This window comes from Rheinheimera soli (genome assembly GCF_021290985.1).
GTDB lineage: Bacteria > Pseudomonadota > Gammaproteobacteria > Enterobacterales > Alteromonadaceae > Pararheinheimera > Pararheinheimera soli.
On sequence record NZ_JAJOYU010000005.1, the window covers coordinates 1 to 57,671 of the forward strand.

Annotated in this window: 47 protein-coding genes (1 of these 47 running past the window's edge); 24 read left to right on the plus strand and 23 right to left on the minus strand. The window is 47.8% G+C overall.

Annotation, left to right across the window (positions count from 1 at the left end):
- Nucleotides 1–201 precede the first annotated feature (201 nt).
- Nucleotides 202–480: a type II toxin-antitoxin system RelE/ParE family toxin gene (locus LSG37_RS05185; protein ID WP_233078997.1), complete on the plus strand. Its 279-nt coding sequence runs from the start codon at nt 202–204 to the stop codon at nt 478–480.
- Nucleotides 480–776, plus strand: a complete 297-nt coding sequence (locus tag LSG37_RS05190) for a HigA family addiction module antitoxin (RefSeq protein WP_233078867.1) — start codon at nt 480–482, stop codon at nt 774–776. The genes LSG37_RS05185 and LSG37_RS05190 overlap by 1 nt, the downstream gene beginning before the upstream one ends.
- Before the next feature lie 21 nt (nt 777–797).
- On the opposite strand, the gene fic is transcribed toward LSG37_RS05190, so the two are convergent.
- A complete protein-coding gene (gene fic / locus LSG37_RS05195) occupies nt 798–1,901 on the minus strand; it encodes a protein adenylyltransferase Fic (protein WP_233078868.1) in 1,104 nt (367 codons plus the stop codon).
- 268 nt (nt 1,902–2,169) lie between these two features.
- Between fic and LSG37_RS05200 the strand changes: the two genes are divergently transcribed.
- The gene (locus LSG37_RS05200; protein WP_233078869.1) at nt 2,170–2,667 is read left to right on the plus strand and encodes a DUF1993 family protein; all 498 of its coding nucleotides are present in this window, start codon (nt 2,170–2,172) and stop codon (nt 2,665–2,667) included.
- A 58-nt stretch (nt 2,668–2,725) separates the two neighbouring features.
- Here the strand turns inward: LSG37_RS05200 and LSG37_RS05205 are convergent, their stop codons facing one another.
- Nucleotides 2,726–4,267, minus strand: a complete 1,542-nt coding sequence (locus tag LSG37_RS05205; RefSeq protein WP_233078870.1) for an alpha-N-arabinofuranosidase — start codon at nt 4,265–4,267, stop codon at nt 2,726–2,728.
- Between the two features lie 152 nt (nt 4,268–4,419).
- On the minus strand, nt 4,420–5,040 hold the full coding sequence (locus LSG37_RS05210; RefSeq protein WP_233078871.1) for a LysE family translocator: 621 nt from the start codon (nt 5,038–5,040) through the stop codon (nt 4,420–4,422).
- A 226-nt stretch (nt 5,041–5,266) separates the two neighbouring features.
- Here LSG37_RS05210 and LSG37_RS05215 point away from each other — a divergent pair, with 226 nt between their 5' ends.
- Entirely contained in the window at nt 5,267–6,709 is a 1,443-nt protein-coding gene (locus LSG37_RS05215) for an amidohydrolase family protein (protein ID WP_233078872.1), read from the plus strand.
- Between the two features lie 62 nt (nt 6,710–6,771).
- Here LSG37_RS05215 and LSG37_RS05220 read toward each other — a convergent pair whose 3' ends face one another.
- The gene (locus LSG37_RS05220) at nt 6,772–7,020 is read right to left on the minus strand and encodes an HP1242/YdcH family protein (RefSeq protein ID WP_233078873.1); all 249 of its coding nucleotides are present in this window, start codon (nt 7,018–7,020) and stop codon (nt 6,772–6,774) included.
- Between the two features lie 18 nt (nt 7,021–7,038).
- On the minus strand, nt 7,039–7,344 hold the full coding sequence (locus LSG37_RS05225; protein ID WP_233078874.1) for a TraR/DksA family transcriptional regulator: 306 nt from the start codon (nt 7,342–7,344) through the stop codon (nt 7,039–7,041).
- Between the two features lie 273 nt (nt 7,345–7,617).
- On the opposite strand from LSG37_RS05225, the gene LSG37_RS05230 reads away from it, so the two are divergent.
- The 4 genes from LSG37_RS05230 (at nt 7,618) to LSG37_RS05245 (ending at nt 11,991) form a co-directional block, all read left to right on the plus strand.
- On the plus strand, nt 7,618–8,592 hold the full coding sequence (locus tag LSG37_RS05230; protein ID WP_233078875.1) for an alpha/beta hydrolase: 975 nt from the start codon (nt 7,618–7,620) through the stop codon (nt 8,590–8,592).
- 255 nt (nt 8,593–8,847) lie between these two features.
- Nucleotides 8,848–9,984, plus strand: a complete 1,137-nt coding sequence (locus tag LSG37_RS05235) for a type 1 glutamine amidotransferase domain-containing protein (protein ID WP_233078876.1) — start codon at nt 8,848–8,850, stop codon at nt 9,982–9,984.
- A 1-nt stretch (nt 9,985) separates the two neighbouring features.
- A complete protein-coding gene (locus LSG37_RS05240) occupies nt 9,986–10,711 on the plus strand; it encodes a response regulator transcription factor (RefSeq protein ID WP_233078877.1) in 726 nt (241 codons plus the stop codon).
- Nucleotides 10,708–11,991 (plus strand): sensor histidine kinase, encoded by a 1,284-nt coding sequence (locus LSG37_RS05245; protein WP_233078878.1) that lies wholly within the window; start codon nt 10,708–10,710, stop codon nt 11,989–11,991. The genes LSG37_RS05240 and LSG37_RS05245 overlap by 4 nt, the downstream gene beginning before the upstream one ends.
- Here LSG37_RS05245 and LSG37_RS05250 read toward each other — a convergent pair.
- Nucleotides 11,988–12,746 (minus strand): type 1 glutamine amidotransferase, encoded by a 759-nt coding sequence (locus LSG37_RS05250; protein ID WP_233078879.1) that lies wholly within the window; start codon nt 12,744–12,746, stop codon nt 11,988–11,990. The two genes, LSG37_RS05245 and LSG37_RS05250, sit on opposite strands and share 4 nt — an antisense overlap.
- A 188-nt stretch (nt 12,747–12,934) precedes the next feature.
- Between LSG37_RS05250 and LSG37_RS05255 the strand changes: the two genes are divergently transcribed.
- The 3 genes from LSG37_RS05255 to LSG37_RS05265 all read left to right on the plus strand — a co-directional run bounded on the left by LSG37_RS05255 (nt 12,935) and on the right by LSG37_RS05265 (nt 16,717).
- A complete protein-coding gene (locus LSG37_RS05255) occupies nt 12,935–14,524 on the plus strand; it encodes an amidohydrolase family protein (RefSeq protein ID WP_233078880.1) in 1,590 nt (529 codons plus the stop codon).
- A 68-nt stretch (nt 14,525–14,592) separates the two neighbouring features.
- Nucleotides 14,593–15,108: a DUF6942 family protein gene (locus tag LSG37_RS05260; RefSeq protein ID WP_233078881.1), complete on the plus strand. Its 516-nt coding sequence runs from the start codon at nt 14,593–14,595 to the stop codon at nt 15,106–15,108.
- A 286-nt stretch (nt 15,109–15,394) separates the two neighbouring features.
- The gene (locus LSG37_RS05265; RefSeq protein ID WP_233078882.1) at nt 15,395–16,717 is read left to right on the plus strand and encodes an ATP-binding protein; all 1,323 of its coding nucleotides are present in this window, start codon (nt 15,395–15,397) and stop codon (nt 16,715–16,717) included.
- A gap of 53 nt (nt 16,718–16,770) precedes the next feature.
- Here LSG37_RS05265 and uvrA read toward each other — a convergent pair whose 3' ends face one another.
- Entirely contained in the window at nt 16,771–19,599 is a 2,829-nt protein-coding gene (gene uvrA, locus LSG37_RS05270) for an excinuclease ABC subunit UvrA (protein WP_233078883.1), read from the minus strand.
- A 295-nt stretch (nt 19,600–19,894) separates the two neighbouring features.
- On the opposite strand from uvrA, the gene LSG37_RS05275 reads away from it, so the two are divergent.
- From LSG37_RS05275 to ssb, 3 genes are all read left to right on the plus strand, one after another.
- Complete coding sequence (locus LSG37_RS05275; protein WP_233078884.1) at nt 19,895–21,022, plus strand: GGDEF domain-containing protein; 1,128 nt, start codon at nt 19,895–19,897, stop codon at nt 21,020–21,022.
- Between the two features lie 70 nt (nt 21,023–21,092).
- On the plus strand, nt 21,093–22,460 hold the full coding sequence (locus LSG37_RS05280; protein ID WP_233078885.1) for an MFS transporter: 1,368 nt from the start codon (nt 21,093–21,095) through the stop codon (nt 22,458–22,460).
- Between the two features lie 11 nt (nt 22,461–22,471).
- The gene (gene ssb, locus LSG37_RS05285) at nt 22,472–23,122 is read left to right on the plus strand and encodes a single-stranded DNA-binding protein (RefSeq protein ID WP_233078886.1); all 651 of its coding nucleotides are present in this window, start codon (nt 22,472–22,474) and stop codon (nt 23,120–23,122) included.
- Nucleotides 23,123–23,199: 77 nt separating this feature from the next.
- Here ssb and LSG37_RS05290 read toward each other — a convergent pair whose 3' ends face one another.
- On the minus strand, nt 23,200–23,796 hold the full coding sequence (locus tag LSG37_RS05290; RefSeq protein ID WP_233078887.1) for a CGNR zinc finger domain-containing protein: 597 nt from the start codon (nt 23,794–23,796) through the stop codon (nt 23,200–23,202).
- A 126-nt stretch (nt 23,797–23,922) separates the two neighbouring features.
- Between LSG37_RS05290 and LSG37_RS05295 the strand changes: the two genes are divergently transcribed.
- Nucleotides 23,923–24,858: an alpha/beta fold hydrolase gene (locus LSG37_RS05295; RefSeq protein ID WP_233078888.1), complete on the plus strand. Its 936-nt coding sequence runs from the start codon at nt 23,923–23,925 to the stop codon at nt 24,856–24,858.
- A 62-nt stretch (nt 24,859–24,920) separates the two neighbouring features.
- Here LSG37_RS05295 and LSG37_RS05300 read toward each other — a convergent pair whose 3' ends face one another.
- The 6 genes from LSG37_RS05300 to LSG37_RS05325 form a co-directional block, all read right to left on the minus strand.
- Entirely contained in the window at nt 24,921–26,609 is a 1,689-nt protein-coding gene (locus LSG37_RS05300; protein WP_233078889.1) for a glycoside hydrolase family 9 protein, read from the minus strand.
- 88 nt (nt 26,610–26,697) lie between these two features.
- Nucleotides 26,698–28,698 (minus strand): transketolase, encoded by a 2,001-nt coding sequence (tkt, locus tag LSG37_RS05305; RefSeq protein ID WP_233078890.1) that lies wholly within the window; start codon nt 28,696–28,698, stop codon nt 26,698–26,700.
- Between the two features lie 9 nt (nt 28,699–28,707).
- On the minus strand, nt 28,708–29,649 hold the full coding sequence (tal, locus tag LSG37_RS05310; RefSeq protein ID WP_233078891.1) for a transaldolase: 942 nt from the start codon (nt 29,647–29,649) through the stop codon (nt 28,708–28,710).
- Nucleotides 29,650–29,657: 8 nt separating this feature from the next.
- Nucleotides 29,658–32,540, minus strand: a complete 2,883-nt coding sequence (locus LSG37_RS05315; RefSeq protein WP_233078892.1) for a glycosyl hydrolase 115 family protein — start codon at nt 32,538–32,540, stop codon at nt 29,658–29,660.
- A complete protein-coding gene (locus tag LSG37_RS05320; protein WP_233078893.1) occupies nt 32,537–34,231 on the minus strand; it encodes a family 43 glycosylhydrolase in 1,695 nt (564 codons plus the stop codon). Before LSG37_RS05320 ends, LSG37_RS05315 begins: the two co-directional genes overlap by 4 nt.
- 240 nt (nt 34,232–34,471) lie before the next feature.
- Nucleotides 34,472–35,668 carry a XylR family transcriptional regulator gene (locus LSG37_RS05325; RefSeq protein ID WP_233078894.1) on the minus strand — a complete coding sequence of 399 codons (1,197 nt, stop codon included), beginning with the start codon at nt 35,666–35,668 and terminating at the stop codon, nt 34,472–34,474.
- A 261-nt stretch (nt 35,669–35,929) separates the two neighbouring features.
- Here LSG37_RS05325 and xylB point away from each other — a divergent pair, with 261 nt between their 5' ends.
- On the plus strand, nt 35,930–37,384 hold the full coding sequence (gene xylB / locus LSG37_RS05330) for a xylulokinase (RefSeq protein WP_233078895.1): 1,455 nt from the start codon (nt 35,930–35,932) through the stop codon (nt 37,382–37,384).
- 270 nt (nt 37,385–37,654) lie between these two features.
- Nucleotides 37,655–38,974 carry a xylose isomerase gene (gene xylA / locus LSG37_RS05335; protein WP_233078896.1) on the plus strand — a complete coding sequence of 440 codons (1,320 nt, stop codon included), beginning with the start codon at nt 37,655–37,657 and terminating at the stop codon, nt 38,972–38,974.
- Between the two features lie 212 nt (nt 38,975–39,186).
- Here xylA and LSG37_RS05340 read toward each other — a convergent pair whose 3' ends face one another.
- The 6 genes from LSG37_RS05340 to LSG37_RS05365 form a co-directional block, all read right to left on the minus strand.
- Complete coding sequence (locus LSG37_RS05340) at nt 39,187–39,876, minus strand: hypothetical protein (RefSeq protein WP_233078897.1); 690 nt, start codon at nt 39,874–39,876, stop codon at nt 39,187–39,189.
- Nucleotides 39,877–39,985: 109 nt separating this feature from the next.
- On the minus strand, nt 39,986–40,255 hold the full coding sequence (locus tag LSG37_RS05345) for a DUF2442 domain-containing protein (RefSeq protein WP_233078898.1): 270 nt from the start codon (nt 40,253–40,255) through the stop codon (nt 39,986–39,988).
- Between the two features lie 3 nt (nt 40,256–40,258).
- Nucleotides 40,259–40,516 carry a DUF4160 domain-containing protein gene (locus tag LSG37_RS05350; RefSeq protein ID WP_127685921.1) on the minus strand — a complete coding sequence of 86 codons (258 nt, stop codon included), beginning with the start codon at nt 40,514–40,516 and terminating at the stop codon, nt 40,259–40,261.
- Between the two features lie 198 nt (nt 40,517–40,714).
- Nucleotides 40,715–41,845, minus strand: a complete 1,131-nt coding sequence (locus tag LSG37_RS05355; protein WP_233078899.1) for an endo-1,4-beta-xylanase — start codon at nt 41,843–41,845, stop codon at nt 40,715–40,717.
- A gap of 46 nt (nt 41,846–41,891) precedes the next feature.
- Entirely contained in the window at nt 41,892–42,824 is a 933-nt protein-coding gene (locus LSG37_RS05360) for an aldose epimerase family protein (RefSeq protein ID WP_233078900.1), read from the minus strand.
- A gap of 207 nt (nt 42,825–43,031) precedes the next feature.
- Nucleotides 43,032–44,447, minus strand: coding sequence for a sugar porter family MFS transporter (locus tag LSG37_RS05365; protein ID WP_233078901.1), 1,416 nt, complete (start codon nt 44,445–44,447; stop codon nt 43,032–43,034).
- Between the two features lie 268 nt (nt 44,448–44,715).
- Here LSG37_RS05365 and LSG37_RS05370 point away from each other — a divergent pair, with 268 nt between their 5' ends.
- From LSG37_RS05370 to LSG37_RS05400, 7 genes are all read left to right on the plus strand, one after another.
- Complete coding sequence (locus tag LSG37_RS05370) at nt 44,716–46,203, plus strand: MFS transporter (RefSeq protein WP_233078902.1); 1,488 nt, start codon at nt 44,716–44,718, stop codon at nt 46,201–46,203.
- 5 nt (nt 46,204–46,208) lie between these two features.
- Nucleotides 46,209–47,210 (plus strand): glycoside hydrolase family 43 protein, encoded by a 1,002-nt coding sequence (locus tag LSG37_RS05375; protein WP_233078903.1) that lies wholly within the window; start codon nt 46,209–46,211, stop codon nt 47,208–47,210.
- 24 nt (nt 47,211–47,234) lie between these two features.
- The gene (locus LSG37_RS05380) at nt 47,235–49,685 is read left to right on the plus strand and encodes a glycoside hydrolase family 3 N-terminal domain-containing protein (RefSeq protein ID WP_233078904.1); all 2,451 of its coding nucleotides are present in this window, start codon (nt 47,235–47,237) and stop codon (nt 49,683–49,685) included.
- Between the two features lie 26 nt (nt 49,686–49,711).
- Nucleotides 49,712–52,300, plus strand: coding sequence for a glycoside hydrolase family 3 protein (locus tag LSG37_RS05385; protein ID WP_233078905.1), 2,589 nt, complete (start codon nt 49,712–49,714; stop codon nt 52,298–52,300).
- A 13-nt stretch (nt 52,301–52,313) separates the two neighbouring features.
- A complete protein-coding gene (locus LSG37_RS05390) occupies nt 52,314–54,233 on the plus strand; it encodes a sialate O-acetylesterase (protein ID WP_233078906.1) in 1,920 nt (639 codons plus the stop codon).
- Nucleotides 54,234–54,336: 103 nt separating this feature from the next.
- Nucleotides 54,337–54,609, plus strand: coding sequence for a type II toxin-antitoxin system Phd/YefM family antitoxin (locus LSG37_RS05395; protein WP_233078907.1), 273 nt, complete (start codon nt 54,337–54,339; stop codon nt 54,607–54,609).
- Complete coding sequence (locus tag LSG37_RS05400) at nt 54,587–54,949, plus strand: hypothetical protein (RefSeq protein ID WP_233078908.1); 363 nt, start codon at nt 54,587–54,589, stop codon at nt 54,947–54,949. The genes LSG37_RS05395 and LSG37_RS05400 overlap by 23 nt, the downstream gene beginning before the upstream one ends.
- Before the next feature lie 14 nt (nt 54,950–54,963).
- Here the strand turns inward: LSG37_RS05400 and LSG37_RS05405 are convergent, their stop codons facing one another.
- The 3 genes in view from LSG37_RS05405 to LSG37_RS05415 are tightly spaced (at most 39 nt apart) and all read right to left on the minus strand, a layout consistent with a single transcriptional unit that may run on beyond the window.
- Complete coding sequence (locus tag LSG37_RS05405) at nt 54,964–55,641, minus strand: DUF6445 family protein (RefSeq protein WP_233078909.1); 678 nt, start codon at nt 55,639–55,641, stop codon at nt 54,964–54,966.
- A gap of 8 nt (nt 55,642–55,649) precedes the next feature.
- A complete protein-coding gene (locus tag LSG37_RS05410; protein WP_233078910.1) occupies nt 55,650–57,131 on the minus strand; it encodes a tryptophan halogenase family protein in 1,482 nt (493 codons plus the stop codon).
- A 39-nt stretch (nt 57,132–57,170) separates the two neighbouring features.
- Nucleotides 57,171–57,671 carry the 3' end of a cupin-like domain-containing protein gene (locus tag LSG37_RS05415; protein WP_233078911.1) on the minus strand. Its footprint extends 546 nt past the window's final position, so 501 of the gene's 1,047 nt are visible here — the last part of the coding sequence; its start codon lies off the right edge, out of view; its stop codon occupies nt 57,171–57,173.

The following is a 57,671-nucleotide window of genomic DNA, read 5'->3' on the forward strand; positions in this document are numbered from 1 at the left end:
AGTACAGAGACTGTTGTCTTCAACAAACCTTGCCTGATGCAATAAATACCTCGCTAATACCGATGATTTAATGTTCTGTATCCAAAGTAAATACTAACGATAAGTTAGGCAAGTGGTTTTTTACCAAATGGATACAGGGTGTTGAGTTTAGTGCGAGTTATCCTACCTTGACAATGTAACCTCATGGGTTACAATTTTGACATGATTAAGAACTTTAAACATAAAGGTCTTGAGCGCTTCTATAAAACAGGCAGTACGGCTGGCATACAGGCCAAACATCAGAATCGCCTGAGACTTATCCTGTCAAACCTTGATCAGGCACAAGCCATAGATGATATGGATCTGCCGAGCCTTCGGCTTCATGAACTTTCGGGTGACCGAAAAGGTATTTGGTCTGTTACTGTGAATGGCAATTGGCGTGTCACATTCAGATTTATTGGCCGGGATGCTGAAATTGTTAACTACGAGGATTATCACTAATGAGTATGCATAACCCGGCTCACCCTGGTGAGATTCTGAAGGAGCTGATTATTGAGCCTTTGGCTTTAACTGTGACTGATGTTTCGGCGCATTTAAATATCAGCCGTAAAACCTTATCCAAAGTACTGAATGCCAGAGGTGCTATTACACCGGAAATGGCGCTTCGTCTGGAGCTGGCATTTAGCAAACCTTCGGCTGAGCATTGGCTTCGGTTACAAAATGCCTACGATCTGTGGCTGGTGCGGGAACAACAAGCTGAGTTACAGGTGCAACCTTATCAGTTGAAATTTGCCTGAAGGGCTTCTGAAAGGTCAGCCCTATGCATAAGCTTCCACCACATTATGTTCTGTAGTCATTAACCGAACTAACTTTGGATGCACAAACAGCTTTTCTTTGCCGAAGCTAACTTCATTTAAAACACCTATATCACATAGCTGCTTCAGGTATACCGATGCAGTTTGGCGTTTGGCTACATCACGTTCCACCAGCGAACCAATGCGGCAATAAGGTTGTTCAAAAATCAGTTGGATCAATTCGTAGCTGTAGATTTTTGGCAGTTGCTGTTGTACATAACTAGTGGTGTCTTCCATTAATTGGCGTACTGCGGCAATTTTTGCTGTAGTCCAGCGCGATGTTTCTGCCACAGCTTTTAGCATAAATAAGATCCATGGCTGCCAGCTTTGCTCGCGGGTAACGTCCAATAGCAGGCGGTAATAGTCTTGTTTGTTTTGTACTATGTAGCGGCTTAAATACAGTATGGGCAGGCTAAGTAATTGCTGTTCTATTAAATACAGAATGTTCAGAATACGACCAGTCCGGCCATTGCCATCAATAAAAGGGTGAATGGCTTCAAATTGATAGTGTGCCATTGCCATCTTAATCAGTGGGTCCAGCCCATCGTCGTTGTGTAAAAACTGTTCCCAGTTACTTAATAAATCGCGGATCACAGTTTCACCTACAGGAGGTGTATAAATAGTTTCTCCTGTTGCCTGATTAGTCAGGCTGGTGCCAGGCACTTTACGAATATCCATTTGCACTTCTTTGATTGTGCTGCAAATATCAAGAGCGGTATTGGTGCATAACGGCCGTTTAGCTAACGCTTTAAAGCCAGAAAATAGTGCAGTGCGGTAGCGCAAAGCTTCTTTGGTTGCCGGGTCAGCCATACTGTCTTCCTGTGCGAACTGAAACAGTTTGTCTGTGGTTGTGACAATATTTTCGATTTCAGAACTGCCCTGAGCTTCCAGAAGTGGCAGCAAGTTGATCAGTAAGCCCTGATTAGGTAGTAACTCTCCCGCTTGTTTCAGTTCAGCCAAAGCAGCTCTGGCCGGAATACAGGCTTTTAGCACTTCCAGAGTTTCTATTTCAGAAGCTGGTGGTAATAAAGGAAGTTGGTTGTAAGGCTGATTGGCTTGCCAATTCATAGGTAAAGGGTCCATTGGTATTGTGCAGATAAACACATGTTTAAAAAAACGCTTTTTTTCGACACGTTATTAAGATATGTCGATACCATCGACATATCAAGAAAACATGTTTAAAAAAACGTTTTTTTTCGACACGTTCTTGCGCCATGTCGATGCCATCAATATCAGTTGGCTGTATTAAACCCATTTTGGCGTTATGCTGATGGTGCTGAACGGGTTATGTCTGTATCTAACCCAAAGATTTTTAGCATTGAGAAAGGATACCTCTATGTTACCTAACGAGCTTTTTATGCATCCTTTACGTCAGTTCGCCTTGTTGCTGCAGAAAATTCAGCAGCATGATGTCGATTTGCTGGATGCAGCTTTAACGGCTGAGCAGTTTCCGTTGTGGCAGCAGGCGCAGACTGCTATTGGTTTTTCATTGCGTGCTTGTTGTGCTTTATGTGAAAAAGAACTGCCAAATTTTACTAAACCTATGCCTGTGTGGCTGGATCTACAGCAACAAATTCAGCTGAGTCTGGATTATTTAACGCTGCTGACTGCACAAGACTTTGATGGTTGGCAGCAAAAACCTATAGCAACCACAGCGGGTTTTGCAGAGCTGGAGCTGGCGGGTGAGCAGTTTGTTTATTTGTACGCCTTACCGAATTTTTACTTTCACTATGGCATGGTGTACGCCATAGCCCGTGCTCAGCAGGTGCCTTTAAGCAAAGCTGATTTTGATGGCTGGCATCAGTATCCGGCAGGTTTTTCTTTTCTGCGTTAGAAGACTAAGAAAAAGGGCAAAGTAAATTTGCCCTGTTCAGGTTTGAAAGGTCGCTCGCTTATTGCACTTTTACAACCAGTATTGATTTCGCAGGTAATTCCAGGCTCAGCTTACCGTTTTTACCTTTTGCACTAAAAGCTTTTGGCTTGATGGCCTCTGGTTTGGCGAAAGTATTGTGCGCGTCCATCGCATCAGCTGTCAGTAACTGGCCTGATACAGTGTTGATACTAATGCCTGCCAGGTTGATCTCTGCTGTTTCTGCTTTGTTTGGATTGGCATTTACCAGCGCCAGATATACATGGCCGTCTTTGGCTTTTGCTGCTGTGGCACTGACTGCGGGTATTGAAACCTCACCCAGTTTGTAATCCGGTACATTGCTCAGCTTCAGCGGTAAGGCTGTGGCATCCTGAAACGGCACATACATTTTAAAGGCATGATAAGTAGGAGTCAGGAGCATTTTTTCCTTATCTGTCAGTATCATGGCCTGCAATACATTCACCATCTGAGCAATATTGGTCATATGCACCCGGTCGGCGTGTTTATGAAAAATATTGAAGTTCAGCGCCGCCACTATGGCGTCTCTTAAGCTGTTCTGCTGGTACAAAAAGCCCGGGTTGTCGCCTTTTTCAACGTCATACCAGGTGCCCCATTCATCGACATAAAAGCCTACTTTTTTCTCTGGATCATGTTTATCCATCACCACTTTGTTATTGGTAATAAAACCATCCATTGCCAGAGTGCGATGCATGGTGCTGATCCAGTCGCTCTCCGGGAATTGCAGCGCTGCGCCTTTCACGTCCCATTTGCCTGTAGGCAAGGTGTAATAGTGAAAACTAACCGCATCCATTTTTTGTTTTACATTGGCGGTCAGATATTCAGCCCATGAGGTGTCTTCGCTATGGCCGCCGCTGGCGATCCATTTGGGCGTATTGTTCGCCGGAGCTTTCAGGAAGGTGGTGTAATGTTTATACAAGTTGGTGTAGTACTCTGGCGTCATGTTGCCACCACAGCCCCAGGCTTCGTTACCCACAGCAAAATAATGCACCTTAAACGGCTTATCGCGACCGTTTTTACGGCGTAATTCAGCTAGGCTGGATTTTCCTTCGGCTGTCATATATTCCAGCCATTCAGCCATTTCCTGTGGAGTACCTGTGCCGAGGTTGCCGTTGACATAAGCTTCAGCGCCGAGCATTTCCACCAGATCAAAAAACTCATGGGTACCTACAGCGTTGTCTTCTTCCACGCCACCCCAGTTGGTATTTACTTTGACTGGTCTTTGTTTATGTGGGCCTATGCCATCACGCCAATGGTATTCGTCGGCAAAGCAGCCGCCTGGCCAGCGGACCAGAGGAACCTGTAAGTCTTTTAGCGCGGCTAACACATCGTTACGCCAGCCTTTGGTGTTGGCAATTTTTGAATCCGGGCCAACCCAAATACCTTCATAAATGCCGCGGCCTAAATGTTCGGCAAACTGACCGTAGATATTTTTATTGATCACAGCGCCTTGAGTGCTGCTATCGAGCTGAATTTGTGTGGCGGCCAGCGCTGTAGCGCTCAGGCCAAAACCAAGGGCCAGCAATAGTGGTTTTATTATTCTCATCGAGTTCTCCTATTCAGAGGTGGGGAGTTTGATTTGTGTAGTAGGTTGAATGCTGTGCAGTTTTTATACATCCTATTGTAGGACAAAACAACGTTTCACAGACTTGAAAGGAAAAAGATCAATAGGTGTTGAGAAAAAACATAAAGCGGCCGTTACCAGTTAGCGCTTTCAGTCCATAGCAAACTGACGCCAATAAACAGCAATAACAAAGCGCTGATCCGGTTCAGCCAGCGGGCGGGTTTTGGTTGTTGCAGGTAAGGCTGAAGTTTATGTGCCAGCAATAAATAGCTGCCATGTGAAATTAAAGAACAGAGAATAAAAGTAACGGTTAACAAGCTAAATTGCGGCCATGCCGCCTGCTCCGGCTGAATAAATTGTGGAAACAATGCCGAGAAAAACAAAATGGCTTTTGGGTTGGTGATGGCTACGACAAAGCCCTGACGGAATATTTGCCGCCGTTTTTGTGGTACTCCAGCCAGCACAGCTTTGTTTTTCCTGCTCTGCTGCCATTGCTGCAACGCCAGATACACCAGATAAGCAGCTCCGGCTATTTTCAACATAAAAAACGCCAGAGGTGAGGTGGCAAGCACCGCACCTAAACCGACAAAAGCCAGCAAGGATAATAAGCTTAACCCCAGTACATTGCCCAAAGAACCAAATACCGCAGTGCGTGCTCCCATACCTAGTGCATTACTGACAGCAAATAACACTGCAGGGCCGGGCGAAAAGGTTGTGATTAGAGCAATACTAAAAAATAACCACCACTGCTGCATTGCTGTGATCCACTGCTTTGAATTGGCGCTATGGTAAAGCTTTTGCGGTAAAACACAGCCAGGCTCAAAGTAATAACACTGTTTCCTTAAGTGCTTCAAAGCAAATGGAGCAACTGGGCACTAAACAGCAATAAGACCAGCGTAGCTTTTACTGCGTTTGACGAGCTAGAGGTATTTCAGCTAGTTGCGGCACTATAAGTCCTTTGTTATTTGTCGAGAGTTGATGATGACATTAATCCGTCTTTCGTTGATTACCGCAGCTGCTGTGGTTTTATTCAGTTGTACCCCTAAGGTAAATGAACCTTTGCTGGTGCTACATAATCTGCAACTGGTTGATGTGGAAACCGGCCAGTTGGTGCAAGACCAGTTGCTGGTGATCAAACAAGACCGCATTCAGGCAATTTTGCCTGAAGCTCAGTTGAGTGATTATCCAAATGCGCAGCAACTGGATGCGGGTGGCCGCTATTTAATACCGGGCTTGTGGGATATGCATGTGCATTTTGAAGGCCGCGATTTAGTCGAAGACAACAAGCTGCTTTTACCTGTGTATCTGGCCTATGGCATTACCGGTGTGCGTGAGGCGGCCAGTAATTTGGCTCCTGTAGTGCTGAACTGGCGTACTTTAGTGGATCAGAACAAACTGCTTGGGCCTAAAATTTTTACCGCTGGTCAGAAGTTTGAAGGCATCAACTCTTTATGGGATGGCGATCTGGAAATAGGCAGCGAAGCCGATATGCTCGCTGGTATGGATAAATTGCAGCAGATGCAGGTCGACTTTATCAAGATCACTGAAAATACTCTGCAAGCTGATTTATATCTGGCAACCATTCAAGAAGCAAAAAAACGTGGTTTGTTAGTCTCCAGTCATGTGCCTTATGGCACCAGTATTGCGCAACTGTCGGAAGCTGGTTTATCCAGCCTTGAACATGCCTCTTATCTGCTGCGTTTGGGTTTTGCTGATGAAGGTCTTGTTGCCGCCAGAGTGCGAGCCGGAACCCTAACGAATCAACAAGCAGCAGAACACTACAAAACAGGTTTTAATCAGCAGCAGGCACTGCAAGGCTACCGCATTCTAAAACAGCGGAATGTCGCTGTTACCCCCACTTTAATTGGTGGCCAGCAACTGGCGCATTTGCATGACACTGACCATAGTCATGATGAGTTTTTAAAGTACCTGACCAAAGATTTTACTTCTAACTATCAATGGCGTATTGACCGTATGGCCAATGAAACGCCGGAACAGCGACAACAGCGTAAAGACAAAGAACAACTGATTGCCAGTCAATTACCTTATCTGCAGCAGGCTGGTGTCACTTTGCTGGCAGGCAGTGATTCAGCAGCACTGAACACTTATGTCTACCCGGCTCAGGCATTACATGACGAACTGGAGTTGTTCCAGCAGGCGGGTTTAACACCAGCTCAAATTCTGCAAACGGCTACCATCAATGGGGCTCGTTTTATGCGTCAGGACAAGGATTATGGCAGTATAGCTGTCGGGAAAAAAGCAGATTTAGTACTGCTGAATCAAAACCCGCTGGCTGATATTAAAGCCAGTCGCAGTATTGAAACTTTGTTGTATCAGGGCAAAGTATATGACCGAGCTACGCTGGATCAGCTGTTACACCAAGCTGAAAAACGTAAGCTGGAACTGGAACAAAAAGCCGATTAAAGTCACAGGCCGGATTTGAACCGGCCTTTGTGCTTGCTGTGCTGGCAGTCATGTCCTGGTGATTAAACTGCCGCTTCAGCCGCTTTGAGCATCATGTATAAATCATCTTTTAAGTGCAGACGCTGTAATTTTTGCTGCTCGAGATAATCGTCGCTGCAGATTTCTGAGCCTTGCTCAATACGGTGTATTTCGTGGTCAATTTCATGGTAACGGTTGAACAACACAGCAAAGTGATTGTTGTGTTGCTTTAACTGATGGATTTGTTCTTTGTATTCCGGAAATTCAGCATGTAAATCGTGTTTATCTGGCATAGTTTTCCCCGTTTTTGGTTAGGCGCAGTGCTGGCACTGCAGGCTGTAAGGTAAAAGATCTAATCGTTCTGCCTGAATTTTTTCACCACAATCAATGCAGGTACCATAGCTACCTACTGCTATGGCTTGCAGTGCGTTGCGAACCTGTTGTAGCTCTTGTGCGGTCTGGCGTTCCAGCTGATCCAGTACTTCATCATTTTCGCGCTCCAGTGCCTGCTCTGAACTATTGGCGTTAGCAGTTATGCCAAAGTCCGCATGGAGTTTATCTAGCTTGTGTTGCAATTGACGCTCTGATGCAAGCAGTACAGATTTATAATCGGTCATTGCGTTGATCCTGTCTGTGGTTTGTCCCTCATGCTACGCCTTTCAGTTAACCGGTCTTTGATCCAGCACAAACCTGAGCAAAACAAGGTGAAAAGACGCTGGGCTAAGGTTGCAATCTAGAAGCCCTTCCTGCGGTAAGCTTTGAAGCATTCGCAGAGGGTAAAATGAGTGAAAACTCTGCTCTGCCATAGTGAATTTCCCGATGATCTGTCTATGCTTTCTGTGCCCGAAAAAGGTTCGGGTGAAACGTCATTTACACAGAAGGGATTTGCCATGTTATTTATCACCAATAGGTTTCCAAAAGGATCAATTCTCAGTAAAGCGAATCGGAAGTTTGAATTTGATCTGCGTAACAATGCTCCAAGTAATTCAGTGTTTTTTTGTCAGCGGCATGCCGATGGTCATATCACTGAGGTGATGGGAGATGCTTTCTTGCGACAGTTAAAGCAGAGCCCGGTTAGACAATTGCTATTGTATATTCACGGTTTTTCTAACTTACCGGATGATGTCTTTGGATCTGCTATTGAACTGCAGCAGCTTTGTAATGCAGAAAAGCCGGATGAAGTGTTGGTGGTGCCTGTTATTTGGCCATGTGACGCTGATCTTGGCATAGTGAAAGACTATTGGGATGATCAAAAATCTGCTGACCAAAGTGCGGCAGCCTTCTCCCGGGCCTTAAGTATTTTTATGGACTGGCGCAGTTCCCCTGCCAATGAACCAGAAACTGCGCCTTGTTTGAAGCGCATTAATGTGTTGGCTCATTCGATGGGAAACAGGGTGTTGCGCCAGACCTTGGTCGACTGGGACAAAAATGATCTGGCCGACGGTGTGCCGTTAATTTTCCGCAACACCTTTATGGTGGCGGCGGATGTTCGGAATGAGTCCATTCACAAAAACCAACCAGGCAAGCTCATTGCCGACGCCTCACGCAACGTAGTGGTCTATTTTGCCTCTGACGACTTGGCTTTACGCAGCAGTAAAGTAGCTAATTTGAAAAACAAGGTAGCCTCGCGCCGACTGGGTCATACAGGGCCAGAAGACATCAGCCAAACCCCACATAACTTATACAGTGTAGATTGTGATGATCTGAACAATCTGTACGACAGCCCTAAAGGTCATTCGTACTTTCTTAGCGGTCGGCAGCGGGGTAAAGCGGGTTTAGTGTTTAAACACATTTTTGAATGCATGCTAAATGGCAGGGTGTTCCCACAGGATGAATTTCGCCGCAGCAGCGTACTGCGGGATTGAGCAGCCGTGGCGTTGTTGTATGCACTTAACCCTGTTCTTGCGAGGTTTCATGGTGGCGCTTTACTTGATTAATCTCTGCTATTGATTGTTTTTCCTCTAGCGTAAATTGAGTATGCGGGCCTGCTCTGGCCCGCTTGATACTGCCTTTAAGTTGCAATTCTTTTGGCTGTTATTCGCATCTATAGTGCTTTTCACGCCCCTTTTACTTTTGTTTTGTCACTCTGCTGCTGAACCCTGACAACGGAGTAACAAAAGATGAAATCAACTTTATATAAAAAGGCCGGCCTTTGGTTGCTGGCTGTTATGTCGCTATCGAGTGCAAGTGTGTGTAGTGGTGCACTTCAGGCTGAAGAGCCTGTGCAGAAACCTAAAGTGTTATTAATTGCCAGCAGTTACGGCGTGGCCGATGACCCGAAAAAACCTGGTTTGGAATTTGATGAGTATGCCATGGCTTATCAATTATTAAGTCCGCAAGTTCAGCTGGAGCTGGCCAGCCCAAAAGGCGGCAAAGTGGAAGTAGGTGAATACAACAAAACCAAGCCTTATAACGCTGCCGCTTTAGCAAATCCTGCAGCCATGCAGCTACTGGCTGGCAGCAAAAAACTCAGCGAAATTAAAGCGAACGACTATCAGGCTGCGCTGGTACTGGGTGGCAAAGGCGCTATGTTTGATTTAGCCGAGCATCAGCCGTTACAGCAATTACTGGCGGATATGGCGCAGCAGCAAAAAGTGATAGCTGCGGTTTGTCATGGCCCAGCGGCTTTAATTCATGTGAAAAACAAAGATGGTTCGCTGTTACTGCAAGGTAAAAAAGTAGCGGGTTTCAGCAATCAGGAAGAAACTATGTTTGCCAAAGAGATGCTGCCGCTTTATCCGTTCTTACTGCAGGACGGTTTAACCAAAGCCGGAGCCTTGTATCAACAAACTGGCCCTATGCTGCCGTTAGTGGTGCAGGATGGTAAGCTGATTACCGGGCAAAACCCCTACTCAACACCAGCTTTGGTCGATGCGATCTTGGCTCAGTTAGAATTGAAAACGACACAGCGTGAGGCTTATCCGGATGAACAGGCTGTCACTTTAATTCAGCAGTTTTTAGTTGGACAAGCTGTGCCACAACCACTGGATGAAAAACTGGTGGATATTCAACTGATGGCGGCTTGGGGTTATTACTCCCTGCAATTTGCCAACGCCGAGCCAGAGCGTCAGCAAGCAGTGCAAGTGATGGAAATGGTCAGTGACAGCTTTACCGCTCCGCAGTTTTTAATGGCATTAGCACAAGGGCAGTTGCAACTGGGCAATACAACTCGCGCTGTTGAACTTGCAAAAGCTGTGCTAAAACAACAACCAGACTCCAAAGCAGCACAAGAATTGCTGACAAAAGCTCAAGGATAAAGTGAAAGCTCAGAACTTGAAAAACCATAGCCAACCCTGCCTGCGTATTCTGCTGGTGGAAGACCAGCAGGCGCTGGCCGCCAATATTATCGATTATCTGACCACAGCCGGGCATCAGCTGGATTATGCGGCTACAGGTGCTTTGGCTTTGCAACTGGCGAAACAGCATAGCTACGATTTAGTGCTGTTGGATTTGATGTTGCCGGATATAGATGGCAGGCAGCTCTGTATGCAATTACGCCAGTTGTGGTTGAAAGCTGTGCCTGTATTGATGCTGACCGCTTTGGATAGTCTGGATGATAAGTTGCAGGGTTTTGCTGCTGGTGCTGATGATTACCTGACCAAGCCTTTTGAGCTGGCCGAATTGGCGGTGCGTTGTATGGCCTTAAGTCGTCGTCATTTACTTAGCGTCGATCCGCAATTACAGCTGGGGCCTCTAGTGATAGACAGATCGCAACAACAAGCCAGCCGATCCGGTCAGCCGTTGGATTTACATCCGCTGGGTTATCGTATTTTGGTGGTGCTGGCTGAAGCTTATCCGGCTTTGGTCAGCCGCTCTGATTTAAGTTATCAGCTGTGGGGCGACGAGCCGCCGGATTCAGATGCGTTGCGTGCCCATATTTATCTGCTGCGCCAACAACTGGATAAGTCATTTTCTGCTGCCATGTTGCATACAGTCTATGGCATAGGTTTTAAGCTGGTCGTGCCGCAGGGGCCTCATCCATGAATAAACCAGCCCGAAGTTTAGGCCAACGTATTATTTGGGCTTTTGTTATTCTGGCGCTGCTTTGTGCTTCTTTATTCAGCTTTTTTAACGTAATTTTTGTATATACGGTGGAAGACCAGTTTTTTCGTCATCAGTTAATGGACGAACAAAAACGCCAACTGCAACAGCCGCAGTTATCTGCACCTCAATCTCCTGCTATGCGGATTTACCTTGGTACTAAGGATTTTCCGGCAGATCTGCTGCAAGTTCTTGAACCCAACACCAAGCGTACGGAATACAGTGGTCTGGATGGGCGGCATTATCACCTTCGTCGTTTCGTTCATCCTGCGGTAAAGGAGCCAGTTTGGCTAGTGGCGGAAGTCAGTCAGCAACTGGTGGTGCGGCCAATTCGGGATGAAATGTTTTTACTCTATGGCATCAGCACTTTAATGATGCTGTTGCTGGCCGCAGCTTTGGGTTTTGCCTTAGCACGCCGGGCAACCCGGCCTTTAACCCAGTTGGCTGAACTGGTGCAAAACGATCAGTTTAGTCCGGGTTTTTCCAAAGTTTTTCCGGCCAATGAAATAGGCGTATTGGCTGAGGCTTTAGAGCAAAACTGGCAAAGAGTGCAGGCCTTTATTGCCCGGGAGCAAGCTTTTAGCCGCGATGCCAGCCACGAGCTGCGAACACCACTGGCGGTTATACAAAGCAGTTGTGAGTTGTTATTGGCGCAAGCCTCAACGCAAGCATGGCCAGCAGAGCAGCAACAACGCTTAGAGCAAATTCAGCACAGCAGCAGGCAAATGAACCAACTGATCAGCACTTTACTGGCGATGTCACGTGAGCAGCATTTGGGCCAGACTGAAACTATCAAATTGGCTGGTTTGCTGGAGCAACTGGTACTGAACTTATCGCCTTTGCTGGACGGTAAACACATCGAACTTGAACTGCAGGTGGAACCTGATCTGCAGTTGCAACTCAACCCAGTATTGCTGCAAATGGTGCTGACCAACTTACTGCAAAATGCTTTTTTACATAGTGCCCCCGGCATTATTCATATCAGCGCCGACTCGTTGGGTTTGCTGATCCGTAACCCCTTGCAAGCCGAAGATGTGCCCACTGAGTTAACCGCTTTATTTGCCAAAGGCCGCCAAAGCAGTGGTTATGGTTTGGGCCTGGGCATAGTGCAACGGCTTTGTCAGCAAACAGGATTAGAGCTTCAACTAGAGCGCCAAAACAGTGTACTGCAAGTGAAACTGAGTTGGTCTGACAGCGTTTTTGCAGCACAGAATCAGCACTAACAAGCCAGATGTTCGGCATTATCCAGGCAAGGTCGGTAACCTGGTAGTTGCTGCAGCCATCTGTGGTAGGTGAAATTGGCGGCTTTATGCAGTGCTGCTACTTTTGCCGGCAAGTTCTGCAAAATGTCCTCTTCGCTTTGTACTGAATTCAGATGCTGCAAATTCAGCAAAGACTGTCTGTCTTGCTTGCACCATGCTTTGATACTCTCGCTGGTTACCTCCATGTGTGACTGCAACCCCAGATGAGGGCCATACGCAAATGCCTTGTTAAGGCAATAACGGCCATATAACAAACGTTTTGCGCCTCGTGGAATTTGGAAGGTTTCAAAATGCCAGTGAAACAGGTTTAGCTCGGCTTGGTCGCCCAGCCATTGTTTGGCTTCAGCAAAAGCCGTTACCCGCACCGGATCCCAGCCTATTTGTGGCACGGCGTTAGGCCGAACCTGAGCCCCCAATACCTTAGCCAGCAATTGCCCGCCAAAACAATGACCTAACATTGGCCGGTGACGCGTCAAAGCGTCTTGCACTAAAACTTCTTCCTGTTTAATCCAGAGATAAGGGTCGTTGACGCTGGCGTTGGAACCCAGCAGCACTACAGCGCTGTAATCTTTGCAGCTTAAAGGGGGGGCTTCGCCATGGTTGATGGCAAAAATCTGATAAGGCAACTGGCATAAATCCAGATAAGACTGCAAGTAAGCTGGGCCCTGAGTGGCGTCGTGCTGGCAAATGGCGATAGGTTTTAATTGACTAAACATGACAAAAGTCCGGGTTGTAAACACCGCTTTATCATAAAAAATGTTCGCGCAAAAAGGCTGTAAAGAAGCAGGGGAGCAGGGTAAAGAATTTATAATTTTCTGCTTTTTTATGGGCTTTAACGCCCGTTTGACATTTAGCTTGTGATACTGCTCTGACTAAAAAACAAGGCAAAGTAGTGAGTCTGACTATGCGAATTATAAAGGTAACAGTACTGCTGCTTAGCAGTGTAGTACTGACAGCAGTTTTGTTGTTAACTGCTTGCGTCAACTGGCCTTTGCCAGAAGCTCCAGGTCCCGCCAGTAGTGGCCCGTTGCTGCTGGATAATGTCAGTATTGTGGATGTAGAAACAGGCCAAATTCATCCACATCAGGCGGTGTGGATTGACCAGGGCCGTATTAGCAACATTACGGCTTCTGATGGTACATCAACAGAAAGCAGCGCGGCAGTTCGCACTGAGCTGATGGCCGATGGTCGGTTGAAAGTGCATGCTGCAGGGCGTTTTTTAATACCTGGCCTGACCGATATGCACACCCATTCGTTACAGATTTCTCCTCAACTGCATCATCCGTTATGGGTAGCTGCGGGGGTCACCGCAGTGCGGGATTTATCTGGTTGTATGCTGCAGCCCGATAGTTTTCAGGCCTGCACCGCAGACCGAAAACTCTGGCAGCAACAAGTGACAGCAGGCCAAAGAACCAGCCCAAATTATTGGCAACACAGCAGTTATCAGCTCAATGGCGGTCCGGAAGTGCCAGCTGACTATCCGGCATTTTTTAAGCTGCAATCGGCCACTGATGCCAAAACTTTGGTGGCGCATTATCAGGCGCAAGGCACTGATTTTATAAAAGTGTATGAACAACTCAGTGTTCAGCAATACCAGTGGTTAGTTGCTGCAGCCAAAGAGGCTGGTATGGCGCTGGCAGGGCATCAGCCCTGGTTAGTCTCTTTTCAGCAGATGTTAGATGCAAATCAAGGTAGCGTTGAGCATGGCCGGGTCTTTATTTTTGAATGTGCCGATGCCATTAAAGCCTATAAACAACAGCCACTCACCCAGAGTTTTCAGCCAGAGCAATGGCGCGCGCTGCTGCAAAGCCAAAACCCAGTGTTGTGTCAACAACTGATGCAACAAATGGCGTTATCCAACACCTGGTGGAGTCCTACCTTATTAACCCTGCAATTGGGTGCTAAAGCCGGTGATACCGAATTCCGTGAGGACAGCAGACTAAAATATGTGCCTGATCTGCTGCAGTTGTTATGGCAGGGCGATGCCGATGTTATGCTGAAAAGATCTTATGATCACAATGATCTGAATGTGCATATTGAGTTGCTGGCGTTGGCACAGCAGCAATTAAAACAAGCACAGCAAGCTGGTGTAAAAATTCTGGCTGGCACCGATACGCCAGACTCTTTTGTCTTTGCTGGCTCAGGCTTACACGACGAGCTGGCGTTGTATCTGCAGGCAGGTTTAAGCCCTTTAGAAGTGATTCAAACCGCTACTATTAATCCCGCCATTTTTGCTGGTATCGCAGCACAAACAGGTTCAATTGCTGTGGGTAAAACAGCCGATTTGGTATTGCTAAATCATAACCCTTTACTGGATTTAGCCAGTATGCGCCAACCTGAAGCCGTAGTGCTGGCAGGGCACTGGTATCCAAAGGTTTTGCTGCTGCAATTAGAAAGTTTTGCTGAAGATCAAGCGAACAGCATCAGGCTAAACCTGCATTTACTGTGGGATGCGCTGATGAGTGCTCCTATGCGCCAGCAATTCGCGGACTAAGCCGCAGCAGGTAATCACCGCTAAAATCCGTTACCATAACGGCAGTTTTTACCGAATGAGACAACACAGTGATTGGATTAGGGGATCAAAACGCCAGCTTTCGGGTCTATGTGGAAAACAGACCCAAAATGCCACAGTACCAGCAGCTATTTGACTGCGAAGCAGTGCAAGCGGGTGATATAGATCTGATTTATCAGCACTGTGGCAATGGCTGGCGTAAGCTGTTTAATGTCTACGCCAAACTGCTATGCGCTCTGGATCCAAAGCTATTTACCTTCCCGACTCAGGCCGCGAGTTGGCAGCAGTATCGTGACCAGTTTTTGCTGCAAAAAGCTTCAGGCACAGCCCTGTTATTCGATGCCCCTTTGTTAAAGCCAAAAGACAGCACCTTACATTTAATTGCTGGCCGCACTCATGCTAAGCAGTTGATTGAGCGTGGTTTAGCTTGTCAGTTACATTGGCTGAATGAAGAGTTTGCAATAGACCCTATCAACAAAGTGCTGGTGACACCTTATTTTGATTACCGTCAGCTGAGCAATGAAAAGATTGAGTTTACGGCTGGCTTATTAAAAACATTGAAGTGACAGGTTTGTGCACATAAACGACGAGCTGAACAGGTTCGCTCTAACAGCGACCTGTGTGATGACTGCAGACTACAACAAACCCGACAACACCAGCCCCCAGCTTTGCTGACCTGCCTGTCATTTGATTTTTAACACACTTTCACTACTCACCACGAAGTTTCTACACTTTTATGCGCAATAAAATGTGTTATTCAACACTTTTGTGCGCATAAAAGTGTTGGTATGTTTGCTTTTATCCGCATAGAAGTGTAATTTTGGCACAAAATAACGGCAGTAAGGTGGGGTTATGGAACGCGATTTATTGACAGCATTACTGCGCTGGAAACAGAAACCTGAGCGTAAGCCCCTGCTGATTGATGGTGCGAGGCAAACTGGTAAAACTTATTTGCTGAAAGAGTTATTTGGCCAACACTTTGCAAAGGTTCTGCGGATAGATTTTCTTGAGTCGCCGCAGATGCAGGATGCCTTTGCTGGCTCATTAACCCCCAGTGATATATTGAGTAATATCGAGCTGTTAACCGGTCAGCCGTTTAATATGGCAACTGACCTGCTAATCCTCGATGAAATTGGCGAATGCCCGCGTGCGGTGACGGCATTAAAGTACTTTGCCGAACAAACCCCGCAGGCTTTTGTTGCCGCCAGTGGCTCTAACATAGGTTTGCTGAATACCTTTCCGGTAGGCAAGGTTGAGCAATACAACTTAAGGCCGTTAACCTTCCGCGAGTTCTTATTAGCCTCTGGCGAGGCAGTGCTGTTAAAAGCCTATGATGCCGGGCAAAACTCCGCAGCAGCACACACTAAGCTATTTGATAAGCTGACAGATTACTACTTTACTGGCGGTATGCCAGAGGCCGTTAGCCTCTGGTTTGAACTGGCTGAGCAAAGCATACTGGAGCGTGTAAAAGCGGTGTCACAGGTACATGCCGATTTGCTGGCCGGTTATGTGCGGGATTTTGGTAAATACTCTGGCAAGGTGGATGCTGGTTTAATCGAAGCTGTGTTTACTGCAGTGCCGGCTCAGCTTGCTGCAGTCATGGATGAATCTGTTCAACGCTTTAAGTTCAAACAGGTGCATGAGCGTAAATCCCGTTATCAGGAGCTGGAAAGCGGCATCATTTGGCTGGAGAAGTGCCGGCTGATCTTAAAAAACTATCCTGTTGATGGCACACCACGCAGCCCGTTAGCTGCTTACAAAAAAGACAATATGGTAAAGCTGTTTCTGTTTGATGTTGGCTTACTTAACCATATGCTGGGTGTCAGCTATCTGGAAATAAAGCAGCAGAATTATGACTACAAGGGTTACATTGCAGAAAACTTTGTGCAGCAGGAGTTAGCTGCACTGGGTATTGATCCAACCTTTTCCTGGGGTGATGCCCGGGCAGAAATAGAGTTTATTCTGGCCGATAGCATCGGCAATGTGATACCGCTGGAAGTAAAAAGTGGTAAACGAACCAGAGCCAGGTCACTGCAGTCTTATATTGAAAAATGTAGTCCGGTCAAAACCATTAAATTGACCGGTACTCAGGGATCGTCACCGCTTGAGCAGCAGCATCTGGTATACCCGCTGTATTACACAGCGCAGGCCGTACGCACACATCTGCTTTCATAAAAAACGCCCGCATTGTGAAAGCGGGCGTTTCAGATGCTCGGCAGTAGTTGGACTTACATCCCCAACAACGGCTTCAAATAATGCCCTGTGTAGGATTTCTCATAAGCTGCGACTTGTTCTGGTGTACCTGCGATCAGGATTTCACCGCCGCCGCTACCGCCTTCAGGGCCCAAATCGACCACCCAGTCTGCGGTTTTGATCACGTCGAGGTTGTGTTCGATCACCACTATGGTATTACCAGCGTCGCGCAGTTTATGCAGTACGTTTAGCAGTTGCTGAATATCAAAGAAGTGCAGGCCTGTGGTCGGCTCGTCAAGGATATACAGGGTTTTGCCTGTGTCGCGTTTACTGAGTTCACGTGCCAGTTTGACCCGCTGAGCTTCGCCGCCCGACAAAGTAGTCGCTGACTGGCCGAGGCGAATATAGGTTAAACCTACGTCCATCAGGGTGCGTAATTTGCGGGCTATGGCTGGGATGCTTTCGAAAAACTCGTGCGCGTCTTCCACTGTCATTTCCAGCACTTCGTGAATGTTTTTGCCTTTGTATTTCACTTCCAGCGTTTCGCGGTTGTAGCGTTTGCCTTTACAGACATCACATGGCACATACACGTCTGGCAGGAAGTGCATTTCAACCTTGATCATGCCATCGCCCTGACAGGCTTCACAGCGGCCGCCTTTGACATTAAAGCTGAATCGGCCAACCTGATAACCCCGTGAGCGGGATTCCTGAGTACCGGCGAATAAATCCCGTACTGCAGTGAAAATGCCAGTGTAGGTTGCTGGGTTAGAACGTGGCGTACGGCCTATAGGGCTTTGGTCGATGTCGACACATTTATCAAAATGTTCCATGCCCTGAATCGCTTTGTGCGCCGCTGGTTCGTCACCTTCGCCTTTGTTCAGTACACGGTGTGCTACACGGAATAAAGTGTCGTTAATTAAGGTGGATTTACCCGAACCCGACACCCCTGTGATACAGGTCATCACGCCAAAAGGAATTTCTAAATCGACGTTTTTCAGGTTATTGCCTGTGGCTCCTAACACCCTTAATTCTTTACCTTTTTTACCTTCATGGCGCTTGTCTGGCACCGCAATTTTACGCACGCCGGATAAATACTGGCCTGTTAAAGACTCAGGGGTGTTTTTGATATCTTCCAGGCTACCTTGCGCCACAATATAGCCACCATGCACACCGGCACCAGGGCCAATGTCGATAATATGGTCGGCGGCGCGCACTGCGTCTTCGTCGTGTTCAACTACTATGACGGTGTTACCTAAGTCGCGTAAATGCGTCAGGGTGCCTAATAATCTGTCGTTATCGCGCTGGTGCAAACCAATAGAGGGTTCGTCCAGCACATACATAACCCCTACTAAACCTGCGCCAATCTGGCTGGCTAAACGAATACGCTGAGCTTCGCCACCTGATAAGGTTTCAGCGCTGCGGGACAGGTTCAGGTAATTCAGGCCGACGTTGACTAAAAACATCAGCCGGTCCTGAATTTCCTTCAGAATTTTTTCGGCGATCTGAGCTTTCTGGCCCATTAAGGTCAGTTGGCGGAAGAACTCTAAACAGTCACCTATCGACAGTTCCACCACTTCAGGCAAAGTGGTTTTGCCAATAAAGACATGGCGGGCTTCTTCACGTAAACGTGAGCCATTGCAGGCCGGGCAGCACTGTGAGGCTAAATACTTGGCCAGTTCTTCCCGCACCGCATTGGACTCGGTTTCGTGATAACGCCGCTCCATATTTGGCAAAATGCCTTCAAACGGATGTTTACGTTTGATGATATCACCACGGTCGTTCAGGTATTTAAACTCAATATCGGTTTTGCCTGTGCCGTTTAAAATCACCTGCTGATGCTGTTTGCTTAAACTGGCAAAAGGCACTTCCAGCTCAAAACCATAATGGTCAGCTAAGGATTTCAGCATCTGGAAATAATAGAAGTTCCGTTTATCCCAGCCACGAATAGCGCCGCCTGATAAGCTCAGTTCGTCGCTGACAATGACCTTATTGGCATCAAAATACTGTTTTACGCCCAAGCCATCACAGCTCTGGCAAGCACCTGCCGGGTTGTTAAAGGAAAACAACCGTGGTTCCAGCTCAGCCATGGAATAACCGCACGTAGGGCAGGCGAAGTTGGCGGAGAAAATCAGTTCTGGCGCTTTTTCATCGTCCATCGACGCTACTTTGGCGATACCACCAGATAGCTCAAGCGCGGTTTCAAAACTTTCGGCTAAACGCTGTTTAATATCGTCGCGCACTTTAATGCGGTCGATCACCACTTCAATAGTGTGTTTTTTGTGTAAATCCAGCTTTGGTGGATCAGACAAATCACAAATTTCGCCGTTAATACGGGCGCGGATATAACCCTGAGCGGCTAAGGTTTCCAAGGTTTTGACGTGTTCACCTTTACGCTCCTGTACCACAGGTGCTAATACCATCAGCTTGGTGCCTTCAGGAAAGGCCACCACTTTGTCAACCATTTCACTGACCGTTTGCGCAGTTAACGGCAAATCGTGAGTAGGACAACGGGGTTCGCCAACACGGGCAAACAATAAACGCAGGTAGTCGTAAATTTCAGTGATAGTGCCCACAGTAGAGCGTGGGTTATGTGAGGTAGACTTTTGCTCAATAGAAATAGCCGGTGATAAACCTTCGATATGATCGACATCGGGTTTTTCCATCAGGCTTAAAAACTGCCGTGCGTAGGCTGACAAAGACTCAACATAACGGCGCTGACCTTCAGCGTACAGCGTATCAAAGGCCAAAGAGGATTTACCTGAACCGGATAAACCAGTGATCACCACCAGTTTGTCACGTGGAATTTCCAGTGAAATATTTTTCAGGTTGTGGGTGCGGGCACCCCGAATATCTATTTTATCCATACGGCTGGGTCTCTTGCCTGTTGAGGTCGGCTTGGGAAAAACGAATTATCTCAGAAACTGCGGCTGGGCAACCACTTTGTCTTAGTCACAGGCTTTATGCGAGAAAGTAAAAATTGGATCAGCCGGGCAATAATTCAATTGGCGATACTGTATATAAATACATGCTTTATAGCAAGCCAGCCGCTTAGAAAAACAGCAAAGAAGCAGGTCTCCCTGTCTCTGTTTATGGACAAGATTTGCAGATTGAATGACTTAAAGCTAAGTTGAAAGTGTCCACTTGTGGTTAAGACGTATTATGACCTCAGAACAACTCTACTGCTTTGCAATGATCCAGGTGTTGCTGGTGTTTTTACTGGCCAGTTTTCGCTTGCGTGCAACCGATCAAAACAGCAAAGCTTTACCTCTGTTGCAAGCTGCCATAGCTGCTGAACTTTTAAGCTGGTTATTCTACTTTTGGCCTGCATATGGCCTGAGTTTAGTGCTGTCTTTAAGCTTTTCGGCATTGAATATGAGTTTGCTGACCGCTTTTTGTTTTAAACGAGCAGGCAGAGCAGTGCCCTGGCTGTGGATAGTGCCTGTAGGTTTGGCTCTGGCTTTTTCTTATAGTTATTTTTCGTACCATCAACAGCAAAATGTCAGCTTACATCTGATGACTTTGTTTGCATTTTTGTTGATAGGCCCCTGCTTCTGGTGTTTCCGCTATTTAAAACCCAACCCTACTTTGTCTGATTTGATGATGGCTGCAGTTTTTGTTGCCTGGCTGCTAATTTGCCTGCTTCGCTCTTTTATGCTGCTGGTCGCTCCAGAGTGGTTATTGTCTGGTTTGTTGATTTCTCAGTCTTTTTGGCCAGCTGTTTCTGCGGGCTACTGCATCTTTGCTTTGACAGGTTATATGGAAGAAACCCAGCAAAAATTCAAAAATGAAGCCCTGCACGACCCATTAACAGGCTTACTGAACCGTCGTGGGTTAGTCAACGCTATTCAGGGTTGCTTAGCTTATTTACAACGTCAGCAGCACAGTGCCGCACTTTTTATGATTGATTTGGACCACTTTAAACAAATCAACGACAAAATTGGCCATGAGGGCGGGGATGAAGTGTTGATTGCTGTGGCTGCAGTGCTGCAAAAAGAATTACGCCAAAGTGATGTGCTGGCGCGTTATGGCGGCGAGGAGTTTATTGTGTTTTTACCTCAAACCGACAGTGATTCAGCGCAATTGGCAGCTGAACGTTTATTGCTGGCGGTGCGTCACCTTCAATTGCCTCAACTCGGTAGCCAAAATAGCCTGAGTATCAGTGTGGGGATCACGGTATTTAACGCCGACTTTGATTTTGATTGCCAGCTGCGCCGCGCTGATCATGCTTTATATCAGGCCAAAGCAAGGGGCCGTGATCGTATCGAATTTGCGACAGACACTCTTTAGTTCGGTGATGGCAGACGATGGTAGCTGTGCTACAATCGCCGCCCGCTTTAACCCGGAGATAGAGTCGCAGATGTCCCATCTGAATCCACTGGAAAAACGTGCCGCCTGGTCTCTGGCACTGGTCTTTGCTTTCCGGATGCTTGGTTTATTTATGCTGATCCCTGTTTTTGCCATTTTTGGCAAAGACCTGATTGGCTTTTCGCCTTTGTGGATAGGCCTGGCTATAGGTGCTTATGGTTTAACTCAGGCGTTGTTGCAAATTCCTATGGGTTGGCTGTCCGATAAATGGGGCAGAAAACCAGTGATGCTGCTGGGGCTTAGTTTTTTCGTGCTGGGTTCTGTGGTGGCTGCTTTAGCCGATTCTGTTTATATGGTGACTTTTGGCCGGGTGCTGCAGGGCATGGGCGCAATTTCCGGTGCTGTGATGGCGCTGGCTTCCGACCTGACCCGTGAAGAACAAAGACCCAAAGTGATGGCCGTCATTGGCATGACCATAGGTTTATCATTCACCGTTGCTATGGTGGCTGGTCCTGCGATAGCTGCGGCCAGCGGTTTAAGCGGTATCTTCTGGTGTACTGCGTTAATGGCTATTACCGGCCTGTTGTTGGTATGGAAAGTAGTGCCTGTCGCTGTCAGCAAAGCGCCTGCCTCTGAAACGCTGGCTACCAAAGGCCAAATCGCAGCGCTATTTCGTCATCCCGAATTATTAAGACTGAACTTTGGTGTGCTGGTGCTGCACTTACTACTGACGGCTATTTTTGTGGTATTACCCACTTTGTTGCTGCAGCAGGATTTTGTATCAGAACAACACTGGCAACTCTATCTGCCTGTTTTAGTTGGTGCTTTTATTTTGATGGTGCCACTGATGATTCTCGCCAGCCGCAAGCAACAGGAAAAAGGTTATTTATTACTGGCAATAAGCCTGCTTATTGTTGGTTTTGTGTTAATTTTAATCAATCAGCAGTTGTGGTCGATCGCCCTGGCGCTGTTGTTGTTTTTTGTTGGCTTTAACTATTTAGAAGCCAGCATGCCCGCTTTGTTGTCGCGTATTGCCCCTGCTGGATTAAAAGGAACTGCTATGGGTACTTATGCCAGTGCGCAGTTTTTTGGTGCCTTCGCTGGCGGTATTTTAGGCGGTGCTGTGGCGAGTTTCAGCAGCGGTGAATCGTTGTTTGCTGTCGCTGCCCTGATTGGTTTACTATGGTTGGCTTATGCCAGCAGCATGACAGTGCCAGCGCGATCGCAACGACTGTCATTGCCTGTCAAAGTGGCCGATGAAGCCGCCGCAGCCCAATTGGCGCAGCGCCTGACCCAACTCCAGGGTGTGTTGGAGGTCACGGTGGTGGTTGCGGAACAACGTTTGTATTTAAAAGTCGGCCAGCAACATTTTGATTTGGCAGAGGCACAGTCTTTGGTTGAGAGCAGCCAAAAAAGTTAAGGAGAAGTCGCATGGCTCGTGGAATTAATAAAGTAATTTTGATTGGTAACTTAGGCACAGATCCTGAAGTTCGTTATATGCCTACAGGCGGCGCAGTGGCTAACCTGACTATTGCGACCAGCGAAAGCTGGACGGACAAAACCACCAATGAAAAGAAAGAAAATACTGAATGGCACCGTGTAGTGATTTATCAGCGTTTGGCTGAAATTGCCGGTGAATACCTGCGTAAAGGTAGCAAGGTTTATATCGAAGGTCGTTTACGTACCCGTAAGTGGCAGGATCAGCAAGGTGTTGAACGTTATACCACTGAAATCATTGCCAACGAACTGCAAATGTTAGATGGCCGTGGTGAAGGTCAAGGCGCTGGTCAGGCTCCTGCTATGGGCGGCGCTCCTATGGGAAATCAGGGTGGTTATCAACAACCTGCTGCTGCACCACAACAACGTATGCCACAAGCGGCTCCAGCTCAGGGCGGTTACGCTCCTCAAGCTCCAGCTGCTGCAGCACCGGCACAAGGTGGTTACCAGCAACGTCCAGCTCAGGGCGGCTTCCAGCCTCAGGGCAATTTTAACCAACCACAAGGCGGTTTTAATCAGGCAGCACCACAACAACGTGGCCCAATGGAACCACCAATAGACTTCGACGACGATATTCCGTTCTGATGAGTATGGTTTGTTCGCGATAAATTTAAGCCTCTGAAATCAGAGGCTTTTTTATGCCTGTTTCTCTGTGAATAACCTTAACTATTGCTTCTTTTCCTGAACTGCGCAGCTTTATGCCTGTTGCCACATAAAGCCATGCTGCACCAACGGCGTTTGTGGGCTTTGGTTCTATCGTAAAACCACAAAATGCAGTCTGGGTGTTCGCATTGTTTGACCAGCGCGAAGTTGCCTTCAACCAGGAGTTGAGCAACAGCCTCTGCGACAGGGCCTAATAAAGATCCAATGATTTCACTGCGTGAAACACGGTTTAATACAAGTTGGCCGTTATGATCCCTTTCCAGAGTGGGGACGGTAAGAAAAGAGTGCAAATACTGATTTAACTTATCGATCTCCGGTGATTTTTCCTCTCTAAACTCAGAGATTAACTGCCGCGCCAGCGTTCGTAATGCTTTGGCCTGAGTGAGTAGCTCACCAGGAGCAAGAGTCTTGCCCTCTGCTGTTGGCGTTATATCGTAGCGGGCCAGCCATTGCAGTACATCATCATCACTGTTCCAGAATTCAACAGCTTTGCCATCGTCTCGTGCTTCTGTATTCAGTAAGTCCATTGCTAAATGATCGCCCAGCATTGGAGCGCCGCTTGGGGTTTCTTCGTGCAGAATTGCTGAAATTGCCATAAGTAACCTTTAAAAATTAATTTGACAGGTTACTTTTGTTCGGCCAAACTTGCCTCAAGTAACCACTTAAATTTAATTATATGGGTTACTAAGTGATATTGCCAACCTTAACTTCACGGAGTAACTATGAATACGAAAAAAATACTGCTCGCAGCTACAGCCTTAGCTGCTTCTCTTTCTGCCACAGCTGCAGAAGATAAAACATTGGTGCGCTATCAAAGCCTGGATGTGCAGGGCGTGAATGTGTTTTACCGCGAGGCGGGTTCACCACAAGCTCCTACTGTGCTGCTGTTACATGGCTTTGGTGCTTCGTCTTATATGTTCAGAGATTTGATGCCAAAACTGGCCCAGAAGTACCATGTGATAGCACCTGACTTGCCAGGTTTTGGTCAAACCACAGTGAAGCCTGGCGTTAAATTTAATTACAGCTTCGACAATCTGACCGCTGTTATTGATGCGTTCACTGTGGCTAAAAATCTTGAACACTACGCTATGTATGTGTTTGATTATGGCGCTCCGGTCGGCTGGCGTCTGGCGGTGAAAAATCCAGAAAAGATCACGGCCATTGTGACTCAAAATGGTAATGGCTACGAAGAAGGACTGAGTGAAGGTTGGGCAGATATGCGCAAAGCCTGGGCTAACCCAACAGCGGAAAACCGCGAAGCATTACGCAAGTTCAATACCCCAGACATGCTGAAGTGGCAATACACTGAAGGGGTAGAAGATACCTCAGTGATTGCGCCAGAACCTTATCAGTTAGCTCATGCGGCAATAGAGCGCATTGGTGTTGATGCGCAAATGGATTTGCTGCTGGATTACGGCAGCAATGTGAAGCAGTACAAAGCGTTGCATCAGTTCTTCCGTAGCAAGCAACCACCAGTATTAGCCATCTGGGGTGACAAAGACCCGTTCTTTCTTCCGGCAGGGGCCAAAGCATTTCAGCGTGATAATCCAAAAGCTGAAGTACAGTTTTTGAATACGGGGCATTTTGCGATTGAAACGCACGGCAATGAAATAGCAGCAGCTATGCTGGAGTTTTTGGAGCGTAGCATTAAGCCTTGAATCTGAAAGCTTTTAACCATAGCAGCGGCGGGCATAAAACCCGCCGCAGTGGCTTAAATGAACTATCTGGGCTGAGAAAACGCGGCCAGCATATACACCAGCGGCGCATTCCAGTTGATGGTGACTTCGTTGCTGGCATAGCTGCACCAATCATCGACATAAGATTTGGCTGCTAATGTGCTGCTGTACTGGCACTTATCTTGTTGTCCTGGCTGTGCGCCACCTGCTAACCAACCCGGCACTGGTGCTTTTATACCGTCAGCTTCAGAAGGGCGGTGATGGATATGCTGTGGGCTTTTTACGCCAAAACCTGTGACATAAGATAAATCGAGTGGGTTACGGCCAAGCACATAATCCAGCAAACCTTGCATTGCCTCGACGTAGCTGGCTTTTGCAGTGATCTGGTTGGCTTTATACAGCAGTATGGCTTTATTCATCGCCACCGCATTACTGCCCCAGACAAAATCTTCCGGCACCATAGCTACTTTATAAGCTGAAGCCTGATGCTGAGCTGCAAATTGATCGGCCACAGCTGTAATAGCGCTGAACACCAACTGGCGCTGTTCTGGCTTCAGATTATTTGCTTCTTTTGCCAAAGAGAAGTAACCCAAAGCCGCGACCGAAGCCCATGAAGCGGTTTGTACTGGCTGAGCCAGCTGGAAAAACTGGTGCAGATAAGGCTCTTCACCTGTCAGTAGATAAAGCTCTGCCGCCGCCCAGGCAAATTCATCTGCCAGATTTTTATCGCCATAAGCGCCTGTGCTGACATCTGCAGGTTGTTGATAGGGAATATCCGGATTCTTGCTGGCCCATTGCCATGCCTGAATAGCCTGTTGTCTGAACAAAACAGCTTTGCCTGGTTGCTCTTTATCAAATTCGCTTAGCACTCTGCTGGCTTTGGCCATTACAGCAGCAAAGTTTAAAGTGGCTGCCGTAGTTTTTTGCACCAGATAACGTTGTGCTACCGCTTGATGCGGCATAACAGCGCCTTCAAAATTCAGTGTCGTCAGTTTATGGTAAACGCCGCCGTCAGCAGGGTCTTGCATGCTGCTCATCCAGTCCAGATTCCACAATACTTCATCCAGCAAATCCGGCATGCTGTTGCCAGATTCAGGGATAGTCCATTGTCGCTGGCGGTAAAAATCTGTGAAGTCTGTCCAGGCGTCTAACAAGGTAAAAGTACTGATGCCAGAATTCACTATGTATTTATTGTAATCACCAGCGTCATACCAGCCTTTGGGAGATTGAACTACAGTGCCTGCTGGTCTGCTGGCGGAGGCTGCTGAGGCATGTATTTTAACTTTGTCATCCGGGTGCCCGGCAGGTCTGGCCCAGACACCAGCATAAGCCTTGTCAAGTTGCTGCGAAGCCCTGTTGAAGTAATAAGCTTTCATTGCCGCGTCATGCAATTGGGCATAAGGTTGGGCTGCAATTTGTAGTTCAACTGGTGCATAACCTACGACTTCCAGCCGGTAACGGCCATGGGTTTGTACTTTTGTGAAATCGGCAATACTGACGCTTTCGCCTGCCGGAGCCCAAAGCTGAGCTTCCGAACTTTGGCCCTTAAAGACAATCTGGCCTGATGGTAAGGCGACCAGTTGAAAGGCTTGTTGGCTTTTCCCTGGGATCACCGCCAGTTTTTGCCCCTGATGCTGGTAACCGCTTTGGTTGAATTTCAGTAGAGGTGCTGGTGCTGCGGCGTAAGAGCTGGCAGCAGAAACAAAACAAAGTACAGAAAAAGCCAGGCGCATAACAAAATCCTTGTTCAGGGAGCTAGAGTCAGACTTCAACCCTATTAGGTTGATAAGGTTGAAGCCGTTGTTTGCTGATTTCCGGACGCTAGGCCAGGATCTTAGCTGCTATCACGTCTGCATTAAAACCAAAATAATCCAGCAAGGCAGGGCCAGGCGCTGATTCGCCAAAGCTGCTGATACCAATAATCAGGCCTTTTTTGCCGACGTATTTGTACCAGAAATCCGGGTGAGCTGCTTCTATTGCAACAATTTGTGCCTGATCAGGCAGCACCGAATCACGGTAAAACTCAGATTGCTGGTCAAATAAAGTGGTGCTTGGCATAGACACCACATTCACTTTTTTACCTGCAGCATTGAGTTTGTCGGCGGTATCACACGCCAGTTGCAGTTCAGATCCAGTGGCTATCAGTACAATGTCCGGCGCGCCGCCGCAGTCTTTTAAAATATAACCGCCTTTGCTGATTAGCCTGATTTGCTCAGAGTTACGCTGGAACTGACGCAGATTCTGCCGGCTGAATACCAAAGCTGAAGGCGAGGTTGTGGTCGTTAAGGCCGTTTTCCAAGCCACAGCGGTTTCAGTTAAATCTGCAGGCCGCCAGGTGACCAGGTTTGGTGTGGTCCGCAAATTCGTCAGCTGTTCTATCGGCTGGTGCGTTGGGCCGTCTTCCCCCTGACCTATAGAATCATGGGTAAAGACATAAATATTCGGCAGCTTCATTAAGGCCGACATCCGCACTGCGTTGCGGGCGTATTCCATAAACATCAGGAAAGTAGCGCCGTAACAACGGAAACCACCATGGGCACTAATGCCGTTCATGATGGCAACCATGCCAAATTCGCGCACACCATAATAGATATAGTTGCCGGAGCTATCGTCTTTGCTCAGGCCTTTGCTACCCGACCATAAAGTCAGGTTAGAACCAGCCAAATCGGCTGAGCCACCTAAAACTTCAGGAACTAGCGCTGCAAAGTGAGCGATACAAAGCTGAGATGCTTTGCGACTGGCAATATCTTGTTGCTGGTTTTGGCAATTCTCGATAAAGCTTTGAGTGGCAGTTTCAAAGTTGGTTGGTAATTCGCGATTTATAACCCGACGTTGGTATTCACCAGCCAGTTCTGGATATTCCTTTTTGTACGCAGCAAATAACTCTGTCCATTGCTGCTCCAGTGCTGCACCTTTGGTTTTGCTGTCCCAGGCTGCATAAATCTCGGCCGGAATTTCAAAAGGAGCATGCGACCATTGCAGAAACTCACGGGTTTTAGCTATTTCGCTATCGCCCAAAGGCGAGCCATGAGAGTCATGAGAGCCGGATTTATTCGGGCTACCAAAACCTATAATAGTTTTACAGCAAATCAGCGTGGGTCTGTCTGTTTCTGCCTGAGCTTGTGTGATGGCATCGGCAATCTGGCTTGGGTTATGACCATCCACCTGAATGACCTGCCAGCCGTAAGAGTGAAAACGCGCTGGCGTGTCGTCGGTAAACCAGCCTTCAACATGACCATCAATAGAAATGCCATTGTCATCCCAAAAGGCAATCAGTTTACCCAAACCTAAAGTACCAGCCAGTGAGCAGGCTTCGTGGGATAAACCCTCCATCAGGCAGCCGTCACCGAGGAAGCAGTAGGTAAAATGATCCACCACAGGGTAATCAGGGCGGTTAAATTGCGCCGCCAGAGTTTTTTCGGCTATGGCCATACCTACCGCATTGGCAATGCCAGCGCCCAAAGGACCAGTAGTAGTTTCGACGCCTGCTGTATAGCCCAATTCAGGGTGACCAGGCGTTTTGGAATGCAGCTGACGGAAAGACTTTAAATCCTCAATAGATAATTCATAACCCGTTAAATGCAGCAAGGAATACAACAACATAGAAGCATGGCCGTTACTCAGCACAAAACGGTCTCTGTTGCTAAACGATGGGTTGGTCGGGTTATGCTTTAAGAATTGCAGCCAGAGTACTTCGGCAATATCGGCCATACCCATAGGCGCGCCTGGGTGACCTGAGTTGGCTTTTTGTACTGCATCCATAGCTAAAGCGCGAATAGCGTTAGCGCGGGTTTTATGATCAGTGTGCTGAGTGGTTTGCATAGACATATCCTAACGGCTTGGGGCCAAGTTCTGTAACAGTTGTTCCAGCTTGCGCTGATCCACTGCAAATTTGCGAATACCTTCGGCCAGCTTTTCTGTGGCCATGGCGTCTTCGTTCAGTTGCCATAAAAATTCAGCCTGACTTAAAGCTTTGGCTGCTTCAGGGCTTTGCGTTGTATGAGGTTGCAGCGCTGCAGGCAAAGGGTCAGTAGAATCTTTTAATTGCAGTAACAAGTTAGGGGCTATCGTCAGTAAGTCACAGCCTGCTAACTGCCGGATTTGCTCCACATTACGAAAGCTGGCACCCATCACTACTGTGGGTATGCCATGGCTTTTGTAATGGTTATAAATGGTTTTCACTGATAACACGCCTGGGTCTTTGTCGCCGGAAAAATCCTGCTCTGGCTGGTTTTGTTTGTACCAGTCCAGAATACGGCCAACAAAAGGGGAAATTAAGGTCACACCTGCATCGGCACAGGCTTTGGCCTGAGCCAGACTAAAGATCAACGTCAGGTTGCAGTGAATACCTAGCTTTTCCAGCCGGGCCGCGGCCTGAATACCTTGCCAGGTGGCCGCCAGTTTAATCAGCACTCTGTTTGAGTCGATTCCTGCTGCGCGGTAACGACCAATAATACTCAAAGCTTTGCTGACACTGGCTTCGGTATCAAAAGACAAGCGGGCGTCAATTTCAGTCGATACCCGACCCGGTATATGCCGCAAAATTTCACAGCCAAAATTGACAGTCACTTGCTCACAGGCTGCAGCAATATCTTGCTCATTGCCTTTTAAAGCGTTATGCAACAAATGCTGATAATCGGCCTGCTGGCTGGCCTGCAAAATCAGCGATGGGTTAGTGGTGGCTTCGGTCGGTTGCAACTGCTGTATAGCGGCAATATCACCGCTGTCTGCAACCACGACCGTCATTTTGCTGAGTTGTTCGAGCTGATTCATACTCTTCCCTATTTTCCTAAAGTCGTTGTAACACGCTGGCTTTGCTCTGGCCCTAAGTAGCTAGGTTTCAGGCCGCCTGTATCAATGATCAGTTTTTGCAGCACTAAGGCCGGGTCTACCAGGTAAATTCTTAGTTTGTGTTCGCCAGGCTTATTCACTTTGATCGCAGTTTTGATCACCCGCACTCCATCCAACACTGCGTTATCCCACACAGTCGGGCTTTTATTTGCCAGGCTGTCTACAAGTTCAGGTTCAGCATTATTTAGCGACACAGCAAAACGCAAACCACGGCCAGGCACCAGATCCAAAGTAGGGGCTATCACGCTATGTAAAGTGAATTCGCCAGTGGAATGGAAATACAGCGGGTATTCCAGATAGGGGGCTTTGTGAATATCTTTGGTTTGATAATCCAGTTCAGTCATAGCGGCCATAGAAGCGGCACCACGGCCATGGCCAGGGATCAGTTGCCACCAGCTTTGGGTGTTATTGCCCTGCACCTTTGCACTGGCTGCGTCCAGCGCAATATAACCGTCTGCTTCAACAAAACCTGAAGTCGGCTCTGTTTTAGGTTTCAAGGCCGACACTTTAATTTTTGCGCCGCCCCAGCCCGTGCCCTGCACATGCACTTCACCTACATTCAGCCCGGTTTTGACTTTGCTCCAGTCGATCTTGACTTGAATGGTCTGTGCAACTTCAATCTGGCCTTTAGTCTGGCTTAGCTTAATCCAATCGGCTGATGCTTTGGCGCTAAATTCAAAAGGCAGGCTGCCTTTGTTAAATACTTCAATAGCCCGCTGTTTTTGTCCGTGAGGGTAAAAAGTGTCCAGCTCTAAGGGCTGACCTTTGTATTCGCTGATAGGCCATGAAAAAGCCGAGCCTTCGGGCGCCACACCCATATCGGCCACTGGCATAGGTTCTGCGACTGACACCACTGGCATTAAGTTCGCAGGTGGGTTACGCCAGTATGTAAAACCAATATGAGGCTGCGACATCATGTGGTTCCAACGGCCATTGCCCAGGCTGTGGTAAAGCGCCGTCAGCTCTGCATCCTGTTTAAACCAAAAACGCACCTGCTCTGCCCAATAAGTGGTAGTCACCCGGCCTTGTTCGCCATGCAGTTTATTCATCGCCACAGCGCGGTTTAATTCATACACCGCCTGGCTGGCTTTTAGTGGATGCGAGACCAGTTGGATATACGCATCCCTTTGTTCAGTCGGTAATTGACGGAACAACTCGTCGGATTTTTTCACTAAAGCCGCAAGCTCCTGACTGACGCGCTCTGCTTCCTGATAATGCAAGATGCTGTAGGTATGGGGTTCCACAGCTTCAGGTTTACGACGGCCGTTGTGTGTGGTGTAGCCCTGGATCAGTTCAGCCACTGTCGCTGCATGTTGTTCACTGAATTGTTGCGTGGCCCAACTTACGGCAAATTGCTCTAAGTTATCGGCTTTAAAAGCAGGCGGATTCCAGGCCATACGCAGGAAAAAGTCGATAGGAAATTCCATCGGCTTTAAATCCCCAACATTGACTATCCAGATACGATCAGCCTGAAACTGCCAGGCTAAATTCATCTGCTCCCAGATTTTTGCCATAGGCACAGTGTTGATCCAGCGATAGGAGCGGGGGCTGCCGACATAATCAAAGTGATAGTACACACCAGCGCCACCGGCACGGCCGCGATCTTCCGCTGTCGGCAGGCGGCGGATATTACCGTAGTTATCATCAGCCCAAAGTAAGGTCACATCGTCCGGTACTCTCATACCGCGCTCGTAAAAGCCCTGCACTTCTTTGTACAAAGCCCAGACTTGTGGCACTTCAGTCACAGGCTTGTCTTTGAAGGTTTCTGTCAGGATCTGGCGCTGATCCGCCACAATTTGTTCCAGCAGACCGATGTTTTCGCCTTCGCTCATCGGCTCATCTTCCTGACCGCGCATGCCAAGGGTATAAATGCTTTCCAGGTTTTTATGCCGCTTCGCGCCTTCTTGCCAGAACTTATAGATATTGTCGCGGTTGCTGGAGTATTCCCATGGCCCTTTGCCGTATCTGTTCCATTCTTTGTCAGCCCGCATCATAGGTTCGTGGTGACTGTTGCTCATCACTATGCCCATTTCATCGGCCAGAATAGCGTTTTGCGGATCGTCATCGGCAAAGGCGTTATTCCACATCGCAGGCCAGAGGAAATTCGACTTCAGCCGCAGCAACAGCTCGAATACATGCTGATAAAACTGGCTGTTGTAGCCGCCAAATTTTTCGCTGGTCCAATTGGTTAAGGCTGGGTGTTCGTCATTTAAAAAGATGCCACGGTATTTTACTTTGGGCGCATCGGTCAGGCGGGTGCCTGCTTTGATATACAGCTCTGGCTGTTTTTTCACCGGCACATCGGCCCACCAACTCCAGGGCGATACCCCTATGGTTTCGGCCAGATCATAAACGCCAAATATAGCGCCGCGTTTGTCGCTGCCTGCTATCACCAAAGCCTGTTCTACACCCGGCAGAGGTTGTTCAACCACCTGAATTAAATAGGCTTCCCAGCGGCCCTGAATGCTACTAACATCCAGCTTTCCTGCCGCAATCAGTTGGTCCAGTGTTGTGCTGTTACCCAGGCTGCCGATAATCAGCAGCTGTTTGGCATCCGCTTTGGGGCTGATGCTTAAGCTTTTGCCGCTGACCTTTTGAATATCCTGTTGCAGGCTTTGTACGGCGCGTTTTAAGCCTTTATGGTCTTTATCATCCAACTGAATTGTTGCCTGGGTACTTTTGCCAACCAAAGCAAAGTCGCTTTTGGTTGGTTGTTGCGCCAGATAATCACTGGGTAAGGCAATAACTGCCGTGCTGCAAAGGGCTAAGACTAAACTGAAAGTAAAAGCGGTTTTCATGGCCTGGCTGTTCATGGGATGGCCTCTTTTTCCTGTCGGGCATGCACACCTAGCGTGGTACCCACAAAACCACCTGCAACTTGAGTACTTAGGATTTTGGCGTCCTGCACTTCGCCCAACTGCTGCCAGTCACCCTTTTGATCGGCGTAATAAAAACTGATTTCACCCGCTTTGCCTTGAATTCTTAGCTTCAGTTGCTCAGTATTTGCGGCTAAGTCCTGGCTGCTAATCAAGCTGGGTTTGCCGCCTTTGGCTTGTTCAAGAAACACTGTGGGCTTATCGCCTTCAGTTTTTATGCCCAGATAGTAGTGATATTGCTCGTTCTGAAAGGCCACCAAACCAGCTGAAATATTGCCTTTTGGCAGCACAAGGCTGGTGCTGGTTTCAAAACTGGTATGTTGCTGGCGACGACCAATAAAAGCAGGTTGCGATAAGGAGTCCATACCCACAGCTTTGGCATTCAGGCTCAGGTTTTGCCCATCCAGCTTTAACCAGCTTTGATCAAACTCGCGCAGTAGGTTCCAGTCCAGCTTTAAGCTTTGACCATCAAATTCATCACGCCATTTGAAGTTGCCGGTTTGTGTCAAACCGCCAGTGCTGCTGATTAAGCCTGTTGGCGCTGTGAGCTGATAAGGAATTTCTTGTCCTTGAGGCAGTATATGTGGCCATTCGTCTTTCCAACTGACCGGCAGTAAAAAGGTTTCACGACCCGTATTGTAAAACCGTTGGTCGTAAGCCCGGGTAGCGAGAAACACGGCCCACCACTGGCCATCAGGTAACTGCACAAAATCGGCATGACCAGCTGTGGTAATAGGGTTGGCTCTGTCGGCTGGTAAATCACGTTGCGTCAGAATAGGGTTGGCGCTATCAGGCACAAAAGGCTCATTCAGGCTGCGGCTACGGAACACGACGGCCGAATGCTGATCGGCTGTGCCGCCTTCAGCACAGACCAGATAATACCAGCCGTTGTGTTTGTAAATATGGGGAGCTTCTATCCAAATCGGCTTAGTGCTTAAATCAACACCACCATTGACCAGCAGTTTTTTGGAGTCCGGCAGCACGGCTTTTTTCACCGGGTCGTATTGCCACATCCAAATTGCCCTGTGGCCTTCATACAAGGCTTCGCCCGGCGCTTCACCGTTATGGCTGATATAGACCTTGCCGTCATCATCAAAAAAGATATCCGGATCTATGCCTTCCACTTCCGGCAACCAGATCGGATCAGACCATGGCCCGGCCGGGTCTGTGGCGGTCAAAATAAAGTTACCGCCTTTATCCACCACAGTGGTGATCAGGTAAAAAGTGCCATCGTGATACCGAATAGTAGGGGCAAAAATGCCACGGGACACCTGCATGCCCGCCATATCCACTTGTGAGGCGCGGCTTAAGGCATGGCCTATCAGTTGCCAGTTCACCAAGTCGGTGCTGTGCAGAATGGGTAAGCCCGGTGTATAGGAAAAAGACGACATCACCATGTAATAGTCATCACCACGGCGGGTAATGCTGGGATCAGGAAAAAAGCCTGCAACCACAGGGTTTTGGTAGGAGCCTTTAGCTAAAGGTTCAGCAAAAACTGCGTCCTGGCCCTGATAATCAAACCAATGAAAAGTGGCTGCTGTATCAGCTTCATTAGTTGGTTTTTCAGGTTGGCATCCGCTTAACAACAAGCTGAAACCCAGCATCACACAAGCATAGGTAGTTTTCATTTTTATCCATTCCTTTGACAATTGGAGTCAGGGTTGAACAAAAAATACCATGATCATCAATGGCTTCGGATTTATGAAAATACGTCAGCTTTGTGCGTTTTTTAGGAGGGAGGATTTAAAAACGAGAGAGGCGCGGATAAACCGCTATCTGGCATTGGATTGTAATTTGAGACGGGCGGGTACCGTAGGGGCTGGGCTTGTCCCTGCCCTTTACCCGCCCCTACAATTTACAACACTGCTTTAGTTATTTACCGCCAGATGATTCATCAGTTCTCCGCGGGTTTCGCGGTATTCTTTTGGCGTTTGGCAGAAATGGCGTTTAAATACCGCATACATATATTGCAATGAAGGGTAGCCGCAGATATTGGCAATTTCTATCGGGTTTACCTGAGTATCCACCAGCATTTTGCAGGCTTTCACCAGCTTCTGATTATGCAGTTCGGTATGAATGGAATGACCGCGTTCCGCTCTGAAACGTTGCTCCAGATTGGATCTGGATATGCCGACAAAATCTGTGACTTGTTCTACTTTGGCACCACGTGTGGCGTTGCGGCGGATATAGTGCATGGCCTGAATCACATAAGGGTCGCGTAGTGCTTTAAAGTCGGTAGATTGACGTGATGCCACACCCACAGGCGGCACCAGAATACGTTTATGGCCTACTTCGATATTGTTCAGTTGAGTGTGCAGCAGCTTGGCGGCTTTGTAGCCCATTTCAAAGCAACCTTGAGTCACTGAGCTTAAACTGATGCGGTTCAGAAAGCGGGCTATGTCGTCGTCATCTATGCCAATGATAGAAACGTTGTCCGGCACCACTATGCCAAGATGCTCACAGGCTTGCAGCAGGTGGCGGGCGCGGGAGTCGGTGACGGCAATAATGCCAATAGGTTTGGGTAAGCTTTCCAGCCAGTCTGTTAAACGGTTCATGGCGTATTGCCAGGTTTCAGGTCTGGTGCAATGGCCTTGATAAATCTGACAGTCGTAGCCATCCTGAGCCGTTAATTTTTTCACCGCGTTTTCGCGCTCACTGGCCCAGCGGTGATGTTCATCTGTTGGCACACTGTAAAACGCAAAACGGTCTAACCCTTTGCGTTTCAGATGTTCATAAGCTGCATTCACCAGAGCATAGTTGTCGGTAGCGACATAAGGCACAGCAGGGTAGTCTGCTGCTTTGCTATAAGAGCCGCCCACTCCAACTATAGGTTTGGTTGAACCTGCCAGAGCACGTTGAATATTCATATCGTCGAAGTCGGCAATAATACCGTCGCCACCCCATTCATGAATATGTTCGAGACGACAGAGAAAATCTTCCTCCAGATACACGTCCCAGTCGACTTTAGATGATTGCAGATAATGACCTATGCCTTCGATCACTTGCCTGTCGAATACCTTATTGGCATTAAACAAAAGTGTAATGCTGTGTTTAGCTTTAAACATTTATCTTGTCCCCGTCCTGTCGTTATACCCTTCGTCCTTGAAGCCACAGCGTTGTTGACTGCGCTGCAATTCCAATTACTTTGGGTATTTATAGTTATCTTTTTTATTTTTTCTAATTAAGCGGGTTAAATATTAGCCAGTCAGGCTTTTTTGGCAAACTATAAAACAGAATTCAGCAGTTAATTATGAATTTTCGTAATTGCTGGCAAGCATTCCCTCGCCAAGTATTAGCTCACCAAAAGTCAGAACAGATTGCAGAATATGTACATAGGCATAGATTTAGGCACTTCGGGCATCAAGGTTATTTTGCTAGGCGAGAACGGCAAAGTCATAGACAGCGCCAGCGCTGAGTTGTTAGTCAGCAGGCCGCAGCCCTTATGGTCGGAGCAAAACCCAGAGCATTGGTGGCTTGGACTAGAGTCTTGTATGGACCAATTAAGTCAGCGTCAGTCTTTATCGTCGGTCAAAGCTATAGGCTTGGCTGGTCAGATGCATGGCGCTACGTTGCTGGACGAGCAGAACCAGATCATTCGCCCTGCCATTCTATGGAACGATGGCCGCTCTTTTGAGCAATGCCAGCAATTGGAAGTGAAAGTGGCGGATTTGCCACAGATCACAGGTAATCTGGCGATGCCAGGTTTTACTGCTCCTAAATTACTTTGGTTACGCCAACAAGAACCTGCGGCTTTTGCCCGGGTTGCCAAAGTATTGCTGCCAAAAGATTATTTACGTTTTTGTTTAAGTGGCGATTTTGCCTCTGATATGTCCGATTCAGCCGGCACTTTATGGCTGGATGTGGCTAAACGTGACTGGAACGACGAACTGTTGTGCGCTTGTGGTTTAAGCCGTGATCAGATGCCAAAACTCTATGAGGGCAATCAAATCACCGGCACCTTATTACCAGAACTGGCAAAACGCTGGGGTTTAGCCGCTGTGCCTTTGATTGCCGGTGGTGGTGACAATGCCGCAGGTGCTGTGGGCGCTGGCATAGTGCGCCCTGGCCAGGCCATGTTATCCCTTGGTACTTCGGGTGTGTATTTTGCCGTTAGTGATGGTTTTCTGGCGAACCCTGAATCTGCTGTACATAGTTTTTGCCACGCCTTACCGAATACTTGGCATTTGATGTCGGTCACCTTAAGTGCTGCCAGTTGTTTGCAATGGTATGCCGAGCATTTAGTGAAAACCCCTGTTGCTACTTTGCTGGCCGATTTGGAACAAGGGCCAGGCGCTATTGAAGATATGCCGCTGTTTTTACCTTATCTGTCTGGTGAGCGCACGCCGCATAACAACCCCAATGCCAAAGGTGTCTGGTTTGGTCTGGACTACAACACTGACCAAAAAGCTCTGACGTATTCAGTGCTTGAAGGTGTCAGTTTTGCCTTGTTTCAGGGCGCAGAAGCTTTGCATGCCAGCGGCCTGATGCCCACCGAAATTAACCTGATAGGTGGTGGTGCCAGAAGCTCGTATTGGCGTCAGTTGTTGGCTGATGTGATGAACCAACCGCTGACCTTCAGAGAAGGCGGTGAAGTAGGGCCAGCTTTAGGTGCGGCCCGTCTTGCCAGGTTAGCTATGGAACCTGATACAGCGCTGGACGTACTTTGCCCGCCGCCACCAGTGGTCAGCCAGCATCTGCCTGATGCCAAACGTCACGCCGCTTTGGCCAAACGCTACAGCAAGTTTAAGGCGTTGTATCAGTCATTGGCTGAGCATTTTTAATGGGTAGGGGCGGGGCTTGTCCCCGCCCGTCTCAAATTACAAGGCGATGTTATTGAGGCTTGTCCCCGCCAGCCTCAATAGATCGCCGATACCGTTAAAAAAATTGTAGGGGCGGGGTTTACCCCGCCCGTTCATGTATCTAACCGATATAGCAAAGACGACCTGAATAAAGCAAAAGCACAAGGTAGCTTTGAAAAAACATAATTGTGAACCGGGCTTGCAATGCTCACCATTAGCAGCATTGGAATTGATGTAACACAGGAGAGCAAAATGGCTCAGTATTTCGATCAGATTAACAAAATTGCCTATGAAGGTGCCGACAGCACCAACCCTTTAGCTTTTAAACATTACAACGCCAGCGAAGTAGTGCTGGGTAAAACCATGGCAGAGCATTTGCGTATGGCCGCTTGCTACTGGCACAACTTCTGCTGGAATGGTCAGGATGTATTTGGTCAGGGTACTTTTGGTCGTCCATGGTTAGAAGCCGGTGACGCTATGGCGCAAGCCAAAGCAAAAGCCGACGTAGCATTTGAATTCTTCAGCAAGCTGAGCATTCCTTATTACTGCTTCCATGACATAGACGTGGCGCCTGAAGGCAACAGCATTAAAGAATACATCAGCAATTTCGCCGCTATGGTAGATGTATTGGAACAAAAGCAAGCTGAAACTGGCGTGAAACTGTTGTGGGGCACTGCCAACTTATTCAGTAACCCACGTTACGCTGCAGGTGCTGCGACCAACCCGGATCCGGAAATCTTCAGCTACGGCGCTACGCAAGTGTTCCATGCAATGAACGCAACTCAGCGTTTAGGTGGTGAAAACTACGTATTGTGGGGCGGTCGTGAAGGCTACGAAACCCTGCTGAACACCGACCTGCGTCAGGAGCGTGAGCAACTGGGCCGCTTTATGCAAATGGTAGTTGAGCATAAGCATAAAATCGGTTTTAAAGGCACTTTACTGATCGAACCTAAGCCACAGGAACCAACCAAGCACCAGTACGATTACGACTCAGCAACTGTCTATGGTTTCCTGAAGCAATTTGGTCTGGAAAAAGAATTCGCCGTCAACATCGAAGCCAACCACGCTACCTTGGCTGGTCATTCGTTCCATCATGAAGTGGCTACAGCTATCTCTCTTGGCATTTTTGGTAGCATCGACGCCAACCGTGGTGATGCACAAAACGGCTGGGATACAGACCAATTCCCGAACAGCGTAGAAGAGCTGAGCCTGGTGATGTACGAAATTCTGAAAGCTGGTGGTTTCACCTCTGGTGGCTTCAACTTTGACGCCAAATTACGCCGTCAGAGTATGGACCGCGCCGATCTGTTCCATGGTCATATTGGTGGTATGGATCACCTGGCTATGGCACTGAAACGTGCTGCAGTTCTGGTTGAAAAAGACTTCTTAGGTCAAGCCGTAGCTCAGCGTTATGCCGGCTGGAATGGCTCTTTAGGTAAAGCCATTCAAAGCAGCGAGCATTCACTGCAAACTTTGGCTGCTATGGTTGAACGTGAACAGTTAAGCCCGAAAGCCGTCAGCGGCCGTCAGGAATTACTGGAAAACCAGGTAAATTTAGTGTTGTTCAGATAGGCCTCCCGAACCCTGTCGTAGCCCGGCTTGCCGGGTATTTTATCCGGGCGCAGGAAAGCTACTGCGCCCTATTTTCTTCCTGCTTTATCACTATTTGACTATTACAGCTCGCGCCTTGAAAGGATTTGGTGCCAATAGTTGGTTTTGATTTTTCTATCATCGACAAACGAAGATTGAGAAGCGGCAATGGGGGCACTGAACCTGCAATGCTTTTATATTTGATCAAGCTCAATTTTCATTTGTTTACGAATGTTGTCTCTTATTGTGACAATTTCTCGCCCTTGCTCCTGAGCATCTTTCTGCAACGGTAGAAGTATGCTTTGATCAGCCCAGAACTCTGGGCTCGCCATCATTTTTAACATCTCTTGAGCAGTATTGGTTGCTTCACCAACCTTGGCATTCAGCCTATCTAAAAGCTTGTCAAGCACAGAGGAAGTGATCAGTCTTATGCTATTTGTTTCAGTGCTCAGCTTTAAATGCTCTTGATTAAGCTCATTAAAGAGAGTCATTATATTTTGGTTGAATTCGGCTATAGCTTCGTTTTGTGAGGGCTCATGAGCTACTAGGTAATTCTGCATAAATCTAGAGTAAATTGGACCAAAACGCTCCATGAATATCTCATTACTTTTAGCATGAAACTCATCCAGCAAGTTGAAGAACTTGGCAAACTGATCCTTTTTCTCTTGGTACTTGTGTTTTCTCAACTCGATATTCAGTATGTTGTTCTTTTTAAGCTCTTCGATTTCCTTCGTGTACTTAACTTGAACTTGCTGCTTTTGCTCTTCTAGATTTTCAATATCTTCCTTTAGCGCGCGATTTTTTCCCTTTTCTTTTCCGTATGAGACAAAGTAGCCTGCCGCCATTCCCCCAAGAAAGGACAACAATCCAATTATATATTCCATAGAATCCTCTATTCCTAGTGGGCACTAACGCCTCACATAAGCGGGAACGAAAAAAAATCTGGTGTCAGGTCTTGCCCTTTGCCCTGACAATAGATTCTCCAGATAACGATCAAAGCAGCTGCGCTGAAGGCCTCGACTGATTTTGTTTGTTTTGCAGCCCTTTAAGAAACTCTGGGGCTAGATCTGCACCGTTCGGCCACACCACAGTCTCAAGCTCTGGATCCACTGATACTTTACGAAAAACGGTGACGTCCCTCAGCGCTTCAAATACTGGCCCATGCAGTTCGCCACCCAGATCGACCTCGCCAGAAGTGCCATCATCAAAGGCTACCCAAATTTTGTAATCAGCCACGTATTTTGCAGATTTTATATGCAACATCCTTTACTCCAGTGGTGCTATGTAATTTAGGGGCTCACCTGCTTTGGCTCTGCGCCAATTTTCTTCCAGCTCGCTTTTGTGCATTCCTATCCACTCCTGCACAAAGGTCGCTGCTCTTTTGGGCAACTCCCCTTCCAGAATGGTTCCATCAAATGCAAATAGCGCTTCATAGCCAGAATATTTTGCATGAAAATGCGGTGGATTGTGATCATTAAAATACATGGCAATCAAAATGCCGTAAAAGCGGCTGATGACAGGCATTATCTGCATCCTATTGAAAAGCATAAACTCATCATATTGCATCAAAGTGACATGTCAAATTAGCGAGAAATTTCTATGGTGTGTAATTAGGCTTTGCTTGGTTACATCCTCTTATCGTTGCAGCGAACGCCAGATCGTGTAAAGGTATAGAAGATAAGCCGGCTGGGACAAGCCCAGCCTTTTGAAAATTATGCTTAGTTATTTACCAGCCTTTTCCGCCAGTTTGATCAACTGCGGCACCACTTCTTTTGGCTGGTTTTTCCGGTCAAATAGTAAGGGGTAGTCTGTTCTGCCTTTCATGGGCCAGTCGTTGCGCCAGGTTTGGCTGTCGTTGACACCCCATAAGGTGACCCGTTGGACGACGTTGCTGTGGCGTAAAAACAGTTCAAATAATTGCAGGTATTTGTTTGATAGCTGGTCGCTGACGGCTTTTGGTAAGCCAGCGGCGTAAGGGTTAAATTCTTGCTTTAACTTCATATTCAATGAGATGTCAGCGCCGATGTTTTCTGGATCAGGAAATGGCAGCACTGAGATATCCAGTTCGGTAATCATCACAGGTAACCCTGTTTTGCCAAAAGCCACTATCGAGTCTTCCACTTGCTGCAGCTCTGGGTAATCCAGGCTGTAATGGCCTTGCTCACCAATGCCGTGTATAGGCACATTTTTCGCTTTTAAAGCGGCAACCAGTTTTAATACGCCGTCACGTTTTTCAGGTTTAAATAAATTGAAGTCGTTGTAATAAAGTTCAGCTTTAGGGTCGGCCTTGTGGGCAATTTCAAACACTGTGGCTATATAGTCTTCGCCTAAGGCTTTATACCAGTTGGATTGGCGCAAAGTGCCGTCTTCGTTTAAAGCTTCGTTCACCGCATCCCAGCCCTGAATACGGCCTTTGTAGCGGCCCATTACGGCGTTGATATGGTTTTTCAGTCGGGATAACACCAGCTCTTTTGAAGCGGGTTGGCCTTTGGCGTCCTGAAATACCCAGGCTGGCGTTTGTTCATGCCATAACAATACATGGCCTATCACTTTGATATTATTGGCTTCGGCGAATTCAATCATGGCGTCGGCGGCGGCAAAGTTGAACTGGCCTTCAACAGGTTCAATGGCTTCCCATTTCATGATGTTTTCGGCCGTTAAAACATTGAACTGCTGTTTCACCAGATCCAGAGTACCAGGCTCCTGACCCCGTATTTGGCGTTCACTTAATGCAGTTCCTACACTGAAATAAGGGCTGTAGGCTTGCTTTAGAGAGGTGCTTTGGTTTTCTGCCAGCACACTGCCCGCAAGAAGGGTGCTGAACAACATAAAACAAAGTGAGGTAGATCGCATTTGATGACTCCGATAAGTAAATTAAAAATCAATACAACTGCAGCTGTTAACCTGCTTTTTCTAACTGATAGCGGATCCGTGCCTTAAAAGGTTGGCCGGGGCTGGTAAAGTGAAATGGAAAACCTTTTTGGTTCGGTGAATCCGGGAAAAACTGGGGTTCGAGGCAAATGCCTTGTCGTGATTTGAATGGCCCGCTTAAGTGATCCCCTGTATACACCTGCAAGCCCGGATAGTCAGAACTTACTTTCAAGCGCAACAAACCGTCTGGACTGATTAATTCAGCCGCGGGCTGATGCAAATTACCGTTGACCACAAAATTATGATCCAATCGAATGCTATTCAGTGTTTTGGCGCAGCTGAAATCCATAGCACTGCCCTGCACTTTGGGTAGCTGGCCGGTAGGAATGCTTTGCGCGTCCACTACAGCGTAATGAGCTGCATGCAGGCAAAGTTGATGTTGGTTTATGCTTGCCTTGTCTGCGGACAAATTAAAGTATGGATGCAGAGTGGGACCGACCAGAGTAGTGACATCACTGCTGGCTTCCAACAAAACATCTAAAATGCTTTGGTCTGATAATTGATAAGTGATGCGAAAAGACACAGGGCCCGGGTAGCCCCCTTGACCATCCGCCATTTCGCAGCCAAGAACCAGTTTGGAAGTTTGTTGCTCTACTACATGCCAGTTCATTTGATGCAAACCTGAGGAGCCACCGTGCAACTGATTTTGACCTTCGTTTTGCTCCAACTGGTAAAGCCGCTGACCTATCATCAAGCGGCCTTTACTGATTCTATTGGCATAGGGCCCAACCAAAGCGCCCAGATAAAAACAGTCCTGGCCATAATCCTCGGGTTGTGGATAACACAGCAATAGTTCGCGGTTGCTATTGCCCAACGCAGTAGACCAGTGTTGCATAGCTGCGCCACGTTCCAGAATACTTAGCTGGTCGCCAGCTTTATTGGTCAGATGAAAGACATTCATAAACTCGCTCTCTTTTCTAATACCACAGTAGGGGCGGGGTTTATCCCCGTCTGTTTTACGTTCAAATCGAATGCCGGAAATTCAACCCAAAGTAATTGGAGTTGCAACTAGGCGACAAGCGAGCGAGACCCCAGGAGCATAGTTGTCCTATGTGACTGGGGCGAGTAGCGTAGTCAACAACGTTGCGGCTTCAAGTACGCGGGGTTTTTAACCCTGCATATCTTCCAATTCAGTACCCTTGGTCTCATGCACCATCCTGATCACAAAGATGATTGAGAGCGCGGCGCCTAGTGTGTAAAGACCATAAGTTCCGGCCAAACCAATGCCTGCCAGCAGTAAAGGGAAGGTCATGGTGATCAGGAAGTTACAGCTCCACTGTGCTAAGCCACTGACAGCAAGGCCTAAACCACGAATTTGATTCGGGAACATTTCGCCCAGCATCACCCACATCACAGGGCCCCAGGACATATTAAAGAAGAACACATAAGCGTTAGCACTGATCAGAGCTACTGTGCCCCAGTCGCCAAGCAGCAGATTGCCGTTTTCGTCCTGGCCCGCATTGGCAAAACAAATCACCATCAGGCCAAGCGTCAAAGCCATGCCCACTGAACCCCATTTCAGCAAAGGTTTACGGCCTACTTTGTCGATAATCAGCAGCGTAATAACACAAGCAGCAATACTTAAACCGCCGCTAATGACGTTGATCAGTAAGGCGTCAGATTCAGAAAATCCGACGGCTTGCCACAATACGGCACCGTAATAAAACACTACGTTGATGCCCACCAGTTGCTGAAAGCTGGCAAGGCCAATACCTACCCAAACAATTTTGCGTACTTTACCTGTTTGGTTACTTACTAAATCAGCCAATCGGGGTTGGTGGTCAGCTGTTAAGGATTGCTGAATTTCAGCGAGTTTACGGGTGGCGGCATCGCTGCCATACAAGCGGGTCAGTACTGCCGCCGCTGCTTCGTTGCTACCTTTTAGCACCAGAAAACGTGGGCTTTCAGGAATAAAAAACAGCATGACTAAAAAGAGCACTGCAGGGACAAGTTCTATCCAGAACATCCAGCGCCAGGCGGCGAAGTCCAGCCATAAGGCAGAAGTAGAAGCGCCTGCTACTTCGGCCAGCAGGTAATTGCTGACAAAAGCCATAAAAAGACCAAAGATAATAGCGATTTGCTGCAAAGTAGTGAGCATGCCTCTGTAGCGGGCTGGTGCTACCTCACAAATATAAGCCGGGGTAATGACCGACGCTGCGCCTACGGCCAATCCACCTAAAATACGGTAAATCACAAACTCGAACGATCCTTCGGCAATACCAGAACCCCAGGCACTGACAATAAAAAACACAGCTGCAAGCAACAATATAGTTTTACGGCCGCTGATATCGGCCAGGCGACCAGCAAAAAATGCACCTACAGCACAGCCCAGCAGCATACTGGCCACATTAAAGCCTGTGCCCACACTCTCTGAGTTAAAGGCCTGCTGCAGACCATCGACTGTGCCGTTGATCACGCCGCTGTCAAAACCAAATAAAAAGCCGCCTATAGTGGCGACTAAGCTGATAAACAAAATAAAGACCTTGTTGTCTTCTGAAACGGATGGCTCGTTGCTGTGCTGCAAAATAATAACTCCTGTCGGTGAGCGCATAGACTTAGCGCATAGCCTGAGCATAAGTTCTGTTTGACTGAAATACAGCCAGCTTGTTAAAAATCATAATTCTTTCAGTACATTCCGTTAGTCCGCTTTGGCAACTGTCGATGTATGTTAAGGTCAGAAAAAACAGCAACACTGGCTTGCCCGCAGCTCTTGCAGCAGCAGTGGCAACAGAACAACTATAAAAAGAACAGCCTGCTTTAAGCGGGCATGAAACTGCAACAGGCGAATTGATATGCAAACAGAAGTACAAAAATTATCGGTGACCGAAAAAATCGGTTATAGCCTCGGGGATTTGGCGGCCAACCTTATTTTTCAAACCCTGATGACCTTCCTGGCTTTTTTCTACACAGATGTTTACCAAATACCAGCCGGGGCAGCCGCTACTATCATTTTTATTGGTGGTTTAATTGGTGCTTGTTTTAACCCCATTATGGGCATTATCGCCGACCGCACTCAAACCCGCTGGGGCAAGTTCAGACCCTGGATCCTCTGGACCTCCATCCCTTTTGGCGTGATAGCGCTGTTAGCTTTCAGTACGCCGGATTTCAGTCCAGAAGGAAAAATTGCTTACGCTTTTATTACTTATGTAGTGCTGGTGCTGGTGTATTCAGCCAATAACCTGCCGTATTCAGCCTTAAGTGGTGTCTTGACCGGCAATATGGCCGACCGGAACAGTTTGTCGGCTTACCGTTTTGTTGCTGTGATGGTGGCGCAATTTATTATTCAGGCCCTGCTGTTACCGCTGGTGCTGATTCTGGGCGATGGCGATAAAGCAGTAGGTTTTGAAAACACCATGACGCTGTTTGCCTGTGTGGGTATTGTGTTTTTCTTGATTACTTTTATCACCACCAAAGAGCGGGTTTTAACCTGTAGCGCGCAAAGCTCAACTATTGGTCAGGACATTGGCGACCTGCTGAAGAACCGGCCCTGGGTCATTATGCTGGTGTTGACCGTGCTGGTGTTTATTACCCTGGCACTGAAAGGCGGCATGTATATTTTTTACTTCGAGAATTATCTAAGCGAACAGCATGTCGCTGTATTTCTGGAAGATATTGGTTTTAACGCTTTTATTGCCGGTTTAAACGCTATGCTGACCGGTATGGGGCTGACTGAATTCCTCTGGCCTAAAGATGCGGCGACTTCAGGTTTTAGTTTATTTAATGCCGGTGGCATTATCTGCATGATTTTAGGCATAGGTTTTTCTAAACCTTTGGCTGATCGTTTTGGCAAAAGAGATGTGTTTGCTGTAGCTCTTTTTATCTCTACTTTATTTGTGATGGCGTTTTATCTGTTCCCGTCTGATGCCATAGGTCTGGTGTTTTCCTCACAACTTTTACATGGCTTTTTCTACGGCATCACCATTCCACTGCTGTGGGCCATGATTGCTGATGTGGCGGATTATTCCGAATGGAAAAACCATCGTCGCGCTACCGCTATTATTTTCTCTGCGATGATTTTTGGCCTGAAACTGGGTCTGAGCATAGGTGGTGCTTTGGTGGCTGGTATTCTGGCTCACTTTGGTTACGACGCTCAGTTGGCCGCTCAGGCACCTGACACTATTAACGGCATTAAATTATCGGTCAGCCTGTTTGCCTCAATACCTTTCCTGTTGGGTGTGGCCTGCGTTTGCCTTTATGAAATTAACAAACACAAAGAAAACCAGATTGAGCAGGAGCTGAATGAACGTCGCGCTGCTGCTGGTTTAGCACAAGCGGAGTAAGTGGTATGTCTGAAGATTTAAAGGCCCTGAAAGCCAAAGCTATTTCGCAGCCCTTAGTGGAACACATTTATACGGCCGACCCTTCGGCTCATGTGTTTGACGGCCGCATCTACATTTATCCGTCGCACGATATTGAGGCTGGTATTCCCTTTAACGACAACGGCGATCACTTTGGTATGCAGGATTACCATGTGTTGTCGCTGGATAGCCCTGAAAGCGCCGCTGTGGATCATGGCGTGGCTTTGCATATCAAAGACGTGCCATGGGCTGAACGTCAGATGTGGGCACCGGATGCAGCCAGAAAAGATGGCACCTATTACTTTTATTTTCCGGCCAAAAAGCCAGACGGTATTTTCCAGATTGGTGTGGCTGTGGCCGACTCACCCATTGGACCTTTTAAAGCTCAGCCAAAAGCTATTGAAGGCAGTTACTCAATAGACCCAGCGGTATTTGAAGACGATGACGGCAGTTTTTATATGTATTTTGGCGGTATTTGGGGTGGGCAGTTACAAAACTACCGTAACAATGAGTACAAGGCTGACAATGCAGAACCTGCTGCCGCTGAACCGGCATTAGGGCCAAAAGTAGCAAAATTACGCGACGATATGCTGGAGTTTGCCGAAGCGCCACGTGAAGTACTGATTTTGGATGAACAAGGCAAGGTGCTTCTGGCAGGTGATACAGACAGACGCTTTTTTGAGGCGTCCTGGCTGCATAAATACCAGGGCAAATACTACTTTTCTTACTCCACAGGTGACACCCACTTTTTATGTTATGCCACAGGCGATAACCCCTACGGACCTTTTACCTATCAGGGCCGGATTTTAGAGCCTGTAGTGGGCTGGACCACTCACCATTCCATCTGTGAATTTGAAGGCAAATGGTATCTGTTTTATCACGACTCTATTTTGTCCGAAGGTGTCACTCATTTACGTTCAGTCAAAATGGCGGAAATTCAGTATGACGCTGACGGCAAAATTCAGACCTTAAAGCCCTACAGGGATTAATCAGGTATTTCAAAGGAGGCTCTAGTGGGCAAACAATTTCTCTCCGCGGTGCTGGGTTTAGGAGTCGCTTTTGCGGCTTCGGCTCAGCAGCCTTATCAAAATGCCAGTTTGCCAACAGAGCAGCGGGTGGATGATTTATTGTCCCGCATGACGCTGGAAGAAAAAGTCGCGCAGCTGCAAACCGTCTGGCAAAAACGTCGCACTCTGGAAGATAAAGATCTGCGGTTTTTGCCGGACAAAGCCAAAGAATTAATACCACTGGGTATTGGTCATATAGGCCGCCCCAGTGAATTTAAAACCCCACAACAAACCGCTGAATTTAATAATGCTCTGCAGCGCTGGTTAAAGGAAAACACCCGTTTGGGCATTCCAGCCATGATGCATGAAGAAGCTTTGCATGGCTATGCCGCTTTTGATGCCACCAGTTTTCCACAAGCTATTGCGCTTGCCAGCAGCTGGTCGCCACAAGATATGCATGATGTATATGCCTTGTCTGCCCGTGAAATGCGCGCTACGGGTTCGCACTGGGCTTTAACTCCTATTCTGGATATAGCCCGCGACCCGCGTTGGGGCCGGATAGAAGAAACCATGGGTGAAGATCCGTACCTGATGTCAGCCATGGGTGTGGCAGCAGTGGAAGGTTTTCAGGGCAAAACAGGTAAAACAGGCCCCTTTGCCGCAGATAAAGTAGTGTCGACCTTAAAGCATCTGACAGGTCATGGTCAGCCAGCTGCAGGGGTCAATATTGCCCCTGCTTTTATCGGTGAGCGTGAACTGCATGAAGTGTTTTTACCGCCTTTTGAAGCAGCGGTAAAACTGGCGCATGCCAGCAGTATTATGGCGTCCTACAATGAAATTGACGGTATTCCTTCTCATGTGAATAAGCCGTTGCTGGAAGATGTGGTACGCAAGCAATGGGGCTTTAATGGCGTGATTGTCAGCGACTACTTTGCCATTGAAGAGCTCAATACCAGGCATAGTTTGTATGAAAGCGAAGCCGCAGCAGCCAAAGCAGCTTTGTTAGCCGGGGTCGATATGGAAACTCCGGATCCAAAAACTTTTCCGCATTTAACTGGCCTGGTCCAATCCGGCCAGCTGGATGAAGCTGCAATAGACAAAGCAGTACGGCGGGTATTGGCGCTGAAATTCCGTTTAGGTTTGTTTGAACAACCTTATGTGGATGCCAGCAAAGCCAATGGCATAGTGGGCGCAGATTCAGATCGTGCTTTTGCCCGTCAGGTGGCAGAAAAATCTATGGTGCTGTTGAAAAATGACGGTACTTTGCCGCTAAAAGCCGACAAAATCAAACAACTGGCCGTTATTGGCCCTCATGCCGATGAAGTATTGTTAGGGGGTTACAGCAGTATTCCGCGCCAGACCGTCAGTATTGTCGATGGCTTAAAGCAAAAGTTGCAGGGCAAAGCCAAAGTGGAATTCGCCCCAGGCACAGAACTGACAAAAGCTTTAACTCAAACCCCAGCTAAACAAGCCGCTTTTGTCACCAGCGATATTGCCGATCGTAGTAAAGCCGCAGGCACCTATTCAATGCAGCGCTGGAATTATGACGATATTCGTTTAACGGATGAGGCCGATCGCAAAGGTTTGCTGGAGCAAGCTGTGGCTTTGGCAAAAAAATCTGATGCTGTGGTGTTGGTGCTGGGTGAAAACGAAGGTTTGTCACGCGAAGCCTGGGCTGATAGCCATTTAGGCGATCGCACCAGTTTAGATTTGGTTGGTAATCAACTGGAGTTAGCCAAAGCTATTCTGGCGACAGGTAAACCGCTGGTGCTGGTGTTGACTAATGGCCGGCCTTTGGCTTTGGGTGAGTTAGCGGAGTCTATGCCTGCTATTGTCGAAGCCTGGTATCTGGGGCAGGAAACCGGCTCAGCCTTGGCTAATGTTTTGTTTGGCGATGTAAGCCCTTCCGGTAAATTGCCTCTGACCTTTCCTCGTAGTGCCGGCCATGTTCCGAGTTACTACAACCACAAAGTGTCTGCCAAGCGGGGTTACCTGTTTGACGACATCAGCCCTTTATACCCCTTTGGTCATGGCCTGAGTTACAGCAGTTTTGACTACAGCGCGCTGAAGATTGACGATAGCAAGGCCCAAGCCAATGGTGAAGTCACTGTTCGTATGACCCTTCGCAACAGCGGTCAATTTGATGCCACTGAAGTGGTGCAGCTGTATATCCAGGACCCTGTTGCCAGCGTCACACGGCCAATAAAGCAGCTCAAAGGTTTTCAGCGGGTGCCGTTAAAACCAGGTCAACAGGCTCATATTGAATTTGTATTGCCTGTGAACCTGTTCGCGTTTTTTGATCAACAAATGAACTGGGTGGTCGAACCCGGCGAAATTAAATTGATGATTGGCAGCTCTTCAGCAGATATCCGGCTGAATGGCAGTTTTAACATCAAAGGTGACATAACAGAGGTCAGCGCTACTAAGGCTTATTTAAGTCAGGCGCGGATTTATTAATGAATTGGCTGGCAGGAGTGATGGTAATGGCAAAGGTAAATAAGCGGAAAGAACTCAGCACAGGTTTATTGGTATTGGCCGGTGGCCTGGCTTTAACTGGCTGTGGTCAGCCCGCAGTTCAGGCGCCTGAAGCTGTTCCTGAACAAGCGGCCAGCCAAAGCTCAACAGAAAAACCAGTGATTACGCCAGCTAACTGGCCTTTGCAGCAGCCTCCTATAGCCCGCAGTCAAGCCATAGAAGACAAAATCAAAACTCTGTTGAGCCAAATGAGCCTTGAACAAAAAGTAGGGCAGATTATTCAGGCGGACATTGCTTCGGTTACGCCGCAGCAAGTGCGGGATTATTATCTGGGGTCTGTACTCAATGGCGGTAACTCAGCTCCTGGCCGGGACAATAGAGCAGGTGCAGCAGCCTGGCTGGAACTGGCGGATGCATTTTGGTTAGCCAGTACAGATACCAGCGATGGCCGGCCTTATATACCAGCTATGTGGGGTACAGATGCAGTGCATGGCCATAGTAATGTCAAAGGCGCTACTATTTTTCCGCACAATATTGGTTTAGGCGCTATGCGTGAGCCAGAACTGCTACGTGAGATAGGCCGGGTGACTGCTGTTGAAATGCAGGTGACTGGTTTGGACTGGACCTTTGCTCCTACTATTGCCGTAGTACGGGACGACCGTTGGGGCCGCACTTATGAATCTTATGGCGAAGATCCGCAACTGGTGGCGTCTTATGCGCCTCATATTTTGCAAGGTATTCAGGGTGTTCCTGGCAGTGCCGACTTTTTAAAAGGCCAGCATATGCTGGCGACTGTTAAACATTTTCTCGGTGATGGCGGCACCATAGATGGCAAAGATCAGGGTGACAATCAGCACACAGAAGCAGAGTTGCGTGATTTACATGGTGCGCCTTATTACACAGCTATAGCAGCCGGCGCCCGTGTGGTGATGGCGTCTTACAACAGCTGGTTTGGCGAAAAAATGCATGGTTACCGGCCTATGCTGAACGATGTATTGGTTGATCGAATGGGCTTTGACGGTTTTGTGGTCGGTGACTGGAATGGTCATGGTCAGGTGAAGGGCTGCACGCCAACAGACTGCGCTAATTCACTGAACGGCGGTCTGGATATGTTTATGGCACCGGACAGCTGGGAGAAGTTGTATCAGAACACTTTAGCTCAGGTGAAAGATGGCCGTATTTCGACAGAGCGATTGGATGAAGCTGTTAGTCGTGTGCTGCGGATCAAAGCCGAAATGGGTTTGTTTGAGCAGGTGAAACCTTCAGAGCGGCCTTTGGCTGGCCGTTATGAATTATTGGGCAGCACAGAGCATAAAGCTTTAGCACGTCAGGCGGCCCGTAAATCCCTGGTGTTACTGAAAAACAACCAACAATTGCTGCCACTCAAAGCCAACAGCAAGGTGTTGGTGGCTGGTGATGGCGCCGATCATATAGGCAAACAAAGCGGCGGCTGGACCTTAAGCTGGCAGGGTTCAGGTAATAAAAACACGGACTTCCCAAATGGTGAATCTATTTATGCCGGTATTAAACAGGCAGTGGAAGCTCGTGGCGGCAAAGCTGAACTGAGCGAAAATGGTCGTTTTACTGATAAACCTGATGTGGCCGTTGTGGTCTTTGGTGAAGAACCTTATGCCGAATTTGTTGGCGATCGCAGTCATTTGGCCTTTGACGATGGCCGTGCTTTGCAAATTCTGACTGAATTAAAAGCTCTGGGTATTCCCACTGTATCGGTGTTTTTGTCCGGCCGGCCTTTGTGGGTCAATCCTGAGTTGAATCAGTCTGATGCTTTTGTCGCTGCCTTTTTACCAGGCAGTGAAGGTGGTGCTGTGGCGGATCTGTTGGTCCGTTCGCCTGAAGGTGAAATACGGCATGATTTTCAAGGCAAATTATCCTTCTCCTGGCCAGCAAAAGCGACGGGCGAGTTGCTGAATTTGGGCGACAAAAATTATCAGCCGCAGTTTGCTTATGGTTATGGCCTGACGTACAGCGACAAAACCGAACTGGCGAAGCTCAGTGAAGAATCTGGTATCAGTGCCGATCAGGTGCTGAACTTCAGTCGTTATCTGCATGCGGGCAAAGCGGTTAATCCTTGGCAGTTGCAATTGTTAGATAAAGGCCAAGTGACAGTGGTGACAGAGCCGCTGCAAAAATCAGCTAACGGCGCTATCGAGGTTGCGGCCACAGACAGATTACAACAGGAAGACTCAGTGCTCTTGAGCTTCCATCAAGACGCGGCTGTGGTGTTAAACCATACGCAGGGCGTGGCTCTGGATTTAAGCCGTCAGGCCAATGGCGATATGACGCTGGAACTGGAATATCAGGTGGTTGCTATGACGCCAGGTAAAGTGACACTGGGCATGGATTGCGGCGAAAATTGCCAATCCACTCTGGATTTCACTGGTCATTTTGCCGGTATGCTGGGTAAAGGCTGGAACAGTGTGAAGATACCACTGCGCTGTTTTACTGAAGCCAATAGCGCTTTTGATCTGACTAAAATCAGTCAGCCGCTGGTGATTGAAGCCACAGCAGGTTTAAAACTGCAGCTGGCTAAGGTGCGTCTGGCAGAAAATGAAGGCCAGGGACAATGCGGTAACTAAAAGGGATGTTTTTATGTTAAGAATTTTACTCACTACTGCTTTACTGCTAAGCCCTTTGGTCCATGCCGATATTCGTCTGCCGAAGTTGATTGGCGAGGGCATGGTATTGCAGCGGGATACGGCTATTCCGCTCTGGGGTTGGGCTGATGCGGATGAAACTGTTGAAGTGCGTTTTAATGGCCAGTTAGTAGGGCAGGTAAAAACAAAAGAGGGTCGCTGGCTACTGCAATTACCAGCCCAACAGGCTGGTGGGCCACATCAATTAAGCTTTAAAGGCCGTAACCAAATTGAGCTGAACGATGTTTATTTTGGTGATGTTTGGGTGGCGTCTGGCCAGTCCAATATGGAACTGGAAATGGCGCGGGTGGCTGAAGCTTATCCGCAAGATTTAACCAGTGCCAACTACCCGCTGATCCGTCAGTTTAAAGTGCCGCAAGAGTACAACTTTAAAGCGCCTCAGCAGGATCTTAGTGGTGGCAAATGGGTGGCTGCCAGCCCAAAAAGCATCGACAACTTCTCTGCTTTAGCCTTTTATTTTGGTCGTGAATTGTTTCAGCATAACGGCGTGCCTATAGGCATCTTAAACAATGCCTTAGGTGGCTCACCTGTCGAAGCCTGGATGAGTGAAGAAGCTTTGCAGCCTTTTCCTGAAGCTTTGGCTGAAGGTATTAAATTTCGCGACGACAAACATATTCAGGCCGTCACGGATGCAGATAAAGCAAAAAACGAGCAATGGCATGCTGATCTAAAACGCCGTGACCCGGGTTTGACCAGTAAGACGCCTTGGTTCAGTGAGACTTTGGACGACAGCAACTGGCAAAGCTTCACAGTGCCGGGCTTCAGACCCGAGCCTTTTACCGGAACCTGGTGGTTACGAAAGACAGTAGAACTAACAGCAGCACAAGCCAAAGAAGCCAACATTTTACGGCTGGGTTCGATAGTGGATGCCGATGAGGTGTATATCAATGGCAAGCCAGTGGGTCATACCACTTATATGTATCCGCCACGCCGTTATGAATTGCCAGCCGGAGCACTGAAAGCCGGCACTAACCTGATTGCAGTGCGGGTGACAGCGACCAATGGAAAAACCGGTCTGCTACCTGATAAACCTTATTGGATAGGCACAGATGCTAATCCGCTACCTCTGACTGGTCAGTGGAAAATGCAAACAGCAGCTGAGGCAAAAAATTTACCAGGCGATACTTTTATTCGCTGGAAACCTTTGGGTTTATACAATGGTTTGCTTGCTCCTTTAACCTCTTTGCCGATTAAAGGTGTGATTTGGTACCAGGGTGAATCTAATGTGGGTGCTTATAAAGACTATCAACCACGTTTCACTGCCATGATCCGCGATTGGCGCGCCAAGTGGGCAGAAGGGACAGGCCAGCAAAACCAGTTTCCATTTTTATTTGTGCAGTTGGCTAATTACCTGAAAAAAACTCAGAAGCCCAAAGACAGCAGTTGGGCTGGCTTACGTGAAGCGCAGCGTCAAAGCTTGTCTGAAGCCAATACGGCTATGGTGGTGGCTATTGATAAGGGCGAATGGAATGATATTCATCCGGTTGATAAAAAGACCTTAGGCCAGCGGCTGGCGTTGGCAGCCCGTGTTGTGGCTTTGGGCGAAAAAGTGGAATACCGGGGGCCTGAACTGGCCTCTGTCACTGCTGAAGGCCAGCAACTGAAGCTAAGTTTTAATCATAGTGCTCAGGGATTGGAGTTAAAAAACAGCGGGAACAGTTTCGCTATAGCTGGCGCTGATGGTAAATATCGTTGGGCACAAGTTCAGCTCAAAGATCAGCACCTGCTATTGTCACACCCTGATATCAAAGCTCCAGTAAAAGTACGTTATGCTTGGGCCGACAATCCAGAGGCTGTGCTTTATAACAGCGAAGCTTTACCAGCAGGACCTTTTGAGGCCGAGCTAAAGCCTTAGTTTGGTGAAAACCACAATGCATGTCCATATTTGGCCTGTATATGGACTTTAGCTTGAGTTAGAACTATGCTGAGGCTGTTGTGTTTAATTACTGGAGAGCGTTATGTCTGCTTCGCCACGCGTCACTACGGTCTCGGCTTTTAAGAAAGAGTTAGCTTCGATGGATGTGTCTGAACCCGTGCTTGTTACACAAAACGGCGAGCCCCTTTACGTGGTTCAGGATCCTGTTCAATTTGAAATGCAGCAAGAGCAGATGGCCTTGTTGCGATTACTGTCTTTTGCTGAAAAAGATGTGAAAGCGGGCCGGACCCTATCTTCTGCCGACCTTAGAGCCGGGTTACAAGGGCTGATCGATGACCGCAATAATGAAGTTTGAGTACACTCAGACTTTCCGGGATCAGCTCTATGACCATTTTCACTATGTAGCCAGGCATATAGGCCAGGCTGCTGCTCTGGCGCTTTTGGATAGTTTTATTAGTGGTTTTGAGAACAGAATAAAAAACTATCCGGCCAGCGCTCCTTTGTGCGAGGAAGCGGCTGACCTTGGTTTAACTACATACCACGACTACCTTGATCCTAAGCTTCAGTTGAGAGCGATTTATCGGGTTTCGGCTGCAGAAAGTGTTGTTTACCCTCTTCTGTTTCTCAGTACCAAGCAAAGTATCAGGCAGGCGTTGATCCGGTACTGTCTTCGTCAGGATACCCGTCGTCCTTGAAGCTGCAGCTTCATTTAAGCCGGGTCAATAAAACTACTGATGGTCAGTCGGCCTAATAATGGGTCGGCTGATAAACTGGTTTCTTTGGTAATCACGCCGCTGTGCAGCGCATGACGGCGATACACAATAAGCCGGTTAAATACGCCGGGCTGCTGTGTTATCTGTTCAAACAATGGCGTATCGCCCTGAATATAACCATCTGTCGTTTTAGGCAAATCAGGGCCGTTATTTTCGCTTTCCAGCGAAAGGTAATACTCCCGCGTGCGGCTTTCATCTATGCATTCAAAGCCTGTTTTTCGATGCCGGTAAAAAGCCGTTCCCCCCTGATTACCCTGAAATAAATAATGCACAGCTGCCAACGCATGTTTTTCTGTAGTATCAAAATGTGGAATACGTTGCAGCAGTTTTAATTGCTCTGGTGGCGTCGTGACCAAAGATAAATGACAGACCGAAAAGCCAAGCTTTGTCGCTGGCAGTTCAAAGCATTCAATCAAAGTCTGTTGCAGGCTGTGCAGCATAAATTGCCGATAGGCCGCAGGTGCGGCAGCGCGAATGCCTGGGTAATAAGGCGAATTAGCCAGAAACTGCCGGCTCGCGGCATAATCCACCAGGCTTTCAGGCTCTGGAATAAAGTTGTCCACCACCAGAAGTGGGGATTGTTCATTGCCTATAGTCAGCCTGGTGATTTGCATAAGTTTTGTTAACTAAGATTAGACGGACAATACTGGCGCAAAAAATCACGGTGTGACGGCAATCTGTCGACCGCAGCACTAATAGTCTCGCGAATGCTTTGCAGATGGCGGCCTAATTCTCCTTGGCTCAAACCCGCCACCAACTGATGATAATTGTCGGGCTGCAAGCGTTGCCCTAACATCACATGGCTCCAGGATTCCAGCCGGAACATTTCATCGCCAGTCTGAAAGGCGTGAGCGCTTTCTTTGAATAACTCAATACGGTGCGCCAAAGTGTCCGGAATTGTCATGGTGCGGCAGTAATCCCAAAACGGGCTGTCGCTTCGTTCTGTCTGGTGGTAATGCAAAATAATAAAGTCGCGGATTTTTTCCACTTCGGTAATAGACTGTTGGTTGTATTCTTCGGTTAAAGCCGGAGTAACACCATTAAAAGGAAACAGCCGTAATAAACGGATAATGCCGCTCATAAAGAGGAAAATACTGGTCGACTCCAAGGGTTCAATAAAACCACTGGATAAACCAATAGCTACACAGTTTTTATTCCAGAGCTTTTTACGGCGTCCTGTCTGATAACTCAAGAAACGAGGTTCCATCAAGGGCGCTGTTTCCAGGTTATTTAGCAAGCGTTGTTTGGCCTTTTCGTCGGATAAAAAGTCGCTGGCATAGACCAGGCCATTGCCTACTCTGTGTTGCAAAGGGATGCGCCATTGCCAGCCGCTGTCATGCGCCATAGCTCTGGTATAAGGCGGCACTGTGGCTGCAGATTCGGTTTGTACCACCACAGCTTTATTGCAAGGTAACCAATGGTCCCAGCGCTCATATCCTGTGTTTAGTGTTTGTTCGATCAGTAGCGCCCTGAAACCTGTGCAGTCGATAAATAAATCACCAGCTATTTCCTGGCCTGATTCCAGCACTAAGGAGCGGATATCGCCATTGACATGCTGCTGCACCTGAGCAATTTTACCTTCTATACGCACTGCCCCTAAATCTTCGCTGAACTTGCGAAGAAAACGGGCGTAACGGCCAGCATCCAGATGGTAGGCATAGTTGATTTGCGACTTTTCGGTTTTACCAAACTTGTGTAATTTAGCCGCCTGTAATTCGTAGCAATAGTCGCCAAAGGGCGCATCTACACCTTGTTTTAAGCCGTGTAAATAATAGTGCTGAAAGTCAGTTAAAAAACTGCCTTTGCCTGTGACACCAAAAGGGTGGAAATACTGATCGCCTGTCTGGCCCCAGTTTTCAAAAGAGATAGCCAGTTTAAACGTAGCGTCCGTGGCTTTCATAAACTCCTGCTCGTCTATGCCAAGCAGATTGTGAAAGAGTTGCACCGGCGGTACTGTGGATTCACCGACGCCGACAGTGCCAATTTCCTCGGATTCGATCAGCACCACATCTATCAGGCCTTTCAGACGTTTGGACAAGGCTGCAGCAGCAACCCAGCCTGCGGTACCGCCACCTGCAATCACTACTTTTTTCACTTGTTGCATTGTCTATCCCCTTTGATTTTTATAGTTTTTAGCGGTTGATCAGCGATTGAGCCTGTTTAACAGCATGGCGCGCAGTTGCCTGGCCTGCATTTCGTCCAGCTCGCCCAGTACACCACGGGCCTGTTTCGGCAAGTGTTGCCCGGCCTTGTGCGGGTCGTCAAAAATGTAATGGTTCAGCACGGCCTGCCAGGCTTTGCGTTCATGTTCTGGTTTATCACGCAGGCATAACAGAGCGTGATACAACAAATTCATACCTGAACCTGTGTAGCGTGGTGCTGTGCTCCACCAGTAGTTAATCAGAATGTTAAAGCTGCTTAAGCCTTCTACCTGATGCCACCACATACTGGGTAAATACAGCGCATCGCCAGGCTCAAGTTCGGCAATTTGGCCTGCGGCTATGGCTTTTGGAAAATCAGGAAAACGTTCTAAATCCGGATTGTCGAAATCCACCATGCTAATGACCTGACCGCCTGGGGTCGGTTCTAAAGGCCCCGGATATAAATGACTGATTTGATCCGGCGGAAATAAGGTAAAGCGTCG

Coding starts and splice junctions, on each gene's coding strand:
- LSG37_RS05385 (WP_233078905.1), top strand. CDS start 49,712: ATGGCAAAGGTAAATAAGCGGAAAGAACTCAGCACAGGTTTATTGGTA.
- tal (WP_233078891.1), bottom strand. CDS start 29,649: ATGAATCAGCTCGAACAACTCAGCAAAATGACGGTCGTGGTTGCAGAC.
- LSG37_RS05275 (WP_233078884.1), top strand. CDS start 19,895: ATGACCTCAGAACAACTCTACTGCTTTGCAATGATCCAGGTGTTGCTG.
- LSG37_RS05300 (WP_233078889.1), bottom strand. CDS start 26,609: ATGCGCCTGGCTTTTTCTGTACTTTGTTTTGTTTCTGCTGCCAGCTCT.
- LSG37_RS05390 (WP_233078906.1), top strand. CDS start 52,314: ATGTTAAGAATTTTACTCACTACTGCTTTACTGCTAAGCCCTTTGGTC.
- LSG37_RS05395 (WP_233078907.1), top strand. CDS start 54,337: ATGTCTGCTTCGCCACGCGTCACTACGGTCTCGGCTTTTAAGAAAGAG.
- LSG37_RS05410 (WP_233078910.1), bottom strand. CDS start 57,131: ATGCAACAAGTGAAAAAAGTAGTGATTGCAGGTGGCGGTACCGCAGGC.
- LSG37_RS05340 (WP_233078897.1), bottom strand. CDS start 39,876: ATGGAATATATAATTGGATTGTTGTCCTTTCTTGGGGGAATGGCGGCA.
- LSG37_RS05190 (WP_233078867.1), top strand. CDS start 480: ATGAGTATGCATAACCCGGCTCACCCTGGTGAGATTCTGAAGGAGCTG.
- LSG37_RS05320 (WP_233078893.1), bottom strand. CDS start 34,231: ATGAAAACTACCTATGCTTGTGTGATGCTGGGTTTCAGCTTGTTGTTA.
- LSG37_RS05215 (WP_233078872.1), top strand. CDS start 5,267: ATGACATTAATCCGTCTTTCGTTGATTACCGCAGCTGCTGTGGTTTTA.
- LSG37_RS05265 (WP_233078882.1), top strand. CDS start 15,395: ATGGAACGCGATTTATTGACAGCATTACTGCGCTGGAAACAGAAACCT.
- LSG37_RS05375 (WP_233078903.1), top strand. CDS start 46,209: ATGTCTGAAGATTTAAAGGCCCTGAAAGCCAAAGCTATTTCGCAGCCC.
- LSG37_RS05250 (WP_233078879.1), bottom strand. CDS start 12,746: ATGTTTAGTCAATTAAAACCTATCGCCATTTGCCAGCACGACGCCACT.
- ssb (WP_233078886.1), top strand. CDS start 22,472: ATGGCTCGTGGAATTAATAAAGTAATTTTGATTGGTAACTTAGGCACA.
- LSG37_RS05405 (WP_233078909.1), bottom strand. CDS start 55,641: ATGCAAATCACCAGGCTGACTATAGGCAATGAACAATCCCCACTTCTG.
- LSG37_RS05315 (WP_233078892.1), bottom strand. CDS start 32,540: ATGAACAGCCAGGCCATGAAAACCGCTTTTACTTTCAGTTTAGTCTTA.
- LSG37_RS05220 (WP_233078873.1), bottom strand. CDS start 7,020: ATGCCAGATAAACACGATTTACATGCTGAATTTCCGGAATACAAAGAA.
- LSG37_RS05290 (WP_233078887.1), bottom strand. CDS start 23,796: ATGGCAATTTCAGCAATTCTGCACGAAGAAACCCCAAGCGGCGCTCCA.
- LSG37_RS05225 (WP_233078874.1), bottom strand. CDS start 7,344: ATGACCGATTATAAATCTGTACTGCTTGCATCAGAGCGTCAATTGCAA.
- LSG37_RS05350 (WP_127685921.1), bottom strand. CDS start 40,516: ATGCCTGTCATCAGCCGCTTTTACGGCATTTTGATTGCCATGTATTTT.
- LSG37_RS05235 (WP_233078876.1), top strand. CDS start 8,848: ATGAAATCAACTTTATATAAAAAGGCCGGCCTTTGGTTGCTGGCTGTT.
- LSG37_RS05295 (WP_233078888.1), top strand. CDS start 23,923: ATGAATACGAAAAAAATACTGCTCGCAGCTACAGCCTTAGCTGCTTCT.
- LSG37_RS05185 (WP_233078997.1), top strand. CDS start 202: ATGATTAAGAACTTTAAACATAAAGGTCTTGAGCGCTTCTATAAAACA.
- LSG37_RS05360 (WP_233078900.1), bottom strand. CDS start 42,824: ATGAATGTCTTTCATCTGACCAATAAAGCTGGCGACCAGCTAAGTATT.
- xylB (WP_233078895.1), top strand. CDS start 35,930: ATGTACATAGGCATAGATTTAGGCACTTCGGGCATCAAGGTTATTTTG.
- LSG37_RS05400 (WP_233078908.1), top strand. CDS start 54,587: ATGACCGCAATAATGAAGTTTGAGTACACTCAGACTTTCCGGGATCAG.
- LSG37_RS05230 (WP_233078875.1), top strand. CDS start 7,618: ATGTTATTTATCACCAATAGGTTTCCAAAAGGATCAATTCTCAGTAAA.
- LSG37_RS05370 (WP_233078902.1), top strand. CDS start 44,716: ATGCAAACAGAAGTACAAAAATTATCGGTGACCGAAAAAATCGGTTAT.
- fic (WP_233078868.1), bottom strand. CDS start 1,901: ATGAATTGGCAAGCCAATCAGCCTTACAACCAACTTCCTTTATTACCA.
- LSG37_RS05345 (WP_233078898.1), bottom strand. CDS start 40,255: ATGTTGCATATAAAATCTGCAAAATACGTGGCTGATTACAAAATTTGG.
- uvrA (WP_233078883.1), bottom strand. CDS start 19,599: ATGGATAAAATAGATATTCGGGGTGCCCGCACCCACAACCTGAAAAAT.
- LSG37_RS05205 (WP_233078870.1), bottom strand. CDS start 4,267: ATGAGAATAATAAAACCACTATTGCTGGCCCTTGGTTTTGGCCTGAGC.
- LSG37_RS05200 (WP_233078869.1), top strand. CDS start 2,170: ATGTTACCTAACGAGCTTTTTATGCATCCTTTACGTCAGTTCGCCTTG.
- LSG37_RS05325 (WP_233078894.1), bottom strand. CDS start 35,668: ATGTTTAAAGCTAAACACAGCATTACACTTTTGTTTAATGCCAATAAG.
- LSG37_RS05280 (WP_233078885.1), top strand. CDS start 21,093: ATGTCCCATCTGAATCCACTGGAAAAACGTGCCGCCTGGTCTCTGGCA.
- LSG37_RS05255 (WP_233078880.1), top strand. CDS start 12,935: ATGCGAATTATAAAGGTAACAGTACTGCTGCTTAGCAGTGTAGTACTG.
- LSG37_RS05210 (WP_233078871.1), bottom strand. CDS start 5,040: ATGCAGCAGTGGTGGTTATTTTTTAGTATTGCTCTAATCACAACCTTT.
- tkt (WP_233078890.1), bottom strand. CDS start 28,698: ATGCAAACCACTCAGCACACTGATCATAAAACCCGCGCTAACGCTATT.
- LSG37_RS05355 (WP_233078899.1), bottom strand. CDS start 41,845: ATGCGATCTACCTCACTTTGTTTTATGTTGTTCAGCACCCTTCTTGCG.
- LSG37_RS05245 (WP_233078878.1), top strand. CDS start 10,708: ATGAATAAACCAGCCCGAAGTTTAGGCCAACGTATTATTTGGGCTTTT.
- xylA (WP_233078896.1), top strand. CDS start 37,655: ATGGCTCAGTATTTCGATCAGATTAACAAAATTGCCTATGAAGGTGCC.